51 protein-coding genes are annotated in these 57,671 nt (G+C 46.6%); 30 read left to right on the plus strand and 21 right to left on the minus strand.

Going from position 1 to position 57,671, the window contains the following annotated elements; all coding sequences use genetic code 11:
* Window positions 1-202 precede the first annotated feature (202 nt).
* The gene (locus VCHENC03_RS09900) at window positions 203-529 is read left to right on the plus strand and encodes a (2Fe-2S)-binding protein (protein ID WP_009706586.1); all 327 of its coding nucleotides are present in this window, start codon (window positions 203-205) and stop codon (window positions 527-529) included.
* 68 nt (window positions 530-597) lie between these two features.
* Here VCHENC03_RS09900 and VCHENC03_RS09895 read toward each other — a convergent pair whose 3' ends face one another.
* Window positions 598-3,348, minus strand: a complete 2,751-nt coding sequence (locus tag VCHENC03_RS09895; protein WP_009706587.1) for a M16 family metallopeptidase — start codon at window positions 3,346-3,348, stop codon at window positions 598-600.
* 317 nt (window positions 3,349-3,665) lie between these two features.
* On the opposite strand from VCHENC03_RS09895, the gene VCHENC03_RS09890 reads away from it, so the two are divergent.
* Entirely contained in the window at window positions 3,666-5,552 is a 1,887-nt protein-coding gene (locus VCHENC03_RS09890) for a methyl-accepting chemotaxis protein (protein WP_009706588.1), read from the plus strand.
* Window positions 5,553-5,785: 233 nt separating this feature from the next.
* The gene (locus tag VCHENC03_RS09885) at window positions 5,786-6,718 is read left to right on the plus strand and encodes a hypothetical protein (RefSeq protein WP_009706589.1); all 933 of its coding nucleotides are present in this window, start codon (window positions 5,786-5,788) and stop codon (window positions 6,716-6,718) included.
* Between the two features lie 5 nt (window positions 6,719-6,723).
* Here the strand turns inward: VCHENC03_RS09885 and VCHENC03_RS09880 are convergent, their stop codons facing one another.
* On the minus strand, window positions 6,724-7,173 hold the full coding sequence (locus tag VCHENC03_RS09880; RefSeq protein ID WP_009706590.1) for a DUF302 domain-containing protein: 450 nt from the start codon (window positions 7,171-7,173) through the stop codon (window positions 6,724-6,726).
* Window positions 7,174-7,391: 218 nt separating this feature from the next.
* On the opposite strand from VCHENC03_RS09880, the gene VCHENC03_RS09875 reads away from it, so the two are divergent.
* Together VCHENC03_RS09875 and VCHENC03_RS09870 are read left to right on the plus strand one after the other, a co-directional pair.
* Window positions 7,392-9,383 (plus strand): peptidase U32 family protein, encoded by a 1,992-nt coding sequence (locus VCHENC03_RS09875; protein WP_009706591.1) that lies wholly within the window; start codon window positions 7,392-7,394, stop codon window positions 9,381-9,383.
* Window positions 9,384-9,425: 42 nt separating this feature from the next.
* A complete protein-coding gene (locus tag VCHENC03_RS09870; RefSeq protein WP_009706592.1) occupies window positions 9,426-9,812 on the plus strand; it encodes a hypothetical protein in 387 nt (128 codons plus the stop codon).
* A gap of 106 nt (window positions 9,813-9,918) precedes the next feature.
* On the opposite strand, the gene VCHENC03_RS09865 is transcribed toward VCHENC03_RS09870, so the two are convergent.
* From VCHENC03_RS09865 to VCHENC03_RS09850, 4 genes are all read right to left on the minus strand, one after another.
* Window positions 9,919-10,908, minus strand: coding sequence for a polysaccharide lyase family 7 protein (locus VCHENC03_RS09865; RefSeq protein ID WP_009706593.1), 990 nt, complete (start codon window positions 10,906-10,908; stop codon window positions 9,919-9,921).
* A 64-nt stretch (window positions 10,909-10,972) separates the two neighbouring features.
* Window positions 10,973-13,162, minus strand: a complete 2,190-nt coding sequence (locus VCHENC03_RS09860; protein ID WP_009706594.1) for a heparinase II/III domain-containing protein — start codon at window positions 13,160-13,162, stop codon at window positions 10,973-10,975.
* 7 nt (window positions 13,163-13,169) lie between these two features.
* Entirely contained in the window at window positions 13,170-13,718 is a 549-nt protein-coding gene (locus VCHENC03_RS09855; RefSeq protein ID WP_009706595.1) for an acyltransferase, read from the minus strand.
* A gap of 37 nt (window positions 13,719-13,755) precedes the next feature.
* A complete protein-coding gene (locus VCHENC03_RS09850; RefSeq protein ID WP_009706596.1) occupies window positions 13,756-15,543 on the minus strand; it encodes a sodium:solute symporter family transporter in 1,788 nt (595 codons plus the stop codon).
* Window positions 15,544-15,718: 175 nt separating this feature from the next.
* On the opposite strand from VCHENC03_RS09850, the gene VCHENC03_RS09845 reads away from it, so the two are divergent.
* The 4 genes from VCHENC03_RS09845 to VCHENC03_RS09830 all read left to right on the plus strand — a co-directional run bounded on the left by VCHENC03_RS09845 (window position 15,719) and on the right by VCHENC03_RS09830 (window position 22,033).
* Window positions 15,719-16,624: a LysR family transcriptional regulator gene (locus VCHENC03_RS09845; RefSeq protein WP_009706597.1), complete on the plus strand. Its 906-nt coding sequence runs from the start codon at window positions 15,719-15,721 to the stop codon at window positions 16,622-16,624.
* A 578-nt stretch (window positions 16,625-17,202) separates the two neighbouring features.
* A complete protein-coding gene (locus VCHENC03_RS09840) occupies window positions 17,203-20,322 on the plus strand; it encodes a PKD domain-containing protein (protein ID WP_009706598.1) in 3,120 nt (1,039 codons plus the stop codon).
* A gap of 207 nt (window positions 20,323-20,529) precedes the next feature.
* Window positions 20,530-21,171 (plus strand): class I SAM-dependent methyltransferase, encoded by a 642-nt coding sequence (locus VCHENC03_RS09835; RefSeq protein ID WP_009706599.1) that lies wholly within the window; start codon window positions 20,530-20,532, stop codon window positions 21,169-21,171.
* On the plus strand, window positions 21,164-22,033 hold the full coding sequence (locus tag VCHENC03_RS09830; RefSeq protein ID WP_009706600.1) for a hypothetical protein: 870 nt from the start codon (window positions 21,164-21,166) through the stop codon (window positions 22,031-22,033). Before VCHENC03_RS09835 ends, VCHENC03_RS09830 begins: the two co-directional genes overlap by 8 nt.
* Before the next feature lie 20 nt (window positions 22,034-22,053).
* Here the strand turns inward: VCHENC03_RS09830 and VCHENC03_RS09825 are convergent, their stop codons facing one another.
* The 6 genes from VCHENC03_RS09825 to VCHENC03_RS09800 form a co-directional block, all read right to left on the minus strand.
* Window positions 22,054-23,058 carry a glycosyltransferase family 2 protein gene (locus tag VCHENC03_RS09825; RefSeq protein WP_009706601.1) on the minus strand — a complete coding sequence of 335 codons (1,005 nt, stop codon included), beginning with the start codon at window positions 23,056-23,058 and terminating at the stop codon, window positions 22,054-22,056.
* A 30-nt stretch (window positions 23,059-23,088) separates the two neighbouring features.
* The gene (locus VCHENC03_RS09820) at window positions 23,089-24,855 is read right to left on the minus strand and encodes an ArnT family glycosyltransferase (RefSeq protein ID WP_009706602.1); all 1,767 of its coding nucleotides are present in this window, start codon (window positions 24,853-24,855) and stop codon (window positions 23,089-23,091) included.
* Between the two features lie 219 nt (window positions 24,856-25,074).
* Entirely contained in the window at window positions 25,075-26,040 is a 966-nt protein-coding gene (locus VCHENC03_RS09815; RefSeq protein ID WP_009706603.1) for an aldo/keto reductase, read from the minus strand.
* Window positions 26,041-26,218: 178 nt separating this feature from the next.
* Window positions 26,219-26,521, minus strand: coding sequence for a hypothetical protein (locus VCHENC03_RS09810; RefSeq protein ID WP_009706604.1), 303 nt, complete (start codon window positions 26,519-26,521; stop codon window positions 26,219-26,221).
* A 50-nt stretch (window positions 26,522-26,571) separates the two neighbouring features.
* A complete protein-coding gene (locus VCHENC03_RS09805) occupies window positions 26,572-27,240 on the minus strand; it encodes an NAD(P)H-dependent oxidoreductase (RefSeq protein WP_009706605.1) in 669 nt (222 codons plus the stop codon).
* The gene (locus tag VCHENC03_RS09800; protein ID WP_009706606.1) at window positions 27,240-28,187 is read right to left on the minus strand and encodes an ankyrin repeat domain-containing protein; all 948 of its coding nucleotides are present in this window, start codon (window positions 28,185-28,187) and stop codon (window positions 27,240-27,242) included. Before VCHENC03_RS09800 ends, VCHENC03_RS09805 begins: the two co-directional genes overlap by 1 nt.
* A gap of 105 nt (window positions 28,188-28,292) precedes the next feature.
* Here VCHENC03_RS09800 and VCHENC03_RS09795 point away from each other — a divergent pair, with 105 nt between their 5' ends.
* The 8 genes from VCHENC03_RS09795 (at window position 28,293) to VCHENC03_RS09760 (ending at window position 36,816) form a co-directional block, all read left to right on the plus strand.
* Window positions 28,293-29,195 carry a LysR family transcriptional regulator gene (locus VCHENC03_RS09795; RefSeq protein ID WP_009706607.1) on the plus strand — a complete coding sequence of 301 codons (903 nt, stop codon included), beginning with the start codon at window positions 28,293-28,295 and terminating at the stop codon, window positions 29,193-29,195.
* A 96-nt stretch (window positions 29,196-29,291) separates the two neighbouring features.
* On the plus strand, window positions 29,292-29,537 hold the full coding sequence (locus tag VCHENC03_RS09790; protein ID WP_005448935.1) for a DUF3297 family protein: 246 nt from the start codon (window positions 29,292-29,294) through the stop codon (window positions 29,535-29,537).
* A gap of 226 nt (window positions 29,538-29,763) precedes the next feature.
* A complete protein-coding gene (locus VCHENC03_RS09785; RefSeq protein ID WP_009706608.1) occupies window positions 29,764-30,474 on the plus strand; it encodes an ABC transporter ATP-binding protein in 711 nt (236 codons plus the stop codon).
* Window positions 30,461-32,986: an ABC transporter permease gene (locus VCHENC03_RS09780; RefSeq protein ID WP_009706609.1), complete on the plus strand. Its 2,526-nt coding sequence runs from the start codon at window positions 30,461-30,463 to the stop codon at window positions 32,984-32,986. The genes VCHENC03_RS09785 and VCHENC03_RS09780 overlap by 14 nt, the downstream gene beginning before the upstream one ends.
* Entirely contained in the window at window positions 32,986-34,110 is a 1,125-nt protein-coding gene (locus VCHENC03_RS09775; RefSeq protein WP_009706610.1) for a lipocalin-like domain-containing protein, read from the plus strand. The genes VCHENC03_RS09780 and VCHENC03_RS09775 overlap by 1 nt, the downstream gene beginning before the upstream one ends.
* Window positions 34,111-34,192: 82 nt before the next feature.
* Window positions 34,193-35,044 carry a helix-turn-helix domain-containing protein gene (locus VCHENC03_RS09770; protein ID WP_080765276.1) on the plus strand — a complete coding sequence of 284 codons (852 nt, stop codon included), beginning with the start codon at window positions 34,193-34,195 and terminating at the stop codon, window positions 35,042-35,044.
* Between the two features lie 86 nt (window positions 35,045-35,130).
* Complete coding sequence (locus VCHENC03_RS09765; RefSeq protein ID WP_032802809.1) at window positions 35,131-36,483, plus strand: MATE family efflux transporter; 1,353 nt, start codon at window positions 35,131-35,133, stop codon at window positions 36,481-36,483.
* Window positions 36,484-36,549: 66 nt separating this feature from the next.
* On the plus strand, window positions 36,550-36,816 hold the full coding sequence (locus VCHENC03_RS09760) for a DUF2999 family protein (RefSeq protein WP_004746427.1): 267 nt from the start codon (window positions 36,550-36,552) through the stop codon (window positions 36,814-36,816).
* Window positions 36,817-36,928: 112 nt separating this feature from the next.
* Here VCHENC03_RS09760 and VCHENC03_RS09755 read toward each other — a convergent pair whose 3' ends face one another.
* Together VCHENC03_RS09755 and VCHENC03_RS09750 are read right to left on the minus strand one after the other, a co-directional pair.
* Window positions 36,929-37,516, minus strand: a complete 588-nt coding sequence (locus VCHENC03_RS09755; protein WP_009706613.1) for a GNAT family N-acetyltransferase — start codon at window positions 37,514-37,516, stop codon at window positions 36,929-36,931.
* Window positions 37,517-37,607: 91 nt separating this feature from the next.
* On the minus strand, window positions 37,608-38,471 hold the full coding sequence (locus VCHENC03_RS09750) for a helix-turn-helix domain-containing protein (RefSeq protein ID WP_009706614.1): 864 nt from the start codon (window positions 38,469-38,471) through the stop codon (window positions 37,608-37,610).
* A gap of 184 nt (window positions 38,472-38,655) precedes the next feature.
* On the opposite strand from VCHENC03_RS09750, the gene VCHENC03_RS09745 reads away from it, so the two are divergent.
* Window positions 38,656-39,555: an AraC family transcriptional regulator gene (locus tag VCHENC03_RS09745; RefSeq protein ID WP_009706616.1), complete on the plus strand. Its 900-nt coding sequence runs from the start codon at window positions 38,656-38,658 to the stop codon at window positions 39,553-39,555.
* A 298-nt stretch (window positions 39,556-39,853) separates the two neighbouring features.
* Window positions 39,854-40,951, plus strand: a complete 1,098-nt coding sequence (locus VCHENC03_RS09740; protein ID WP_009706618.1) for a YdcF family protein — start codon at window positions 39,854-39,856, stop codon at window positions 40,949-40,951.
* Window positions 40,952-41,029: 78 nt separating this feature from the next.
* On the opposite strand, the gene VCHENC03_RS09735 is transcribed toward VCHENC03_RS09740, so the two are convergent.
* On the minus strand, window positions 41,030-41,452 hold the full coding sequence (locus tag VCHENC03_RS09735; RefSeq protein ID WP_005374640.1) for an organic hydroperoxide resistance protein: 423 nt from the start codon (window positions 41,450-41,452) through the stop codon (window positions 41,030-41,032).
* Between the two features lie 137 nt (window positions 41,453-41,589).
* Between VCHENC03_RS09735 and VCHENC03_RS09730 the strand changes: the two genes are divergently transcribed.
* The 3 genes from VCHENC03_RS09730 (at window position 41,590) to ahpF (ending at window position 44,652) form a co-directional block, all read left to right on the plus strand.
* Window positions 41,590-42,048 carry a MarR family winged helix-turn-helix transcriptional regulator gene (locus VCHENC03_RS09730; RefSeq protein WP_009706619.1) on the plus strand — a complete coding sequence of 153 codons (459 nt, stop codon included), beginning with the start codon at window positions 41,590-41,592 and terminating at the stop codon, window positions 42,046-42,048.
* Window positions 42,049-42,353: 305 nt separating this feature from the next.
* On the plus strand, window positions 42,354-42,911 hold the full coding sequence (gene ahpC, locus VCHENC03_RS09725; RefSeq protein ID WP_005374632.1) for an alkyl hydroperoxide reductase subunit C: 558 nt from the start codon (window positions 42,354-42,356) through the stop codon (window positions 42,909-42,911).
* Window positions 42,912-43,083: 172 nt separating this feature from the next.
* Window positions 43,084-44,652 (plus strand): alkyl hydroperoxide reductase subunit F, encoded by a 1,569-nt coding sequence (gene ahpF / locus VCHENC03_RS09720; protein ID WP_005374617.1) that lies wholly within the window; start codon window positions 43,084-43,086, stop codon window positions 44,650-44,652.
* Between the two features lie 621 nt (window positions 44,653-45,273).
* Here ahpF and VCHENC03_RS09715 read toward each other — a convergent pair.
* Both VCHENC03_RS09715 and VCHENC03_RS09710 read right to left on the minus strand, forming a co-directional pair.
* A complete protein-coding gene (locus VCHENC03_RS09715; RefSeq protein ID WP_009706620.1) occupies window positions 45,274-45,813 on the minus strand; it encodes a CAP domain-containing protein in 540 nt (179 codons plus the stop codon).
* A gap of 144 nt (window positions 45,814-45,957) precedes the next feature.
* Window positions 45,958-46,410, minus strand: a complete 453-nt coding sequence (locus VCHENC03_RS09710; RefSeq protein ID WP_009706621.1) for a GNAT family N-acetyltransferase — start codon at window positions 46,408-46,410, stop codon at window positions 45,958-45,960.
* A 345-nt stretch (window positions 46,411-46,755) separates the two neighbouring features.
* On the opposite strand from VCHENC03_RS09710, the gene VCHENC03_RS09705 reads away from it, so the two are divergent.
* Both VCHENC03_RS09705 and VCHENC03_RS09700 read left to right on the plus strand, forming a co-directional pair.
* A complete protein-coding gene (locus tag VCHENC03_RS09705; RefSeq protein ID WP_232310348.1) occupies window positions 46,756-47,397 on the plus strand; it encodes a hypothetical protein in 642 nt (213 codons plus the stop codon).
* A gap of 367 nt (window positions 47,398-47,764) precedes the next feature.
* Window positions 47,765-48,460 carry a VC0807 family protein gene (locus VCHENC03_RS09700; protein ID WP_005434212.1) on the plus strand — a complete coding sequence of 232 codons (696 nt, stop codon included), beginning with the start codon at window positions 47,765-47,767 and terminating at the stop codon, window positions 48,458-48,460.
* A gap of 103 nt (window positions 48,461-48,563) precedes the next feature.
* Here VCHENC03_RS09700 and VCHENC03_RS09695 read toward each other — a convergent pair whose 3' ends face one another.
* Window positions 48,564-50,597, minus strand: a complete 2,034-nt coding sequence (locus tag VCHENC03_RS09695) for a TonB-dependent receptor plug domain-containing protein (RefSeq protein ID WP_009706624.1) — start codon at window positions 50,595-50,597, stop codon at window positions 48,564-48,566.
* Between the two features lie 425 nt (window positions 50,598-51,022).
* Between VCHENC03_RS09695 and VCHENC03_RS09690 the strand changes: the two genes are divergently transcribed.
* Window positions 51,023-52,108: a methyl-accepting chemotaxis protein gene (locus VCHENC03_RS09690; RefSeq protein ID WP_009706625.1), complete on the plus strand. Its 1,086-nt coding sequence runs from the start codon at window positions 51,023-51,025 to the stop codon at window positions 52,106-52,108.
* Window positions 52,109-52,213: 105 nt separating this feature from the next.
* Here the strand turns inward: VCHENC03_RS09690 and VCHENC03_RS09685 are convergent, their stop codons facing one another.
* Together VCHENC03_RS09685 and VCHENC03_RS09680 are read right to left on the minus strand one after the other, a co-directional pair.
* On the minus strand, window positions 52,214-53,224 hold the full coding sequence (locus tag VCHENC03_RS09685; RefSeq protein WP_009706626.1) for a zinc-dependent alcohol dehydrogenase family protein: 1,011 nt from the start codon (window positions 53,222-53,224) through the stop codon (window positions 52,214-52,216).
* Between the two features lie 93 nt (window positions 53,225-53,317).
* On the minus strand, window positions 53,318-53,917 hold the full coding sequence (locus tag VCHENC03_RS09680) for a LysE family translocator (protein WP_009706627.1): 600 nt from the start codon (window positions 53,915-53,917) through the stop codon (window positions 53,318-53,320).
* A 121-nt stretch (window positions 53,918-54,038) separates the two neighbouring features.
* Between VCHENC03_RS09680 and VCHENC03_RS09675 the strand changes: the two genes are divergently transcribed.
* A complete protein-coding gene (locus tag VCHENC03_RS09675; RefSeq protein WP_005434199.1) occupies window positions 54,039-54,521 on the plus strand; it encodes an Lrp/AsnC family transcriptional regulator in 483 nt (160 codons plus the stop codon).
* 41 nt (window positions 54,522-54,562) lie between these two features.
* On the opposite strand, the gene VCHENC03_RS09670 is transcribed toward VCHENC03_RS09675, so the two are convergent.
* A complete protein-coding gene (locus VCHENC03_RS09670; RefSeq protein ID WP_032802811.1) occupies window positions 54,563-55,378 on the minus strand; it encodes an AraC family transcriptional regulator in 816 nt (271 codons plus the stop codon).
* Window positions 55,379-55,462: 84 nt separating this feature from the next.
* Here VCHENC03_RS09670 and VCHENC03_RS09665 point away from each other — a divergent pair, with 84 nt between their 5' ends.
* From VCHENC03_RS09665 to VCHENC03_RS0125990, 4 genes are all read left to right on the plus strand, one after another.
* Window positions 55,463-55,705, plus strand: coding sequence for a hypothetical protein (locus VCHENC03_RS09665; protein ID WP_009706629.1), 243 nt, complete (start codon window positions 55,463-55,465; stop codon window positions 55,703-55,705).
* Window positions 55,706-55,760: 55 nt separating this feature from the next.
* The gene (locus VCHENC03_RS09660; protein ID WP_009706630.1) at window positions 55,761-56,453 is read left to right on the plus strand and encodes an MOSC domain-containing protein; all 693 of its coding nucleotides are present in this window, start codon (window positions 55,761-55,763) and stop codon (window positions 56,451-56,453) included.
* A gap of 200 nt (window positions 56,454-56,653) precedes the next feature.
* A complete protein-coding gene (locus VCHENC03_RS09655; RefSeq protein ID WP_005449995.1) occupies window positions 56,654-57,160 on the plus strand; it encodes a GNAT family N-acetyltransferase in 507 nt (168 codons plus the stop codon).
* 117 nt (window positions 57,161-57,277) lie between these two features.
* Window positions 57,278-57,487 (plus strand): hypothetical protein, encoded by a 210-nt coding sequence (locus VCHENC03_RS0125990; protein WP_032802812.1) that lies wholly within the window; start codon window positions 57,278-57,280, stop codon window positions 57,485-57,487.
* Window positions 57,488-57,671: the final 184 nt, after the last annotated feature.

Here is a 57,671-nt window from a genome sequence, read left to right on the forward strand (position 1 = left end):
TCCAAATCAAGAATCGACAACAAAGTATACAAGCCAAGTCAACTCGCCCTTCGGGAGCGTGTCATTGACCCGATTTCTGCGTCAAACAACTTGGAAAGAGCTAGCTATTACGCTGCGTTGTTTTCCTTGACCTCGAATCAATGACAACGCTCTGAATCCTGCATCTTGAAGTCACTTGGGTATAACAGTAATTTAAGAGCTTATGTTTACCTTTAAACCTGCAATCATCGAGATTGCTCACCACCAAATCACCCTTTCACCTGACGACCAAAATCTGGTTGAAGTGGCACGCAAGGTCAAAGTGAATATCGCCGCACCTTGCTTGAAGAACAAACGTAAACACGGTTGCTGCCATGCATGCAAAGTGGAAGTGGACGGTGAGCCTCGTTACGCTTGCAAGGTAAAACCTAAATCGGGGATGAAAGTCGTGGTGCGTCGGCCTGATCTTGATGCAGCAAGAAAAGAAGCCGTTAAAGCGTACAAGCAACAAATAAAGACAGGCGAAACCACACCTTGCCAGTGCGGTTAAAACCGACAATCGAGTTTACCCTACCGAGCAAAAACAAAGGGCGACACGAATGTCGCCCTTTTTGATGATTATTGTTGGGGATTTAAAATGATGGTGGTGCGTTTGGCTTTGCTACCAAAGGCCTGTTTCGCTTTCGCCCTCACCTCTTCTAATGTAACGCTTTGCGCTGCTTTATCAATGTCCAGCAAGACATCAAGCCCGTAATCATGCACTAAGTAGCGAGTGTATGACCAACTGCGTTGTCCCGGATTGTCATCCATATCTTTCATAGAAACAGCAAGTTGTTTAGCGGCCGTATCGACTTCTTTTTGCGTGATATTTTTCGCTAGACCATCAAAGATTTTATCCAGTTGAGCGTCCATCTTGTCGACGTCTTTTGGATCGATTTGTGATTCAAAGAACCAATCCGAAACTTGTTCTCTATCTTGTGTAATTGAGTAGATACCAGGGCTGTAATCCAAGCTTGCTTCTTCACGTAATTGTGCCGTAACACGTGCAGCAGCGATGCGTTGCAGCATGTCTTCAACCACCGTATCACGTGCCATTCTCGGAGACTCTCGTTCATTGGTTAAACGCAGCAAATACAGCGAAGATGGCTCGTTACCTGCGGCCATGACCAAACGACTTTTCGCATTGGGATCAAACTCAATATGGTAATCGACAGGCGCGGCCGGTTTTAGATCAATCGATGCAACATACTTGCGCAGCAGCGGTGTGATCTGCTCAGGTTCGACATCGGCTACGATGATCATTTTGTAACCGTAGTTATGCTTGAACAAGGCTTCGTGCATCGCAAACACTTGATCCGGTGTGACGTTCTCTGCGCCATTGATGGACAAAAGGCGATGGCGACTGTTCGGCAAGTATGCGTTTTCATTTGCGGCTTTAATCCACTGGCCCATTGGTGATTCAAAGAAAGCACGTCGCTGCTGAACGTATTCACGTTTTACCGCTTCGAGTTGACGCTCATCGACTTTGATTTCCGTCGCCACGTTATACAGACCATTCATGGCACTGGCTAAATGTGCTTTGGGTGTGATGACCTCAATACCGTGATTCGTCGGTCCAAGGATCGGGAAGAGTGAAATGTCGTTTTTGCGTAAGTAGCTGTCGAGTTCAGAGCCTGAGAAATCCCCCAACCCACTGCGTGCCGCTGCCATGGTCGCCACTTCAAACGCAGGATAGAGTGATTTATCAAGCGCAGCCTTGCCACCTTGGCTAGCTAAGTAAATGTAGGCTCGGTTCGCCGCTTTCTCATCTTTCTGGAACCAAACTTCGATGCCATTTGAGAGTGAATAAACTTGGAAACCGCCTTTCTCTTCTCGAACGGCGGTGATGTCACCTTCTTTAGTTGGCTGAATAAAACCATCGGTTTTCGCGTACATCTCAAGCGGCTTTTCACCGGCTTGTGCGTAAGCTGCGCTTAACAACGCAAACTCACCTGCGAACTGTTCTTTGCTTTCTGTTCTACCTAACCCCACCACAAAATTCACCGGTTCCGATAACAGGGCTTCTAGCTCGTTGTTCGCGTGGTTAAGGTCATTAGCAGCGACAAAGGTGGCTAAGCTTTGCTCATACCCTTGTTTGGATTGCGATACTGAATCTCGCTCCAATTGATACACTCGCGCTTCTGCATAACCAGCAGGCTTTCGCTTCGCCCAATCAGCGTCTAGGTTAGACAGTTCGCCATACCAACCCGACATCACGCCATCCAGTTCCTCTTGAGTCACACCGTAATCACGCAGCGAGGTCAGAGTATTCAAGAAGATTTGTTGGATGCTGTCACGGCGCTCAGGAGCAAAAGACACCCCCGCCGACATCATGCGATGATAGTTGGAAGAATAAGGTTGCGCATAAGCGTATTGGAACGATTCGGCCGCATCATTCAACACCGTCAGTAAGCGTTGTTGGATCAGCTGGGCACTCAACTCATCTTGCCAAGCTTTGTGTTGTTGCTGCATGGTTTGTCGAGTAACAGAATCCCGATCAATGACCAAATGTAGGCTCGGTGATTCCATCTTACTGCTTGGTAAAATGCGATTAGCGTTATTCACTCGAATATCACGACGCTTTTCTACTGCCGCATTCGAAACACTTTCCCAGTTAGAAAACTTGTTCTCAATGATCTTTGAGATAGATTCGACATCAACATTACCTGTGACAATTAACTCTGCGTACTGTGGCTGATACCACTTGTCATAGAACGCTTTTAACGCTGGTGATGTCGTGTTTTCTATTGAGCTACGCGTGCCAATCGGATCGTGCTCCGCATAAGGCGTGCCTTCAATAGAAGCTTGGTACGCGTTAAAAGATAGGGATTTATCATCAGGCCGCGCACGACGCCACTCTCCTAAAATCACCCCTTTCTCTTTTTCTACCTGCGTTGGCTCGAACTCGATGCCATCACTGATATCACGCATCCACGTTAACGCATCATCCAGTTTACTCGGATTAGCAAGATCAAGCTTGTAGGTCGTCTGTTGATAAGTGGTCGTGGCATTAATATCTGCACCAAAGCTGCCGCCTGATGCTTCAAACAGCTTTACAACGTCATTGCCAGAAAAGTGAGTGCTGCCGTTGAACGCCATGTGCTCAATAAAGTGCGCGTAGCCTTTTTGAGTCGCGTCTTCTTGGAAGGAGCCAACGTTCATCAGCAAACGTACCGAGACTTCTTCATCTTGGGTTGGATAAATGTGGTATTTCATCCCATTAGGCAGTTGATCAACGTACCAATTCGGATCGGTTTGAAGCGGTGTCGATTGGGGAGTCAGAGCACACCCTGACAGCAACAATGCGGTGAGTAACAACGTGCTACGCATAACTATCGTCCCTAATAATAATCAATTGAGGCAATATATCGAGCACGCCATATGCTTGATATTTAATATGAAAACTACGCCTGAATAGTAAGACCTAGCTCACATTTTATAAAATGAGAAGGTTTTACAACGTCTTAGATAACACTTCGCTACTAATCAAGTTAGCGCAAAAAGGCAAACCACATTGTTTAATATTTGCGCACTGAAGTTAATGCGACTCAAATACGCGACATAGATCGGAATTTATTTTGACCACTAAAATATAATGTTCGCGCGAAATACCCATTTTTATAAATATAAGAGCCAACGATACCTTTATGCTTAAGAATTTATCTTTGAAGAACAAGCTGGCGATTTCTGCCAGTGCTGCCATCATCCTCGGGGGAGTGTTGGTGGAGGGGCTGTCTTTCCGTGATGCTTTGGAGCGACTTGATGTTGAAGTCGCACAACGCCTAGAAAGTACCAGCGCATCTTACAACCAATATGTGAGCGATTGGCTGCTGTCGAAAGAGCGCGCACTCACATCACTGTCACAAGACGCTGAGAAATCCGCCATTGTGACCCACCTAAAACAAGTTCGTGATTCTGCTGCGTTTGATAACGTCTTCCTTGCGTATCCAGACGGCTCTCAAGACAACGCAAACGGTGTTGTCCTCCCACCGGGTAACGACGACCCTCGTCAATGGGGTTGGTACACCAACGCGATCGCGAACCCTTCGAAAGTCTTTATGGACAACCCGACTGTCGCTGCAGCAACTGGCGCGAATGTGGTGTCTTTGGGTAAAGCATTGCAACTTCACGGTCAAACCAGCGTGCTAGGTGCAGACGTGGAAATCGGTGACATCCTAAATAGCCTGAACCAAGTGATTCTGCCTGGTGAAGGTTACATGTTTATCGCCAACGACCAAGGCAATATCTTCACCCACAATGACAGCAAACTGCTTAACCAGCCTGTCAGCAAATTGGGGCTGAACAACAGCGATATCACAGCGGCAGCAAGTTCTGGTCAAGATCGTACCGTGTCCATCAATGGCAAAGACTTCGTGGTTTACGCGAAAGCTATCGACGGCACTAAGCTAACAACGGTCACGGTTCTGGATAATGACTCTTTGGTTGCCCCACTTTACGACGCAGTTTGGGGCCAAATCATCGCGACAACGATCGTAGTGATCATCTGTGTGGCCTTGTTTAACCTGCTGTGTAACATCCTATTCCGTCCGCTTTACAACGTTTCAAATGCTCTATCGCAAATCGCTAATGGTAGCGGTGATTTAACTCAGCGCATCAAAGTCGAGAACCGCGATGAAGTGGGTGAACTGGCAGAGAACTTCAACCAGTTCGTTGCCAGCCTTCAGCAGCTTATCGGCCACATTCGTCACCAAGCGGAAGATTTGAATCATCAGTCAGAGCTGAGCACCAAACGTGCAAACCAATCTGTTGACGAGCTCAACCACCAGCAACAAGAAATCACACTTGTGGCAACGGCAGTAACGGAAATGGCTTCTGCGACGCAAGAGATCGCTTCTCACGCTGAACAAACGGCGAAAGTGGCACAAGACTCTTCCGTGAGCACACAAAATGGTCATGCGTTGGTTGTTAACACCAAAGACTCGATCAACAACCTGTCTTCGGAAGTAAACCAAGCCAGCGGCGTGATCAGTGAACTAAACCAACATGCTCAAGACATCAATACCGTGCTATCGACCATTCGTGACATTGCAGAGCAGACTAACCTACTTGCATTGAACGCCGCGATCGAAGCCGCGCGTGCAGGCGAGCAAGGCCGTGGTTTTGCTGTGGTTGCGGATGAAGTACGTGTTCTATCTCAACGCACTCATACATCGACAGAAGAGATCAAATCCACCATCGAAACGCTACAACGCACGACTCAGCGTGCTGTTACTTTGATGGAACGCAGCTCTGAACTGGCAGTAGGCTCGGTAGAAGATGCTGACCGTGCTTCTCAAGCGCTGGATGAAATCAACTCGGCAGTAGCGATGATCAGCGATATGGCGACCCAAATCGCCACCGCCGCGGAAGAGCAAACCCACGTGACCAATGAAATCACCCAAAACGTTACTTCAATCAAAGACGTGACGGACCACTTGGTTATCGGTGCAGAAGAGTCGATGAATCAGTCATCTGAGTTGAAGTCTCAAGCAGAAGATCTCAACTCGAAAGTGGCAACCTTCAAACTGGCGTAATACCCACTTCAACCCTCAATTTCAAACCCCGTCATGTTGCGGGGTTTGTTGTTTTTCTCGCCTGTAAATTCGGCTTAATTTGACCCGAAAGCCCCGAATAACCGTACATAAAAGCAACACAATCAACATTATCGCCTATCAACATCAGTAAGTTCCTCAGAGAACAGGATAGGCAAAACTTTTAGGGAAACGGCTTTTCAACCTTATTCAGAAACTTTTGAAGGGGTGCGCTTATGAATCTTATGGACCTACCCAAAAAACGGGGCAAATGGAACCTAGAACTGTGCAAACAAAGTGCAGCAAAATTCAAGACTCGCACGGAGTGGTGTGAAGGATGCAAAGCGGCTTATAGCGCGGCGTATCGCAACGGCTGGCTCGACCAATGTTGCGCTCACATGCAGCGCGTTGGCTTGAAATGGACGTACGAAAAATGCAAACAAAGCGCCTCTAAATACAAAACACGCTCCGCGTGGAATCATGGTTGTAAGAGCGCTTACCATGCTGCCAGAAAAAACGGATGGGTAGAAGATTGCTGCGCGCACATGCTTCCTTCTCGAACTGGGAAAAAGTGGACATTTGAAACCTGCGCAGAAAACGCCAAACGGTACAAAACTCGCTCCGACTGGCAGCGCGGATGCAGCGGCGCTTACAACGCGGCTAACCGTAACGGTTGGCTAGAAGACTGCTGCGCCCACATGAAACCAATCGAACTCAAGTGGAACTTATCAGCCTGTATCCAAAGCGCCCGACCATTCAAAACTCGTACGGAATGGATTAGCCATTGTAAAAGCGCCTATCAAGCCGCAAGAAATCGAGGATGGCTAGAGCAATGCTGCGCTCATATGGGCGAACCAAGAACACAAAAGAAATGGACGTTGGATGCCTGCATGAGAAGCGCGGCAGATTACAAAACACGAACAGCGTGGCAAGAAGGATGCAGCGGAGCCTACTTCGCCGCCCACCGAAATAATTGGATGAAAAGGTGCTGCGCCCACATGCGTTCTGCACGTTCAAAATGGACGCTTAAGATCTGTAAAGGCAGCGCGTCCTATTTCTCAAGTAAACGAGATTGGCTGCGCTGTTGTCGAGGTGCTTACAATGCCGCTCACCGTAACGGTTGGCTTGCAGAATGCTGCTCACACATGGAAAGACCGCGAGCAGCATGAGGAAACTACTTCGCTGCCGCGCCTGTGAGCTTACTCAGCACACCACTGACTTTGGTCAACACCTCGTCACACCCTTCAATCTTGTGGCGCTCTTTTAGATACATAGGGTTGTTGTAAGCGAGCCAAGTTTTGCCTTCTGCATCTTCATAAACCAGCACTTTTTGCGGCAAATCTATCGCGACTTCTTGAGCGCATTGCATCAACGGCGTGCCCACTTTGGGATTACCAAACACAATCACTTCGGTTGGTCTTAGATCCATATCGACCTTAGCCGCATTCTCTTGGTGATTCACACGCGCAAACACGTTTAAGCCCTTACTTTGCGCGATTTCGACAAACTTATTCGCGGTATCTTGCACCGAATGTTGACTCGCGACTCGTACTACACTTTCTTCTGCCAAAGAGGAAAACGATGCCAACACTGCGACCAATCCTACCGTTATTGCTTTTACCATCTGCTTATTCCTTATGCTTCGATCTCATTACCCAAAAACTATAGAAGCCAAGACCCAGACTCGCGACTTGTACGTGTTTGATTTTCGGCTTTCCTTATCAACAATAGACCGACTCAGAGTGAAAATTGATTCAGATTAATAAAGCGTTAATCAGTCCAACATTAAAACCGTGAAGCACATAAAATACGTGACCTATTTTACTGAGTAAGAGATAACTAGTGACACGCGATCAATTTGAGTTATTAGCCCCGGGCGGCGATCTGGATTCCATCAAAGCAGCCATTGCTGCGGGTGCCGATGCTATCTACTGCGGACTCGACCGTTTTAATGCCCGCAACCGAGCGACCAACCTCACTTTAGATAACTTGAATGGCGTGCTGACGCTAGCTCATCAGCACAACTGTAAGATCTTCCTGACTCTGAACGTATTGATTCTGGAAAGCGAAATCCCAGCCATCGTGCGTTTGCTCAGCCAATTAAACACCACCGCGATTGATGGCGTGATCGCGCAAGATCTTGGTTTGGCTTACATTCTCAAGAATCATTTCCCAGATCTAGACGTACACGCTTCCACTCAGCTCAACACGCACAACGAGGGACAGATCTTGTTCCTTAACCAGTTGACGGCGAGCCGCGTGAACCTCTCTCGTGAACTGAACATCAATGAGATCAAGCATCTGGCTCAGTTTGGTCGTGAGCATGATGTGATGATGGAAGTGTTTGTGCACGGCTCTTACTGCATTGGTTTCTCAGGCATCTGTTACATCAGCTCTGCGCGTAACGGCGCTTCGGGCAACCGTGGTCGTTGTAGTCAGCCTTGTCGTGAGCAATATGAATCCACCAAAACAGGCAACAGCTACCCTCTCAACATGAAGGACAACTCGGCATTTGGCGATTTAGAAGCGCTTGCCGATGCGGGCGTGTATTCGTTGAAAGTGGAAGGCCGCATTAAGAAATCTCACTACGTTTACACCGTGGTCGATAACTGGCGCAAACAGATTGACCGCTTGTGTGATGGCGTAGAACTGTCGAACGACACCACAGAGTTGTACACCGTATTTAACCGTGATTTCTCTAACGCGTTTTTGCAAGGTGATTTCGGTAAAGCGATGTACATCGACAACCCTCGCGATCACGCCGTAAAACACTTCTCGAAGATCTACAAATGCGAATCCGCCGATGATGTGCAAGGCGTGAAGAAGAAGCTCTACGACGACAAAACCGCAATCATTGAGAAGGTTGCAGAGAAGACTCAAGATTTTGATGTAACTTCAACGCAAGCCTCTGGCAACAGCCTAAAGGGCGCGATTGATGTACCAACTTTGCCAACGCTGCCTCAACCAGATATGCGCGAAGGCGCTCCGAAGCTATCTGTCTTGATTTCATCAGTAGAAGACACCGCACTATGCGAAAGCAGCAATGTCGATGTGTACTTCCAACTACCAATGGGATTGGCGGGTGAACTGAATGCGATGATCGAGTTGTTCCAAGCAAACCCAAGATTGAAACCTTGGTTCCCTGCGATTTTGATTGGTGACGATTACCAAGCCGCACGTACATTCTTAGAAGCAGTGAAGCCAGAATTGTCGATCACCAATAACTCTGGCGTGGGCATTGTGGCTCAAGAGCAGGGATTAGGTTGGGTTGCTGGCCCGCAGATGAACACGGTGAACTCCTACTCGTTCAAATGTTTGCAAGAAGAGTTCGCCGCAAGCGGTGCGTTTATCTCTAACGAGCTGAACATGAAGCAGATGCGCCACATTAAGCGCCCACACAACATGCGCAGCTACTACAGCGTTTACCACCCGAACACACTGCTCACCAGTCGCCAATGTTTGTTCCAACAAACCGAAGGTTGCCGCAAAATTAAGGTCAACAAAGGCTGTTTGAAGCGTTGTGACAAGCGCACATCGATCATCAACTTAAAAGACAATCCGTATGTGGTGCAAAAACAAAAAGGCAGTCACAACTCGATCTACAGCGAGCACAACGTGTTGAACCTACAAGTGCTGCAAGATTTGCCGCAGCTGATAACTGACGTGTTGATCGATCTGCGCGAGATCCAGACAGAAACCAAAGTCACGATGACCAAACCTGAATTGATCGATGCCTTTACCGCTCTGCTGAATGAATACAATGAGCAGCATGTTGAAGCACTTAATACCGCGATTCACCCAACGGCAAACGCTCAATACTTGAAAGGCTTGTAACGGAATCTCATCAGATTCAACTGCACAATTTATGGAAGACTTATGCACCCAATGAAGCAAGAAACACTGAGCTACTTTGATGATTTGAACTACAGCGTGATGGCGCAAACCGAAGCGGTTTATGAGCTCAAACAAAACCGTACGGGTTTAACCGTTGAGCTTAACTTCTCTGTACTTGGTAAAGGCAAATTACCCGCAGAAAGCGAACAAAGAACCGATAAAAAGCTGTATTTCATTGATATTGAAGACATCGAACGCATTGGGTTTGAAGCGCTCGAACCGTTCGTGACTGGCCTTGGTGAACATTGCTCTATGGTGGTGTTTGAAGAAGAGTTCTTTGAACAAAGCATGAAAGAGATGTGGATGTTCCTATCGAACGATCCGCGTGATCGTGACGTTTTCAACGACAGTAAGTTTTATCGCGCTTAGCGGCCTTATCATTCATGAGAGTTTAATTAGAGGCTATTCCCCCCTGTTTTGTGCAGTACAGAACAAGGGCAAAACAGCCTCTACATCATACTGATAACTCTTTCAATTAGTGTTTAATATCAAGTTGATAGAAGCTAACCTGAGTATAATCTCCTGCTTCAATCCCTTCATTTTTACAACGCACGACTCCCGTATTACATTGGTTGTAGGCGCCCGCTTTAAAGAAGAACCATTCGTTTTGATATCCAGCATCGTACTTGTTGCCGAGGTAATGCCCCTTCGCTAGGTCAATCGCAAAAGAACGAGTAATAGGCACTTTGCTCTCTAAGTTTTTTGTGAACTCAAGATACATGACATCACAATCGACTTGGATGTCGTACGCGAACTTCTCTCCAAGTTTGATGCCATCCATAGGTTCTGGCTCACCAAATCGAATCTTCGCTTTACCAAATACATTGTGAGAAATATCCAAACGGCGGTGGTAATCATCCCCTAATGCGTTATTTTCATAGTTCCAATAAACCGAACCATATTCTTGATCTGGTAATTTTCGGTAAAAGATTTTAAGGGGTTCATTGGTTCCAGCGTGAATTTGTCCAATGACAACGGAGAAAGAGTCATTATGACGGTGGTCACCACTTTGGCTGACATGGTCGACAGCGAGTGTCGCACTCATCTTTCCACCAATTGCACCAAACTTGTCAGCATTAGGGTGTGAAGCAAGAACAAAGTTATTCTCAGGTTCATAAGGCCCTATCGATGCCTTATCTGAAATTAAAGCATGAAGTTCTGACCGAGCATTACTCGAATTCGGTGTCGTCATCGCTTTGTTCGGAGCCGCAAACACCATAGCGCCACTCTCTTTATCGGTATAAAACCATGGTGCATGCTGATAACCTTTATTCAACTCGGCTTTAGAGATTTCCATCACTTTACCTTTACGCTCAGGTTTTGTGTCTTCCATCGGAATCACAATTTTCCATTTGGACAAATCAAAGTTTTCGGATGGCGCTTTGCTTGGATCAAGCTGTGCCATCGCATGAGAAGATATTGCCGAAATGGTCAACGCTAGTAGGGTTTTAGAAGTAATATGCATATTTGTTTCTCTTTATCGTTATATTAAAAGTCCGCTGCGATAAAAGTGCAGTGAACTTGAGGTATTACTGCGGCTGGAGAATGTGCTCCTTGGTTCCAAGACGAAGAAAAGAGTCATCCCACTGAACAATGGCTCCCTCGTCATCAAGGCGACAACACAACTCGGACTCCTTTGCACAGCTCATCACAACACGATGAGTCAAGCGAGCAGGTAACTGCCATTCCAGATGATGAATTTGCTTCTGAGCATCCGATTCCACATCACCATAGAAACCATCAGCGTCATTGATTTCTGGCACTAGCTGAGGGCTACTCAATGCCTCTCCAGTAAGCGTAAGTTTGTATTCAAGGTTTTCCTGAAGAAGGTGAATACTATCTGTACCAAACTCAACTTGGCTCGGAGTATGCAAGCGCCATTGGACCTCTTTCGCTTCAGTTAACTCAATATCATCAAAAACCACTATTCCTTTATCTGCGCATTGAACAAGCGTGCGCCAATAGTGTTTGCAGCCTGTGTAAGCTTTCGTTAGGTCAAGAACGACGTAACTGAAGCCAGAGCCATTCTTCTGTTTAATGAGATGAGCAATACCAGAAGGGCAATCCAATTTTTGCCCCACCCCTGCAATTAAAGGTAAGTTGTGCGCTTGAGTGGTTCGTGTCCACAAACTGTGATGTTGGCTACCAAATCGATAACCATAGCTGCCACTTGGCGTTAAAATATTTTGTCCATGATCGACAAAAGCAAAATTGCCTTGATCAGCATGACGGTGTGAGCTATTGCCAAATTGACTCGCTCGGTAATACAAAGCCATCTTGCTTTTCGACAACTTGCCAAGGCCCGCATAGGAATAGTAAATATGGTTTAAGTCTCCGGAAGGCTCCATGACGCAGCTAGTCATCTCTCGATGCTGCAACTGAGGGATGGTCGGCACAACATCTAACAAATGCAGCTTGTAAGATTCAATACCACTCTCTAGCACGCGGTCCAAATGGCGAGCAGTCTGATCGCCGAACCTTTGCGCATAAATACGTAATGGATTTTGAGCGAAGAATCCCGGCCACTCTTTACCTTCTCGCTGGCACCAAAAGCCGTCACCAAACGGATGAATACGTTCTTGAGTCGCCACAAAGTCCACCGCAAATTTGACGTAGTTCTTGTAGAACGGATGATTGTAGAAAGAGAATCCGCTTAAACGTTCTACCGCCAGAAAAAACGGATGGTGCCACTTGGTGTATGACGAAGAGTAAAAAGGCCCTTCCACCCAACTACCGTCGGCTCCTCCATAAAATGGCAAGACACCACGATAAATCATCAATGCATAGTTCAACCAACGTTCACATGTCGTGACATCAAACTCTTTGTGCAAAGTAAGAGCTGCAATCCCTAAGTAAGCCGGAAGCCTTGATGTATGAGAATGACCAGGGAACTGCTTAAACTGATCTTGCTCTAGCCTTTCTTCCATCTGAAACGCTAAACGAACCAGTAACGGTCGAACAAAATCACATTCTTCAGCCGTTAATAAAGGCGACAACCAGTGGTAAGCAAGATATAAATTCCTCGCTAGAGACAGGCCAACCTCATCTCCCCAAGTGCATGGACGAAGTAAAGAGGCTGGTCCCTCTGGGCTCCATTCAGCTAAACGCAATAACAACTGACAAGCTTGGTAACCCGCAGTTTCATCTCCCCAAACTCGGTAGAGCAGAGTTAAGGCCATCAAATCACGGTCAATCCAGTTGCGCACATTCGCAATGGCAGTGCGCTTTCCTTCTTCCAAACCTCTGCGATAGTGATTTGGGTATTGAATGGCTTCAATATCAATATCTTCAACACTTGCAACAAACTTCGGGCGTAACTCTGAAGAAGCAATTTTTACCGCTGAGATATCCTCATTAAAATAGAGCAGGAACTGGTCATGCCCATCACACAAAGCAAACAGTTCTTTAGCCGTAGGAGCTAAATATGCCTCTGTTTCAGCATCAATAGAAAACTCATTCCAGTGAGACAACTCGCCACTTTGTTCACATTTCACTCGCCAACGGTAACTTCCTGATTCAAGAGAGAAATCCAACTGCATCGGTGATTGAACATGCTCCCAATGCCATGATTGCTTTCCGCCTAGAGCCTCTAATTCAATACTATATAAGGCTTCATAACACTCATGTGGCCAGTTGAAACTTGGCGGATTCACCACGGCCGAGTGCTTCGTTGGTGAAGTAAATAACTGAAAGTCATGCTTTCTTGTTAGAGATAACATTGATTACTTACTCCTCATTAAACCAATGATATTGGCCTGACTCAGGATCAATACGACCAACCTGTTTAGCTGGCGTGCCCGCGACTATCGCATAAGCGGGAACATCTGACGTGACAACTGAATTTGCACAGACAAGCGCACACTCTCCAACTTTCGTTCCAGGAGTAATAACGACACCAGTGGTAAGCCAAACTCCTCTTTGAATAACCACTTTCCCTTCTTCCCAGCAGCTGCGTCCACTGAAACAATTTGTAACGGGGTCAAAAACGTGGTTACCAGCAACGATAGAAACATGAGGGCCAATTGCGACATCTTCACCTATGGAGACGTCACCATTGATGTAGCTATACAGGCCAACATAGCTCCGTGGGCCGATCTGATTCTCGCCAATACGCACAATGGCTCCTGGCGCAATACGCACGTTTTCATTCGTGAAACCAAGAATCTGAGCGCGAGCTTCATCATCCTGTTTGTTGTTACTTTGAGTGGTATATAAGGTGAATTTGCGAAACTCTTCATCACTGAGTTCGCCGCCAAACTTTTTTTGTACTGACATAGGAGTTCCTTGGGCTGAACGAATCAGCCCATGTTGATTAAGCATTATTAATTGCGGAGACTTGAGTTACTGAGCGGTTAGCTCTTTTAGAAGCGAAGAGAAGTAGCCCCCCAATACCTCCAATGATTAGAGCAACAATCAAGAACAACATTCGTCCCCACATAGGATTTGGAATAAGGACTAATAGAGAGAGGAAGACAGCAGCAATCAGAAGCATTTTTCCTAACATGTCGCGCTGTTTATTGTCCATTGCGATACTTGTTGCGCTGTCTTCAACCACCACTTCAGTATCAACATTGGTAAAGAAACGATTCACTTCCTCTTCTCGCTCTGGAGCATGTCCTTTATAAAAGAACTGAGAAAGGACAAAGAACGGTAAAGTAATCGACATATGACCAACCACACCTAGCGTCACTGACTTCATTTCTGCAAACTCACGTGCCGACAGAGGTTGGTCAAGTCCAAGAATGCTTTGCATCATCTCTGGTGTAATAACAAACGCAATAATCGCGGAAACTACCATCCCCACTAAAATCGTTCCCCAACCAGCCCAATCAGGTGTTTTTCTGATGAAGAAACACATGATAGAGGGGATAAGAACCGGAAACCCGACCAAGGTACCAACAAGCATCATGAGGTCAAAAAGGCCAAACTGCTTTAAAGAAGTAAGGAACAAAGCAGAAATAATAATGATGATTCCAAACGCGGCAGTAAGCACTCGACTCGCATTCATCAACTTCGCTTCTGTTGCGTCTTTACAGAAGTAAGGTTCGTACACACTTTTTAAAATGATCCCTGCGTTACGGTTTAACGCAGAATCCATCGATGACATCGTTGCGGCAAACATAGCAGCAAGCATCAACCCAACCATCCCGACAGGCATCTCATTCTTAACGAACATGTAGTAAGTTGCGTCTGCGACTTTGCTGCCTAGACCTTCGAGTCCCCAAGTACTGGTATCAGGGTAATGCCCCGCAACAAACCACGCAGGTAAGAACCACATCAGAGGCCCAATGATCATCAAACTACAAGCTAACAACGCAGCTTTTCGAGCATTCTTAGTATCTTTTGATGCAATAAATCGATAAGAGTCCACCATGTTGTTGGTGCTGAAAAACTGCTTAACAAAAATACAGATAAACCAACCAACAAATAGGTAAGAGTAGCTATACCCCTCTCCAATGAGTTGCTGTGTCGGTAAACCTACTTCAAGTAAGTTGCCAACCCCACCTGACTTCCAGATAGCAACCATTGCTGCGATAAACGTCATCACAGTAATGATGATCATCTGCATAAAGTCTGAGGCAATAACCGCCCAACTCCCACCAACTAGAGAAATAAATAGAACGACGAGTCCAGCGCCAACAATGGTCTGCTCTAAGGGCACACCTATCACCGCACTAGTGAAAACAGCTAAGCCATTTAACCAAATAGCGGCTTGAAGCACGCTAAGAGGAACGTTAGCCCATGTAAAAACTTGCTCATTAACACGGCCAAGACGCAAACGTACGCCCTGAATAGGACTGATAACGCGCATTTGTCGAGCTTTCGCCGCAAAGAATAGATAGTTGATAAAATAACCAAGGGCGTTAGCGAAGAATACGATCGCCACTGACATGCCACTAGTCAGAGCTTTGCCCATCAAGCCCGTGAATGTCATAGCGCTCAGCGCCATCATGAAGGCACTAGAGCCCACCATCCACCAAAGCATCTTACCGCCACCACGAAAGTACTCACTTGTGTTCGCTGCTGCTGAGCGAAATACCCAGCCTAATCCGATGAGGAAGGCGAAGTACCCTAAAACTATGATTACATCGATGTCCATTTTTCGTTTCCTGTTTTTGTAGGGAGGCACACACATCTCAATTACTCAACACGTTCTAATCGACATGTTTCAGATACAACTGAGACTTACACCATAAACAAAACTAAACGGACTTAAAGAAAGTTGGAAATAGTATTAATGTATAACAATAATACAAACAAAAAATAGGCACCCGATGGATCTCAAAACACTCACTACCTTTGTTACAGTTGCGCGTTTAAAGAACTTCACTGCAGCCGCTCGAGAACTTCACACGGTACAACCCACTGTATCTCGTCATATTTCTGATCTGGAAAATGAACTGCAAACAAAACTGTTTGATCGTACGACCCATCAAGTAGATCTGACTCCATCAGGAGAAAGATTACTGCCAGAAGCCCTACACATCATCGAAAATGATCAACGAGTAAAGTCTGTAATTAAACAAGTAGATTCTGATGAACATCAGGAGATTAAGATCGGTTATCTTGCTACGGCTTGTACTTTTTTCCTTCCGGATCTGATTAACCGCTTTCGAGTGAAGCATTCGAGTTCCCAATTGCGTCTGTATGAAATGACACCCGCCGAGCAAGTTGAAGCCATGGTTGATAATAAAGTCGATATCGTTTTTAGTCGTGAGAGCCATCATCTAGACGAAAGTTATTTTTCTTCTTCTCTTGTCTACGAAGATACTTTGATAGCATTGCTCCCCCGAAATCACGCTCTCGCTTCGAACGAAAACATCAATATCGATGACCTCCACAATGAAAATCTTCATCTGTTTCATCGCAATGAGTGGCTGGGTGTCTATGAAAGGATAATTCGAGTTTGCAGAGAGAACGGTTTTGCTCCAAATGTGGTTGGAAATCCGATGAATATGCGCCACCTGGTAACAACAATCTCTTCTGGATTAGGTATTTCTATCGCTCCTCGATGCATCAAGTTCATTGCCGACGATAGTTGCGTTTGCAAACCAATTAATCAAATCGATATTCAACTTCCTTTGACGGTCTATTTCCGTAAACACAACAAAAGTCGCATCGTCGATGAATTTATTTCACACACCATTGCTGAAAGTACAAACATACAAGCAATGTTATAAGCTGGAACGATCCGCGTGATCGTGACGTTTTCAACGACAGCAAGTTTTATCGCGCTTAATCCTTTCAAGGCGATTTTGCTCTTGATTTTTACGTCTTGGATGGCCGTTTTGAACACCAAAATCGCCATCCAATTTATCACTTTATCCCGCTTATTCTGACTCTGTACCAGCTTATTTTTGGGCTCAAGATCCACTTTTCTCATCGTATTAGCAATTCATTTTATTCGCCCCAACAATGCTCTCCCACCCAACCAAAAGCATTAACCAAGCAAATACTCTAACCACCAATAATTGACACCAATATTCATCCCAACCAATAAATTAGCTCAATTTATAAACCTAAGTGCATATGGTGATTTTTTTCTGAATCGGCCTTCAAATTTTGAGTTGTTTCTTTTCATTTGTAACTGGATGTAAGCAAAAAATATGAGTGATTTCGGCAGTGGTTAGATCAAGGGGCTTCCCTCTCTTTGTGACGTTTGCTTAGTGTTTGAAGTCCTCGCCGGAAATCCCCCACGAATAGAAAATCAACAAGGACAGTCACTTAGCTTTTTAAAGCAAGTGATGAGGATTCAACAATGAAGAGAACAACAATCAGTTTGATGGTAACCGCGGTGCTCATGGGTTCCCCAATCATGGCCACCTCTGCACTCGGCGCAACACAAGAAAACATCATAACGGCCGCTCAAAGCGAGTCAGTCTCTGCCACGATAAGCGTGCCACAGGTTGACCAGTGGTACTCACAAGCGCAGGTCGATTTGAAGAATATCTCAGGTCAGCAATTAGACTTGGCGGACGCAGAGATTTGGGTTACCTCAGACAAAGACGCGACGGTGAATAGTTCATGGGGCGCACCTTTTAATGTCAGCAGCCCTGCTCCCAATACGTTTGTCTTTACTCATGACAGCACGTCACAAATTCTAAACGATGGCCAAACGGCTCAAATCTTCTTTGGTCTCAATGCTACCAATGGTGATTACATCGATGGAAACGACGTGCATGTCGAGAAGGTGATCATCAAGAATGATCCTGCGCTTCAAGGCAAGATCACCTTACAGGCACCAAGTGCACCACACGCCAGCCTAGCCGCAGCCTCGATTTTGGTCGAGGGTGAAAACTACAGTGAGACCGTGTCTGTGCCGTGGGGAAGCAGCTTCGTTCTAGAGCACCTCCAAGATGGCGAGTATCAAGTCACCGCGCAAGATGTAGCGAGCGAAATGGGGATTGCCCACGCCTCCTCGCCAACCTCAACCGTGACTGTGGATAGCGATGCAACACAGCCTAGTGTCTCCGTGCAGTACGATGCGTTTATCTACTACGCGACCATCTCGCTCACCATGCCTGCACTGGACGGCATTACGGCAAACCTAACCACAGATGCCACCGTGAAAGCGGCAGGCACGCAAGACGTTGAACGCAGCCTAGTGGTGCCATTTGGCGGCGAGATCGACATCAGCAAGTTGCTTGATAACCACAAATACGATCTCTCCTACTCACCTATTACGGTGAATAACGTGCTTTACCAACCGAGCGACAACCTCGATATCTTGGTCAATAAAGACAAGGCGACAGAAATCAGCACCAATATTGTTGAAACACCTATCGCCAGTGACGACTTCACTACCGTTCAAGCAAGCATTGTCGACTTACCTCAAGAAGCGATGCCAATTGTGCTCAACCTTGTTGCGAAAGATGGATCTAGCCGCTACAGCTACGAGATGACTAGCTCGCCATTCACCTTACCTGACGACGTTAAGCCGGGTGAGTACGATATCCAAATCGATTCGGTGTTTGCTGGAGACACGCGTTACGCCTACGACGGTGATGACTCTGTTTCTGTCACGCAAAGCGATGCTCCGTTGTTACTGACGCTGCCATTTCGCGAAGCGATGAGCCTTGCAGTCAAAGGCTTCCCAGACTACGTAGCCAACGGCACAGTGACGAACGACAGCGAACAGACCACCAATGACATCGGTGCAACCAAGGTCAATGCCATCTTCAAATACGCTGGCTTGAGTGGTTCTGGTGATCCGGGCGTGATCTTGCCGAAAGACGAGCTTCCGCTGCATAGAACCTACGCGAACGCACAAAGCGCTTCAGAGCTTTCAGGCCATCACGTACTACCAGTGATGGTGGTTTACACCGCAAACGCAAGTGGTGGTGCAAGCTGGACAGACTTAGTCGATGATGAATTGCTCTACAAACATTACGCGACCTTCATTACTCAAGCTATTGCGGCGCAAGAGTACGCGGCTGGTGATGGCAGCTCGCCAATGTCGTTTGTACTTAACCCTGACTTCTTAGGTGAACTACAGAAAAATCCAAGCCATGTGGACGATCTAAACCAAGCGGGCGCGGTCAATGTGAATGACCAACTGGCACGTGCGTTGGATTACATGAAGACGACTTACGGTTATCAACCGCCAGTGGCCGTGCCTCAATTCGAGAACACACTGAAAGGCTACATTGCGTCACTCAACTTCATCATGAATGGGTTGGCAGAAGACGTAACTTACGGCTGGCAAATCAACTTGTGGGCGGTAGGCTCAGCCAACTGGATTCACCAGACCGACGACCAATCAGCTGACAAAGGCCAAGAAGTGGCGAACTTCGTAAACTCGTTGGATGTTTACACTGGCACTTACCAACCAGATTACATTGTGTTCGACAAATATGAGCGCGACGGTTTCGGCTCAGAAGCGATCGCGAACTACGCGTACAACGCCACCAGCTGGACGCGTTATCTATCGTATGTGAAAACCATCAGTGATGGCGTTGAGTCTCCGGCCATGATTTGGCAAATCCCAGGAGGTCACATGCCGACTCAAGATGAAGGCAATACACTGATCAACGTTGAACATGAGGCGTCTGGCGGCTCTTACTTTATGGGTGATGCGCGCATCGGAACGGACATCAATAACGTACGTACTGGCCTACTCGACAAGCAGCTCAATCCAACCACTTACAACGGTGCGAGTAACGTTCGAGAATTGTTAGAAAAAGATGCGGGCTACGACTGGTCTCATGTGGCTATGCAAGACCTACCGAAAAGCAACGTATTTGCCCTTTTGTGGGGTGGTGGCTCAACTACGGCGGTAGTTACCATAGGCTCAAACGGCACGGACAACGGCTGGCTAGACAACAAAGTCGACGCTTACGCGCAAAACCCAACGTGTTTGGTTGGCAACGATTGTGACGGCTCAATTTGGGGTGGTGACGGCGGCGATAAGCCACCAGTCGATAATAATCCACCAAGCGTTTCACTGTCTCCGAACTATCAGGTAAACAGTGGCGAAAGCGTAACCATCACCGCTAACGCTTCTGATCCGGATGGCGATGTGATTAGCTATCAATGGGAGGTTCCTTCTGACCTGACAGTTGTCGGCGACACCAATAGCGACAAGTTAGTGGTAACGGCTCCGGTCACAGACCCAGACCTCACCTTCACGATTTCATTGCAGGTTTCTGATGGCGAGCTAAATACCTCAGATTCAACTTCATTGAAAGTCATTGGTGATAACAGCGGTGGCGGTGATGGCATTTGTGCCGACATCCCAGAGTTCGAGCAAAGACAGTACCAACCGGGCGAACAAGTGACCTACCAAGGCAGCTTGTATGAAGCCGACCGTTGGACAGACTCGACTCTCACTCCTGCTGACCCATACTCAGGCTGGACATTGATTGACAGCTGCTCGTAACAGGCTGATTAATCAGCATTAACCATCCAAATTCATAACATCCGATACCGTCTTGATAGGCGGTATCTTTTTTTGTTCTCCAGCGCTACGTGACCACTCTAAATCTGCCATTCTGTTCTAGACTAATAAGAAGCCGTGTAACGCCTTGTAAGCTAATGCTTTTACTAGGCCGTCTTAAGGCATGCTTAATATTCAGAAAGGCAAAGGATGAAGATTTCAAAAGGCATTGAAGAACAAGGCATCCCCGTTGGCAACTACTACGACAAGTACAATACCCAAAACCCTATTGCTCGGAGGTTGATGCAAGGCTTCGACCGTAACTTAACGGAACTGGTCAACAAAATAGCACCACAATCAATACACGAAGTAGGCTGTGGGGAGGGAGTATGGGTACTCAAATGGCAGCAGCAAGGTATTGATGCCAAGGGCAGTGACTTCTCTCATCAAGTCATTCAACTCGCGAAAGAAAACGCTCTGTCTAGTCACCTAAAAGAAAGCCTATTTGAACAGAAGAGTGTTTATGACGTTGAGGCAGCGCATGACTCTGCTGAGATGATTGTTTGCTGTGAAGTACTTGAACATTTAGAGCACCCAGAACAAGCACTCTTCGCACTCCAACAACTTAACGCCTCCCACTATATTTTCAGTGTCCCGCGAGAGCCACTGTGGCGAGTGCTGAATATGGCGAGAGGAAAATACCTGCAAGATGGTGGTAATACGCCAGGACATATTCAGCATTGGTCAAAACGGACGTTCAAAGCACTGCTGTCCCAACATTTCGAGATTCTTGAAGTACGATCCCCTATTCCTTGGACAATGGTACTCTGCCAACGAGTCGAACATGAATAAGGGAAAAATAAAACTCATCTTGAGATGGCTCGGTAGGCTAATTACTGTTTTTGCCATCGCGTTCGTACTTGCGAAAATCACTGATTATTCTCAGCAAATAAATGTAAATTCCCTCTCTTCTCAAACCTACTTCATTGCGGCTTTATGCATCTTACTTTATGCGTTCGGTAACTTACTTTTAGCCCGAGCGTGGGGGCTCTTGTTGTCTGGTTTAGGTTCTCAGCTAAAGCGTGACTCCGTGATTTGGGTGTTCGGTATTTCCCAACTCGCCAAATACTTGCCGGGCAATGTCTTTCAATTCGCCAATCGGCAAATAATAGGTGTGGAACAAGGCATCAACAACCATACCTTATTGAAGTCCTCAGCTTGGGAAGTCGGGCTAATGATAGCGACGGCGAGTACCTTCAGCACCTTTCTTATCACTTATTACTTCCCTAGCCTAACATGGCTCAGTGTTGTGTCTTTTTTCACTCTAAATACCGTCATATCCGGAATTTTGCTGCGAATATCGAGCATCAACTGTGTGAAAGCGTTTGGGTTGTACCTGATCTTTTTTACGTTGTCCGGTAGCTTATTCTCTGCTGTGTATTTGAGCCTATCTGCTCATGATGGGGCTGGACAATGGAGCCTACTCATTGCTTATTTTGTTATCGCTTGGCTCGTCGGTTTTCTTACGCCCGGCGCTCCAGCGGGGCTGGGGGTGAGAGAAGCCGTATTGCTTGTTTTATTGGGTACGACAGCGCATCAAGAAACACTATTACTCGCCGTGCTGCTTTCACGCATCATCACTGTTTTTGGTGATCTGCTTTTCTTTGCTATCGCTTCTTTCTATCGGCCACGACACAAAATTTCGACCAATTAACGTTTATCCCCTTACTCAGACTACTCTCCCGAGCGCTTTCTCCGTTGTTCGAATTCGCTTGTCTCTTTGGGCTGATCTTGCTTTTCTAGCTTCTCTTCCAAGACTTCAAGTCGGTGCAATACCTTTTCCGTCAGCTTCCGGTTGAAACCGATTAAATCAGCAACTAACCCCATTAATAGCGTGATGAAACCTAGAATCAATAACGTTGAGCCAAGCACCAAAGACTGCACATGACCATCGCCCGCCCCATGAAAGAAAAAGTACAAGAAGCGCATAATAGGAATCACACCACAAACCATGGCCACAAGACCGATAAACAGGAACACCTGCAATGGTCGATACATGGTGTAGACACGCACTAACGTCGATATCGACATCTTTAAGAACTGAGGAATACTCTTAAATAGGCGAGACTCTCGAGTCTTCTCATTGGTTCGAATCGGGACAGAAACCACATTTAAACGCTTGGCGCTGGCCTGAATCAGCATCTCTATGGTGTAGCTGAAGTCCGAGACGATATTGATTTGCTGCGCTGCACTTCGACTAATAGCACGAAAGCCACTCACCGCATCACTGACTGGTAATGCGGTTGCTTTAGCAATCACAAAGCTGCCAAACACTTGCAAACAACGCTTAAAAAAAGAAAAGTGTTTATTGCTGTATCCACCGCGATCGCCAACCACAATCTCAGCTTGCTGCTCTAAGATGGGCTTGACCAACAACGCAATATCTTCCCCGTTGTATTGGTTGTCACCATCGGTATTCACGATGATGTCCGCGTGCTGGCGTAAACATTCTTCCAGCCCTTTACGAAAGGTGTGCGCTAGCCCTTTGTTACTGTGGTTAATCACTATGTGATCGACACCCAACGCTTTGGCAACCTCTGCAGTACCATCTGTCGAACCGTCATCAATGATAAGAATTTCCACCTTATCAATACCTTCAATCTCTCGCGGTATGGTATGGATAACCGCGGCAATGTTATCCGCTTCGTTATAGCAAGGTATCTGGACTATCAGCTTCATCAAATCACCTTCTTTCCATTAGAGCGAGGGTCAGAACCCTGTGAACAACGCTTTTGATTGGGAAACATTCTCTGGTCGGTATAAATGATCACCCCAGCGCATCACTACCTCGCCAGCGGATGGCGAACTTACTTGGTATGAACCTTTCGATAGATAACGAACTTGGTCCCTTTTCCATATTTGGCCATCGAGCAAAATATTGAGCTCTCCCTCAAGGGTGTATTCACCTTCAATGTGAATTTGAATCACTTGCAGCTCATCTTCCTGAGTAAAATGCAGCACTTTTCCGGCAACAAAGAGATCTTGCCAGTGATGAATGTAATTCGACTTCAGCGCCTCACTATCTTGCTCGAGTAACCAATCTTTTGATTCCGAGCTGCTATGTTCGTCTTCTTTAGATTGATTAACGTTAAGTGCATTTACACCAAGCACATCTAAATAGTGCGTATTGACCACGACAAACACGGGATTCGCATTTTCTATCGCGGATTGAATCACAGGGATGCCTCTTGCCTGATAATCCTCATAGCCCCAAGTACTCATAAAGAAGCCCTGCTTTGAATAGCTGGAAATCATGGAGCAGCGATCAATGTAGGCAACAGGTTGAGGAAAGATCTTATGAATTTCTTCGATAAAGCTACGTTGATAATCCAGCGTACTTTTCGTCGGAAAAATAAAACCATTTACCACAATGGAAACGGCAAATAGGCTCGGAATAATAATGGAGAAAAAGCGGCTGGCTTTATCACTTAGATAATGCTGTACCCCATCCCATGCGAAGGCGAACAACACACACACCGGCGCTAACATAAAAGCGTAGTAATAAGGAAAGGCGTTTCGATACAACAACAAAGTGCCGAGCAAGAGTACCAAACTCAGTAACTTCAGAGACGCAGTACGGTTGATTTGAACTTGATTAAAGCAAGAGAAGACCGCGAAGGCGATACCGAGCAGTAAAGCTATCCAATATCCAAAGTCCGTCACCAATGAATGCTGGAAATAAAACCATCGTGGAAAGAACTCTCTTTGATTCATGGTTTTATCCGCGGCACTCAACATAGAGCCCGCGTCTGCTCCACTACTCAAACCACTAATGGTGAAATAATGCCAACTGTAGAGAATCGCAAATGACACCAATATCGAACAACCATAAATCAAAATTTGCTTGGCGTATCCCACGCGATCTTGTGTCCAATAAAAACAAACCAACACCGTCATTAAAAAGGTGGGAATATACAAAGAAGTCTTAAGTGTGATGAGTAAAGCGACGGCGGTAAGCACTCCACAGACAACCGAAGCGCGCCAAGTAAGCTGGTCCCGAAAGACATAGAACAAAGAGATCATGACGAGGAAGGTCGCTATAGGATCCGTTCTAAAGCTCGCCCCCATTCGGACGTTGAATGAGAAAGCAAAGTAAGCAAGTACCGCAAACAAAGCCCCCGAGACACTGCACTGAAGTCGGCAAAGCTTATAAATGCACAGCCCTGTTCCCAACTGAAAGGCGATCATAACTAATCTAGCGGCAATGATTTGATCGACTTCATTGCTAGAGACATGCTGTAGCCAAGTGAAGAAGTGGATATGAAAGGTTTGAAAGCTATTGATTGCCTCACCGTTAATCAATTGGTGTACAAAAGAAAGGTAATAAAATTCATCCCAATTGACTTCGTAGCGGAATGCCACATAAAAACGAGCGACCACAGCGGTAAAAAGCAGCGCCCCCAATATAAGTGCGGAACGAGGCAAAACCTTGGCTCCTGACTGACTGTACTTATCTATCTGCTCGGTTGTTTCCATAGGCACACTTTCCTTGTTAACCTACTTGTCATCCATAGCCTTGGCGTAAGACTCTGTTTTCCTTTAAGACTCTTTGTGCTTGAACAATTTGAACAAACTCGTAGTCAGTATAGTTCTTACCCATCAGTTGTGCGGAATTGTTGTCTAGGAGACAAAAAACAAAAAGCCCATCACTCGTTCAAGCAAGTGATGGGATAAATGCGGGACACAGTAAAAGACTTAAACCAGTGTCGCGCCTTTGAAAGCGCCAATCGGAGCAATTTCATCAAGCTTCGCAAGGGTTTCTTGGCTCAAAGTGACGTTTAGAGCACCCAAGTTTTCATCAATGCGAGAGGTTTTACGACTACCCGGAATTGGGATGATGTTATCGCCTTGCGCGACCAACCATGCCAAAGCAAGTTGTGCTGGAGTGATGTCATACTCAGCAGCAATGTTCTTGATCTCTTCTAAGCGCGCTAAATTGCTTGTGAAGTTATCGCCCTGCATTTTTGGGTTGTTGTTGCGAAAATCATTTTCGTCCAACTCTTTGACCTGACCAGTCAGAAAACCAGCACCAAGTGGCGACCAACAAACCAGTGCTGCACCGATTTGGTTTACCGCAGGTAGGATGTCCGTTTCCGCTTCACGACGGAACAGTGAGTATTCATATTGCACCGCCGAAATTGGGTGGATTTCATTAGCGCGCAACACTTGCTCCGCTGTAACGTTAGAAAGACCAATCGCTTTTACTTTCCCCGCTTTCACAGCGTCTGCCATTGCAGCGACCGTTTCTTCAAGCGGAATTTGTGGATCTAGGTAGTGTGCGTAAAGTAGGTCAATTTGTTCCACACCCAAACGCTCTAGACTGTTATCAATCGCACGAGCAACATACTCTTTTGTACCATTGATGGTTAAAGGAAATCCCCAACCGGTATCTAGCGTGCTGCCTGTTTGGCCTTCTTCAAACACGATGCCAAATTTGGTCGCAATAAACGCTTTTTGATTGGTTTGTGCAATGGCTTTTTTGATCAAATCTTCGTTGTGCCCTGCACCGTAAGCGTCAGCCGTGTCAATCATCATGCCTTGCTCAATAGCATGAACCAGAGTTTGCACCGCCACTGCGTCATCACTCTCACCGTAATAACCCTCAAGACCCATTGCGCCGTAACCGATTTGTTTGATTGCTGCAAAGTTGCTATTTGACATGATTCTTCTCCAATTCTCTTGCTGCTGACCTCAGCAACAAAACGCGATTTGTGTGTGTTTCGAGTCGCCCCGATTGCTTGGTAATAAGATTAGCAACGCATGGAGAAGGAGGATTGAAGATTGTTGCCTGAAGATTTGTACTTTATTGCACAGCGATAATACAAACCTTCAGGTCAGATTAGATACACAACATACTACGAATGATTCTGTGTGCTTCTGCTAAGTCGTCAAGACTGCCAGATGCGATGACTTCTAGTGGCTTTCTACCTTCAAAGAACACGCCTTTGCTTGCGCTGTTCATAAAGGTTTTGCGCGCTTCTGGTTGACGAAAAAGTAGCTGCAAACACTCTTCAATTGCCAAGATATGCTGCTCACGTTGCAGCGCTTCTTGTTCATCCATATCACTTGGTAAAATCTTGGCGATTTGGTTCTTATTCGCCCCCCACATGATCAGGGTTTGATGTGTTTTTTCTGAGTTCATAGTGGACTCCCAACTAAGTTGAAAAAGCCGACTTCCGTGTGCAGAAGGATTTAGTACTGACCAATCTTGATCGAAGGTTCTTCAAAGATAGACGTGAGTCGCTGCGCATAATTGTCTAACTCAGCTTTGCGTTCGTCTTCCGTTTTTCTTGCTGGGCCAAATACCTTATGCGGCTCAAGCACCGAGAAACCATTGAACTCAAACACACCACGATGAATTGGGCGAAGAATCGCATCTAAATCACCATTCCAACCATCTTTAACATACAGCTCTTCTGGGCCACCCATGGTGACACTGACCATGGCTTTTTTGCCTCTATAAACGCCATTTTCATAGAAGCGACCGCCGCCATAGGTGCGCCCCATTGCAAACACGCGATCCACCCAACCTTTGAGCATAGCTGGCATCCCAAACCACCAAAGTGGGAATTGGAAGATCACCAGATCACACCATTCGAGCTTTTGAAGTTCAGCCTCAATCTCGGGTGCGAAGCCATCATTATCGGTCGCGTACATCTCTTCTAACTGCTGTTTGAAGAACTCCGGATCGTTGGTCGTCGTGAAGTTATGGCGACCCGAAACAGGATCAAAGTTCATCGCGTGTAAGTCCGATGTTTTGACCTTATGCCCTGCACCTTCTAACGCTTCAATTGCCGTTTGGAACATTGCGCCGTTAAAGCTCTTCGGTTCTGGGTGCCAATAAACAACAAGTACATTCATTATTTGTTCTCCAATAATTCAACAATCTCGGCGTAGTGGTATTCTTTCGCGAGCTCGAGTGGTGTTTTGCCGTCAAAGCCTTTTAATGCCAACTCTGCTCCCGCTTCAATAAGGGCTTTCGCCGCATCAGTGTGTCCGTGCCAAACCGCGTCATGCAAAGGGGTGTAGCCGTTATTTGGCCCCTGTGCGTTTAACGTTTCGTGAAATCCAGCGTAGTTAGCCAACACTCGAATCACATCAGCACGACCGTTGTAGGCGGCTTTATGCAGTGGGATCGCCTTCATGTAATGATCGGGAATGGTTTGGTCCCCCCCTTTTTCCATCAATATACGTAAGCTTTGGGTATGGCCATCACGTGCGGCAACCATTACTGCCGTGTGCTCGTCATTTCCCGACGCATTGACTGGTGATGCTACATTGAGTGTCGACCAATCTTGCAAAGCGTCAAGCGCCGCTACCATTTGCTCATCGCTAGATTGCACGTCTGTCACTACTTGATAAGCAGACAACTGGGCTTGTTTAGCTGCGAATGTTCGTTGGTAGTCGGCAAATATGTCCCCCATGTCTTTGGCTTGTTGCTGACCAAAAACATCACCTCGGCTCGCGCCAAAGTCGACGAGTTGGGCAGCTTTTGCTCCGAAGGTAGAGACAATCTCGGTGTTCACATCAGGTTGCGCGAGCAGCACTTTCACTATGTCAGGTTGACGATGCCAAACCGCCACCATCAAAGGTGTCACACCATGCTTTGGTGTTTGAAGATTGATAAACGCGCCCGATTCCAACAACTTGCTTACCCACTGCGTTGAGCTTTGTTGAGCAGCAATATGCAGTGGTGCGTTTCCCATCACAGGATCGAGTTGGTTTACGTCTGCACCCTGCTCAATCAATCCAACAAACTGCTCATAGTGACTATCGACAATGCTTTGGTGTAATGCTGGTAAGTTCATGATGACCCCGTTGCTGCTGCGCTTTGCTTCAATGGGGATAGTATTGAACAAAATTTCATTAACCTGTAGATTGCAAATGGTTACTTTTAAGATGAGTAAAAGTTAATGAAATCACTTCCATCCCAACTTCCTATCTTCATTCAAGTCGCAAAAAACGGCAGCTTTGCCAAAGCAGCCCGAGCGCTGGGGATCTCCGCACCGGCGGTCAGTAAAGCGATCACCAAGCTCGAAGAAGAGTGGCAAGTGAAACTGTTTTTTCGCTCATCTCACTCATTGAGTTTGACGCAAACAGGCCAACAACTTTTCGATGAGTTAACCCCTTCTTTGGAAGCGATTCAAAGCACCATTACACAGCTTTCCGATACTGAGCAAAGTTCCGGCGGAACGGTAAAAGTGAATCTACCCGCAAGCTCAATAGGGCGAGAACATATCTTGCCGCTGGTAATCGAATTCATGGAAATCTACCCAGACGTGACCTGTGAGCTGCATTTTGATGATAGGAATGTTGATTTGGTTGAGCATGGTTTTGACCTCGGTATCGGCACAGCCATAAACCAAGATTCACGCTTGATTGCTCGTCCTTTGTTAACTCAAGATGTCGGTATCTATGCCTCTCCAGATTATTTGCAAAAGTACGGAGAGCCAAAGAGCATAGAGGCGTTAAGCCACCACAAGTGTTTACCTATTCGATCACTCACAACTGGACGTTTCCATTACTGGCGAATCAACGAAGGGGGCAACGCAAAGCTCTATGAGCCCAGTGGTAAGCTGATCATGAATAACTTCGCCGCAGCAAAACAAGCCGCGCTGGCGGGAGCAGGGATCACCATGCTAGGCAGCTGGTTATTTAAAGAGGAATTGCGCCAGCAGACCATCGTCCCTATCTTGCAGCCTTATTGGGGAGAACCTGCCACCATTTGGGTCTATTATTCTTCAAGGCAGTACTTACCTAATCGAGTTCGTTTGCTTATTGACTACTTGATCGAAAACATACACCGTGTTGCCTAAGGAAGGATGTCATTAAACGCGATGAGAATCCTTGAACACTCGCCTTGCACTGACTACAATGGCGCACTTTTTTTACGGACTTCAAGGTCACACAAAATGACAGATACAGCTAAACCAGCTCTACCAGATCGCCTAGCGGGTAACCCACGTAGCCCATTCTTCATCAAAGAATGTTTCGATCACCAAATCGGTATCCGTTTTAACGGCAAAGAGCGTACTGACGTAGAAGAATACTGCATCAGCGAAGGTTGGGTAAAAATTGCTTCTCCTAAAGCAAAAGACCGTTTCGGTAACCCAATGCTTATCAAACTTAAAGGCGAAGTTGAAGCGTACTACGTGTAAGCTGACCACGCTGAATGTATTTGAAAGCTCGAGTCTGACTCGGGCTTTTTTAATGCCTGTCATATCCCTTCCTCATTTAATCTCTTCCCTCTTCTTTTCAGTACAAGTTATTAAGAAATCGATGTAACTCGCTGTTTTTATCTGATTGTTGTCTAAAGTTTCTAGAGAACTAACTGCAATAGCGATTGCCAAAAGAAACGACACCTTTTGGATACAGGGAGAGGAAATGGAAAGCCCACTTGTCACACTCAAACACGCCAGCAAAAGCTTTGTCGATGGCAAAGAGACACATCGCGTGTTAGAAAGCGTAGACTTTACGTTGAACACAGGAGCGAGTGTTGCGCTAACGGGCGCAAGTGGTAGCGGCAAAAGTACCCTACTCAATGTCATCGCTGGCTTTGAGCCGCTTTCCGAAGGTGAGTTGTGGTTAGATGGCGATAACACGGCGGCTTGGAAAGACCCACAATGGAGCCGATTTCGACACCAAAAACTCGGTGTTATCTTCCAGCAATTCAACCTATTAACGCCATTCAACGTGCAGCAAAACATCGCCTTCCCTCTGCATTTGAATCAACAGAAATGGAATGACTGGTGCGATTATTTGGTCGAGACTCTGGGCATCAGCCAACTTCTCGACAGACATGTTTCTGCCCTTTCTGGCGGTCAACAGCAACGAGTCGCCATCGCCAGAGCATTGGCACACAAACCTAAACTGCTGCTTGCTGATGAACCCACAGGTAACCTCGACCAAAAAGCGGGGTTAGAAGTGATGAAGCTACTCAGTGAAATCACCACCCAAGGCAATACGGCAGTGCTGTTAGTCACCCACAGCCCTGAATGCGCTGAATTTATGAAAACACGGCTGCGATTGGATAATAGTCAGCTACAGAACTGTCATCAAGTAAACAAACATGAGCTTCGCCATGAAGCAAGCTAAGCCATCAAACACCAGATTTACTCATACTCGACTCGCCCTGAATCTGTTTGTAGCGCACTATCGGCAGGCGCCACTGCAAGCCGCCGCAATTCTGATCGGTATCGTGCTGGCTGTGACCTTGTTTGTTTCGGTGCAAGCCATCAACCTCAATGCCAAGCGCAGTTATGCTGAGTCTACCGAGCAGCTTAGCGCACAAGCTCAGAACTTAATTATTCCACCAGCAGGGCAAAACTATCTGTCCGAATCGCTCTACTTCACCCTTAGACAAAACGGACTCAGTGCAGCGCTACCTGTAATCGAAGGGCGAGTGAGAGACGAACAAGGGCGTCGCTGGTCAGTGCAAGGTAGCGAGTTGATTGCCGCCATCTCTTCGCGTTCTCGGTATTCTGCAAACGGAAAGTCATCAGAAAACCAACAGAACGTGTCTTTGTTCGACAGTGCGTTACCTTTGCCTGAGCTTTTAGCCGGCAAGCCAATCGTGATGATGAGCCAATCTCAACATCAAAACTTAGGGGAAGTAGAAACCCTAACTCTGGACGACATTCCAACCCAAGTGGTGGTGCTACCTGACGAATGGCAGTTAGGTAGCCGAATGTTGATGGACATTGGCTTTGCCCAGCAACTGCTCAATAAACAAGGACACCTCAGTTACATTGCGGTTTTCCAGTCAGGTGATAAAGGGAATAAAGACACGCAAGCAAAATGGCAGAACCTGATTGGCGATCAAGGGCAATGGATTGCCAATAATCAAAGTACAGACCTTGGTTCGCTGACCGACAGCTTTCACCTCAATCTCACAGCAATGAGCTTACTTGCGTTTTTAGTCGGGCTGTTCATCGCTTATAACGGCGTAAAGTATAGCTTGCTGAAACGCAATCGGCTGTTAGTGCAAATTCAACAGGCGGGTGTTGCGCCGAGCATTGTGTTCTCTGCGCTGTTAGTTGAACTCTCTCTTCTCGTTACCATCGGCGCTTCCCTCGGTTTTGTATTGGGCATGCAGCTTAGTCATTGGCTACACCCGACCGTGGCGCTGACTTTAGAACAACTTTATGGTGCGACACTGCTGCCCGGAACTTGGCAGTGGCAATGGTGGGCGCAAGCGCTGCTGCTCACGTTAGCCGCAACCCTATTGGCGTGTTGGCAGCACTTTAAACAGCGAGTGCGCCAGCCGCTTTCCTCTCATGGTGGATTTTATCAAGCACCTGAAGCTTCTAACGAAAGCCAATTGTTCGTGATAGGTGCTGCGTTGACGACTCTCGCACTCGCAGGGTTATGGCTGAGTGAGCATCACCGCTTCACCATGGCGTGGCTCGGCGTGCTTGTGGTGTCGATTCCTTTGTACCTACCCCAAACACTCAGCGTGTTAGCCAATTGGTGTGAAAAGCGCACCAGTTCTGGTTTGATGCAGTATCTGTTTGCTGAGCTGCGCGAGCTGATTTCTCCGCTTTCTCTCGCCATGATGGCACTGCTACTCGCCGTTACGGCCAATATGGGGATGAACACGCTAGTTGGTAGCTTTGAATCCACCCTAAAACAGTGGTTAGAACAAAGGCTGCACGCCGATATTTACGTCAGCCCTGCCCAAGGAGAAATCGCTGATGTAGAGCGCGCGTTAGGGCAGTTCGACAAGGTTGAGACCGTCTACAAGCAATACTACGTCGACGATAATCTGCAAGGCTTACCGATTTTGCTTGGCACCAAAGACAAAGACACCTTAGAGCAAACCATGGTGTTCAAATCGCATTTGGAGAACTTCTGGCCACGCTTTTACCAAGGTGAGTTAGTCGCTATCAGTGAGCCAACCGCGGTCAAACTGGGTTTATCACTGGGTAGCGAGCTCACGCTTGATGCCGTTCCAAATAAGAACCTACTTGTGGGTGCGGTATTCCATGATTACGGCTCACCTAACGGTGAAGTCTTATTAGCACCAAAGCTATGGCAAGAGAGTGGCTTTACCGACCTGCCGACTAGCCTTGGCATTAAAGTCTCGGGGGATCCACAAATCGTCTACGAGCAACTTCGCGAGCAACTGAATCTGCATCCAAGTCAGCTCTACGATCAAGCGCAAATCAAATCCATCGCATTGGATATTTTCTCGCAGACCTTCGCCATTACACGCGCACTCAACGGCGTGACTTTGATGGTCGCGGTGATTGGCTTGTTCAGTGCTTGCTTCATGTTGCTCGACGCGCGCAAAGCCGCCATTGCAAGGCTGTACGCACTTGGCGTTAGTCGTCGTAAATTAATGACCATGGTAGTCGGACAGATCGTTGCTCTGGTCAGTTTTACTCTAGTTATTGCCCTGCCCCTCGGTGCCATAGTGGGATATGTGCTGACAGACATCGTCACCTTGCGTGCTTTTGGTTGGAGCTTAAATTATCTGTGGAATTGGAGTGATGCCCTTAGCATTGCGGCAATCACCATCTTGGTGGCAGTAATTGCGACCTTGATTCCGCTGTGGCGATTGGTCAGTAAGCCTGTCGTGTCCAGTTTGCAAAGCGAGGTGTTGTGATGGTTCGATTGGCAAGCAAGCTTACTCTACTCATAAGCAGCTTATTCCTATTCGGTTGTGAAGATGCCCAACAAAAAAATATGGGCACGCAAAATATGGGCACGTTGCTGGGAAGCGGAGATACGCAAAGCGAGAGCAACTTATTCACACCCGTAGAAAAAGGGATTGAACTCACCTTCCCAGCAGACCATCAAGCGCACCCAAACTTTCGTCATGAATGGTGGTACTTAACCGCTAACTTAATTGATGAAGATGGCAGCCCACTTGGCGTTCAATGGACACAATTTCGCTTTGCTGCTGCCCCGCCAACGGACGAAGATGACGTGAGGAAAACCGAATGGCAAACGCAGCAAATCTATATGGCGCACAGCGCGGTCACGACAACCGACAAACACTACGCCGATGAAAAATGGTCGCGCGACCAAGCCTCTCTCGCTGGCGTCAACACTTCACCATTTCGGGTTTACCTCGATGATTGGCAGTGGTCTTCTTCAACCACAGATCTCTTCCCTGCCACATTGAAGGCGAACTCCGAACAGTTTGGCTATTCGCTGACGCTTACCAGCAGCGCACCGTATCAGAAGCAAGGCGAACAAGGTTACAGCACCAAAAGCGCCGATGGTCAGGTGGCTTCGTATTACTACAGCCAACCGTTTATTGAAGTCTCCGGTGAAGTCACGATCGACGGCAAAAACCATCAAGTATCCGGCAAAGGTTGGATAGACCGAGAGTGGAGCTCGCAATTCTTACTCGACTCACAACAAGGCTGGGACTGGTTTGCCCTAAGGTTGAGTGACGACACCAGCTTGGTGGTGTTCCAATTGCGAGATTCCAAAACCGGACAAGCCAGTTACTCCAGTGCAAGGCTGATGCAGCAAGATGGTTCTGGCATCGCTATCCCACAGAAAGACATTCAGTTAGAGGCGACCAAGCAAACAGAAATCCAAGGTCGCAATTATCCAACCCAGTGGCAAGTGTCGATTCCTAACCAGCAAGTTGAGCTTACGGTTTCTGCACTCAACCCGAACGCGAAAATGCCCCTTTCGGTGCCTTATTGGGAAGGCCCGGTGCGTATTGATGGCTCTCATTCTGGGACTGGTTATATGGAACTCACCGGCTACTGAGGACAAAAATTTTCGTGCGCAATCTTGGTTATTCGATTCATAATGATGAAATCCTCATCCCCAAGAGCTGTTGAATGCCCTCATGAGCAATATGATTTCGCCAATTCGACAAGTGCGACTCATTTTAGGTGAGCCGTGTCGAGCGCTTGAATTTTCGGACATCCAAGAAGACCCATACATCGAACCGCATCGTCACGAGTACTGGGAAATCGTGTGGTGTTTAGATAATAGCGGAACGCAGAGCGTCGACTTCGTCGAATACCAAAACCGCGTTGGTCGCTTGTTTACCATTTCACCAGGACAGGTTCACCATTCCGAGTTCATGGGTAATAACATTCGCATGTTGATATTCCGTCCTGGCTTTGCTGAAACCAATCCACGCAGCACACAGTTGGTGAATAGCGTATTTTCTACGATTGAGCGACCGCCTTACCTCGATTGCAGCGACGAGGGTTTTCCCTACCTAGAATCGATTTACACCCTAATCAAAGAAGAGTGTGAAAGAGAGGATTGTGATTGGGACCTTGTCGAATCACTCATCAACAGCTTTCTACGCTATGCGTTACGCTTTGCTAAAACACCGTCTCAAAAAGGTGAGCAGAAAGATGCCCGCATCGTACAGTTGACCGAATTAATCGAACTGCATTATCGCGAACAAAAGAAATGCCAGTTTTACTCCGATACCTTAGCTCTCACCAGCAAACGTCTAAACGAATTAGTGAAAGCTGCCAGAGGCAAAACGGTCACGCAACTGATTCATGACCGAATCATATTAGAAGCCAACCGAGAACTGGTGTTTTCGACGAAAACCGTCAAGACCATAGCGTTTGAATTGGGCTTTGATGACCCTGCGTATTTCAGCCGATTCTATCGAAAACAAAAAGGAGAAACACCGGCGGAATTTCGTCACCGATGTTTAGATAGTGCAATATAATGGGCGGATAATCCCTTTCCGCCATGCTTGAATGTACTGATAATACCCGAACATAAATCCACCACATTCGGGTATTTTTCTATTCCATGGCTATCAATCTAAAAACTGATCCCATTTCAAAATCCTTTTATCAGTATCTATGGCCAGCGCTCACTGGAATGGTGATTAAATCACTGTTCATCATGGGGGATGCGTTATTTATCGGTTTAGGCGTCGGGCCCGATGGGCTTGGCGCTATTGCCTTGGTGATTCCACCTTTTTCTATTTTTACTGCCATCGCAATGATGGTTGGTATTGGTGGCGCCGCCAAAATGTCGATAGAAATAGGCAAAGGCAACACGGAATCCAGCCAGATGTGGTTTAGCCAATCCATGTTGATTACCACATTGCTATCCACTATCACGGTGACGCTCGCGCTCATTTGGTTAGATGAATTGATTGCCTTGATGGGCGCTTCAGGCAACTTGGCTCAGCTTGCTCATGATTACCTTGTTGTACTGTTGCCGTTTTTTACCCTCTATTCCCTCGCTTGGGTACTGTCTTGCTTTGTGCGTAACGACACCAACCCCAAATTGGCCACCTATGCGATGTCGATTGGGGCCATTACCAACCTTGCTTTTGATTACCTGTTTATCATTGAGATGAACATGGGGATGAAAGGCGCAGCTTATGGTACGGCCATTGCTCAAGCGGTCATTGCACTGATTTTATTGACTCATTTCGTGCGTAAGAAAGGCTCATTAGAATTCAGTCTAAAAGGCATCGGCTTAAGCAAGACAAAAGAAATCTTAAGCATCGGTACTCCGACTTTCTTTATCGAAGTCACATCCGCGATGACCATCGTGTTGTTCAACTACGTGTTGCTGAGCCAATTCGGTGAAAGCCATATCATTGCCTATGGCTTAACCACCAATGTCGGTGTATTCGCTCTGTTTGTGATGGTCGGTATCGCGCAAGCTTGTCAGCCAATCATCAGCTTTAACCACGGCGCAGGGCGACCAGAACGCATTGACGAGATTCTAAAACTAGGGATGAAAGCAGCCATGGGCAGCGGCACAGTCTTTCTTTTAAGTATCTGGCTGTCAGCGCCACTGATTGCCTCGATTTACTTAGGCAACGCGAATGACTTAATCCCAATCGCCGCAAGCGCACTGACGTTCTACTTCTTCGGCGTCCCTTTGATGGGATTAAACATGGTGATTGCCAACCTGTTCCAAGCCATCGCCAAGCCAAAACAAGCGACGCTCATTTCCTTATGCCGAGGGTTTGTGTTTGTCGCGCTAGGTGTATTGCTATTGCCTAAGTTCTTCCCGCAAGACGGCATTTGGGCGAGCATTGTCTTTGCAGAAACGCTCACCGCAGTGATCAGTTTGAGCATGTTATTCAACTACCGAAAACGCGCAGTGGAGCTAACGACTTCCTTGGCGAGAAGTTCCTAGTTCAACCAAGCTCAGCCAAATGATAAACTCGGGTTCTATTTCATTCTGTGATTAAAAGGAAATGCGATGAACCCGATTATTGCGCTGCTAAAAGAGAACAACATCAGCGACGAACAAATCAACGAGATTTTTCAGACTCTGACGCAAAACCCTCTAGCGGCAATGGCAACAATCAGCCAACTAGGTTTGCCACAAGACAAGCTACAAATGCTGATGGCGCAAGTGATGCAAAACCCTGCGCTAATCAAAGAAGCCGTAGACGAGTTGGGATTGGATTTCTCAAAGGTTGAAGAAGCAAAAGAGAAGCTTCAAAGCCAAAACCAAGGCAACTAAGTCTTAGCCATTTAGCGCTGAATATAGAAAAGGCCGTTAACCCGAGCATGTGGGTTAACGGCCTTTTTTGTTGGCTACGTTGTTGTTAGCTACTTTTTTTGTCGGCTAATTATTAGCAATTTAAAGACGCGAATTGTTCTGCGGTCATACCGTAGTAAAGTTTATCGTCAAAGCCTTGCTCTAGTTTGTAGTAGTCTTTCTGACGGCCTTCTTGAGTAAAACCATTTTTCTCTAACGTTTTGTAAGAGCCAGCATTAGAAGCGTAGCAATCGGCACTGACTTTGTGGGCGTTTAGCTCAGTAAAGCCAATCTCGGTCATCATTTGGCAAGCGCGAGTCGCAACACCTTTGCCCCATGCGCAAGTAGGTAACTGATAACCCACTTCGTAGTTGCCAGTTAAGAACATCACTGCGGTCACTGCACACATTCCCATGTACTGACCTTGCTGGTCACGAATCACGAACGTTGGGCTATCTGGCCAGACACTGTCTTTAATCGCTTGTGCCGTATTTTCAATAATAGGGCCAAAGAAGCCTTCATACAGGCTGTTGTCAGCAGGTGCGAAGAACAGATACTGATTGACCTTATCGTCGTTCAACATCTCGATAATATCTTGTAGGTCAGAGCCTTGAATCAGTTGGATAGTCAAAGATTCATTAAATGGGATGGCTTCGCCTTGTTTTAGTTTTTGATATGACATGTGTTACCTCGTTATCTGCTGAAAATAGTAGCCCAGCGGATAAGAGAAAAATTGGATTTTTGCGACAACTTTCGGGCTGAGTAGTAATGTATTACGACTCAAAATCGCCATAGATATCGATGGTTAAGTCACGCTTTTTCAAGTATTTGCTCGGCGTTTTTCTTAGCTGCTGTTTGAGGGTACGAATCAAATGCGATTGGTCACTGAAACCAAATTGCTGTGAGAAGCTCGCCCAATCAATCGCTTCTTGTTGCTTGTAGAGCGTCAATATCATCTGCTCCAGACGTGTCATTTGTTGGTATTGCTTGACGCTCAACCCCACCACTTGCTTGAAACTGCGCTCAAGCGTTCTGCGAGAACAGGCGCACTGTTTGGCTATCTCATCAATATCCATCGCTAACTCAGGTGAGCGTAGCGCTTGAGCATCCATCACGGACACCGCTTTTTGTGACGCCAAAAACGGTTTGGTACGGCAAGGGGCGATATCTAACGCATCTAAATGTTGTTTGATGTAGTTCAGCAAACATTGCGGTGAATCTTGCAACTCTAGCTGCCATAACCCTTGTTGAAAGCGCACATCAAACGCCGTGTTGAGCCAATCAAACCATTCGCATTGGTTAATTGCGCTAACTTGGGGTGCATCACGAAACCGTGATTCAATGGCATACAAACCCTCTGGGCAAAAGGTGATACCAATACGCTTGATGGGAGCCGTATCTTCCAACAGCAGCAAGTGTTCGTTGGCCGTTAATAAATGGCAGCCTTTGCCAGTAAGCTTAGTGTCTCCCGTGTCGTAGCTGTAGCCTTGCTCTGGTGGCGTAAAGAGTAAATGAGCACGCGGGTTTGGAATAAGGTGCGGCTTGGGGTCAATGACTTCACCCTCTGACACTTCCAAGTACCAAACTTGATGAATGAGCCATTCGTACTCTGGCAGAGACTGTTTCCAAGCTATCATGATTGTCCTAGCGGTTAGTAAAGATAATGAGCGCAACGTTTTTGCTTAAACATCTGCTCGTTGAGTGTGACTGATTGACGCTCATCTCGCCACGCATTTCTCACCCAGTTCCCTTGCAAGCTTGTTGGATTGCGGTAGGCTTTGAGCAGAGAAAACAAGCAGAACAGAACAAGGAAATACCCCGATGCGCGTCGACTACCACCAACGACTGGTTCCTGTGATTCGTTATTTAGAACAACACTTTAATGAACCGCTCAACCTACCAGAAGTGGCCGCGCTGGCGAACCTTTCCCCTTATCACTTTCATCGCACCTTCAAAGCCGTGCAAGGCGAAACATTGGCCGATTTCATTCGACGTTTACGTTTAGAAGCCGCCGCCGATGACTTATTCAAATCCAAGCAACCGGTATTAAACATTGCCCTAGAGTACGGATTTTCTAGCTCACAGAGCTTAGCCAAAGCCTTCAAACAACATTATGGCGTCACACCTACAGCCTTTCGTGACTGCGAAAACTACCAGCAATTTTCTGAATTAGCACGAAACAGCAAGATTGGACACACGTTGCGCAAGAATGGAAACGAAGTAACACCAAGCGATTCATATACTGGCTCTGAACTCACCAAATGGAGCATGACAATGGAAACGCAAAACTTTGAAAAAGCAAAACTGGCTTACATTCGCGTAAACGGCCCTTACGGCCAAGGCTATGAAGAGCCGTCAGGTCGCCTGTATCAATGGGCAGGAATGAAAGGTTTGGCAGGCAATACCTGCATCTTCATCTACCATGACAACCCAGAAATCACGCCAGACGAGAAGTGCCGTACTGATATCTGCTTGATGGTGCCAGAAGATACCGAAGTTCCGAAAGGCATTGAGCTGCAAGACTTCCCCGGCGGTCAATATGCGGTGATGCGCCAGCACATTACTGACCCAAGCCAATACTCAAAAGCGTGGGATGATGTCATGAGCAAAGTGATTGAATCCGGTATTGAGAACGACGATCGTCCTTGCTTCGAGCTTTACCACAGCTTCGACCCACAAACGCACCATGCAGACGTTAGCTTCTGCACTGCCATCAAATGAACCAAAAGCCTGCATCGTTGCAGGCTTTTTCATTTCTTACTCTGGTTGCTTAAATCCGTTCTTCCAAACGCTGTTTATCTTTTAATCCAATTACTTAGAACACGAATGAATACCTCAGTATTTTCGTGATCCTACTTCGCGTTTTGACCACGCGCGTTCATTTGCTCGGCTGAGTTGGGATTCATTTCACAGATTATTCATGAAGCGAACCTAGACTGAAAAAATTCCATCGACCCCGTTCGACCTACAACGCTAGGCACAATAAAAACTAGGTACTACAGCACCTCTAGGACATTCCATGAAGAAGAACTTACTTGCCATTGCTCTTGGTAGCGTGATTGCGCTGACTGCTGCCCCATACTCTATCGCGGCTAACGATGCTGCCGTCCAATCTTCCGCCGATTACTCACAGATCGTCACTAAACGCCAGGTTGTCGACCAACTTCTCAACGACGCGGTACAAGCATTCAAATCCCCTGCGCGTATTTCGCATGCGGGTTTTACCGCCAAAATGCCGAGCAACATGGAGATTGTTACCGACCGCTTACTAGAAGCCTACAAACTTGAGCCGTACCGCACTGATCTACTGATTTCTGCAGCAAACGCGCAGATCTACAACAAGAATGCAGACCGCGCGATTGAACTGTTTGAACAAGCCCTTTCTGTCGCGCCAGACGATGTGGATTTGCACGCTTACTTAGCGGTATGGCAACGCTTTGAGGGCAACCAAGCGGAATCAGCGAAACACATGGCGACGCTCACTAAGCTCAACGCAGGTAAAGCGGCAGACATCCAACGCATCTTCGAAACCGTAGACCGCGTACTCGCTACGCCACTAAAAGAGAAAGCCGACAAAGCCAAATTGGATGACAAAGGCGCAATCGTCACGCTGGGATACGCGCTGAACCCTGATGGTTCTATGCACCAGATCTTGGTTGAGCGTTTGGAAACCACGCTAGCCATGGCGAAGGCAAACCCAGACGCGTTGATCGTATTGACGGGTGGTGTACCGAAGAACCACAAAACCGAAGGCAAATTAATGGCAGATTGGCTGATTGAAAAAGGCATCAGCAAAGATCGCATCATTGAAGAAAACTACGCCACCAGCACGGTAGGTAACGCCCTATTCAGCAGCTACGCATTGGCGCGTCATAACATCAAACACGCGACCATCATAAGCTCAGCGAGCCACGTACGTCGTGGTCAAACCTTGTTTGAAATCGCAAGCTGGCAAACTGGCCCACAAGGCATCACTTTCGACACTGTGAGCTACCCAGACAAGCCACTGAAAGAATTAGCCAAAGCCAGCGATGGCGAGCTACTTGGTATTTATCGCGATGCACTGCGTACCTACGGCATGTGGAGCTACCGCTCTTACCCGCTAGAGTCGCGTTAAGTATTCTCGACTCATACCAATCAAAAAAAGCCTGCGTACTTGCAGGCTTTCTTGTCTTTGTGCAGTGATAAGAACCGCTTAAATTGCTTCGCCGTTTACCGTTACTGCCACATCAATGTTGCCACGAACTGCGTTTGAATATGGGCAAACTTGGTGTGCAATGCGCGTTAGCTCTAGCGCTTGTTCTTGTGGCATATCTAGCTCTACCGCTAGGCTCACTGTCAGTGCAAAGCCGCCGTTATCGTTCGGACCGATGCCCACTTCCGCTGTTACGGGTGCGCTTTTCAGGTTTACTTTACCTTCACGCGCTACGTGCAAAATCGCGTTAGAAAAACACGCTGAATAGCCCGCTGCAAAAAGCTGTTCTGGGTTAGTTGCTGCACCTGTGCCGCCCATTTCCTTCGGGTATGACAGCTCTAGATCGAGAAGACCGTCATCTGTTTTTACTTGACCATTACGACCAGCCAAAGCGGTAGCTTGAGTTTTGTATAGAGTAGTCATGCGAGTGTCCTTCTTAATTTAAGTTGCGCACAATTTAATTGTTTGCAATCTTATATCGAAATGAAGATCGCTTGCAACTATATTGTGCACAATTTATTTTATGACTCTCTTTCTCTGTAAGCAGGTAGGCAACGCCAATGAGCCAGTGTTACACCGACAACACCATGACCGACGACGATAAACTCTTACTCGAAAACCAAGTTTGCTTCCCGCTCTACAGCGCAGCCAACGCGGTGATCCGAGCGTACCGCCCGTTGCTGGACAAGCTTGATCTGACTTATTCGCAGTACTTAGTGATGATGGTGCTGTGGGAGAAAGACGGTGCCAGTGTGAAAGAGTTGGGGTCTCAACTGCATTTGGATTCAGGCACACTCACGCCACTACTTAAACGCTTAGAAGCAAAAGGCTATGTAGAGCGTGGGCGCAGTGAAACCGATGAACGCGTTCGCGTACTCAACCTAACAGAACAAGGTCGTGGCCTTAAAGAACAAGCTAAGTCTGTGCCAAACGCCATGATGTGCAAAATCACCTTAGAGCTGGATGAAATGATCATGCTGAAGAAGCTATGTGGCAAAGTGCTCGACAATCTGAGCTAACAAAATAGAAGCATTCGCTTCCCCACTTCCTATTAGAAAGAGCCTGCCGAGATGCAGGCTCTTTCGATCTTAGCTAGAAGATCTACTCAAAGTAATCATCGGTATTCTCTATTGCTAATCTGCGTTCATCTTCAATAAAACCTATCAAAGCAAACTCACTTACATCGGATTTCCCTATCAAGTGAAATAGGAAATAGCTATCAATAGGATAGTTACAAGCGATTTTCCTTAAACACACTCCGATGAGAATATACTTTCCGAAAGCAACAACAGCTCAGCTTAAAACATTCAAAGGAAAGTAAATTATGATTAATACTCAAATCAAACCATTTGCAGCTACAGCATACAAAAACGGCGAATTCGTTGAAGTAACAGAACAAGACGTTCTAGGTAAATGGGCAGTATTCTTCTTCTACCCAGCAGACTTTACGTTTGTATGTCCAACAGAACTGGGCGACCTAGCAGACCACTACGAAGAGCTACAAAAACGTGGCGTAGAAGTTTACTCAGTATCAACTGACACACACTTCACTCACAAAGCATGGCACGACAGCTCAGACACAATCGGTAAGATTCAGTACTACATGCTTGGCGACCAAACAGGCAACATCACAAACAACTTCGGTGTGATGCGTGAAGGTCAAGGTCTTGCAGACCGTGCAACGTTCCTAATCGATCCAGAAGGTACTATCCAAGCAATGGAAATCACTGCTGAAGGTATCGGTCGTGACGCAGAAGACCTACTACGCAAAGTGAAAGCAGCTCAATACGTAGCAGCGCACCCAGGCGAAGTTTGCCCAGCTAAATGGAAAGAAGGTGAAGAGACACTAGCTCCATCACTAGACCTAGTTGGCAAAATCTAAGCCACTGAAATTTAAGTTCTAATCAGTTCCCGATTTCCTTTTTCTGATTAGAACTGAATTAGAGAGCACTTCAGGTTAGATACCTTGACGACCTTCTGCCTGATTTGCTCTCTCCCCCTCAGGTTTTATCTACAGTAACCACTTTTTAGTTTTAATTAAGGTAGTAACAACTATGTTAGACCAAGCGATCCAACAACAACTCAAACAATATCTGGCTAATGTAAAAGAAGAAGTTCGTTTAGTGGTTAGTCTAGATGAAAGCAAAGCATCGAATGACATCTTGTCTCTAGCGAACCAAATCGCAGAGATGAGCGACCTAATCACCGTTGAACGTGACGACAACGCAAGCGCACGTAAACCAGTGATGGCGGTAACTAACCCAGCAAAAGGCACAGCATTACGCTTTGCAGGCTTGCCAATGGGTCACGAATTTACCTCTCTAGTATTGGCACTGCTTCACTCTGGCGGTCACCCAATCAAACTAGAACCAGAAGTGATTGAGCAAATCGCAGCACTAGACAAAGATCTAGACGTAGAAATCTTCATTTCACTGTCGTGCCAAAACTGTCCGGACGTAGTTCAAGCGTTCAACATGATGGCGGCGATCAACCCGAAAGTAAAAGCAACCATGATCGACGGTGGCTTGTTCCAAGATGAAGTGAAACAACGCGACATCATGGCCGTACCAAGCGTATTCGTGAACGGTGAGCTATTCGGTCAAGGCCGTATGTCTCTGACTGAAATCCTAAACAAAGTGGATGACGGCGCGAGCGAGAAAGCGGCGAAAGCACTGAGCGAAAAAGACCCATACGACGTACTTGTTGTCGGCGGTGGTCCTGGTGGTAGCGCAGCTGCTCTATACGCCGCTCGTAAAGGTATTCGTACTGGCGTGGTTGCTAAACGCTTTGGTGGTCAGGTTATGGACACCATGGCAATTGAGAACTTCATTTCGGTAAAACGTACTGAAGGTCCAAAACTGGCAACAGACCTAGCAGAACACCTAAAAGAATACGACGTAGACGTCGTGACTGAGCAACAAGCTGAGAAGCTAATGGGTGCAGCACACACAGAAGATGGTTTGATTCACATCCAACTTGAAAGCGGCGCAACGCTGAAAAGTAAGAGTGTCATCCTAAGCCCTGGTGCACGCTGGCGTGAAATGAACGTTCCGGGTGAGCAAGAGTACCGCAACAAAGGTGTCGCGTACTGCCCACACTGTGACGGTCCACTGTTCAAAGGCAAGAAAACCGCAGTTATCGGTGGTGGTAACTCAGGCATCGAAGCAGCTATCGACCTTGCTGGTATCGTAGAGCACGTAACGGTTCTTGAATTTGCCGATGTACTTCGCGCTGACCAAGTGCTTATCGACAAAGCGAACTCACTACCAAACGTAGACATCATCACGATGGCGCAAACAACTGAAGTGGTGGGTGACGGTACTCGCGTAACAAGCTTGAAGTACAAAGACCGCAACACAGATGAAATCAAAGAGATTGAACTGTCAGGTATCTTTGTTCAAATCGGCCTAGTACCAAACACAGAATGGCTAAAAGATTCAGAAGTAGCCCTATCTGAGCGCGGTGAGATTGAAGTCGGTAGCCGTGGCGATACTAGCCTAGAAGGTGTGTTCGCAGCCGGTGACGCAACAACCGTTCCTTACAAACAGATCATCATTGCGATGGGTGAAGGTGCAAAAGCAAGCTTAGGCGCATTTGACTACCTAATCCGTAAGCAAGGCTAATCTCCAATTTCTTGAGCACAAAGCGCACGGTGCTGTGTTTTCTTCCCCGGAAAACCAATCGGGGCACCGTGACAGCGATGAGTAACAAGAAATAAAATCAAAAAACCTAGAAGCCCAAAGACTTTGCCAGCAGGTATTAACTGCTGGCTTTTTTGGTTTTTGGGGGAAAACACTGAGCTCACAGCAAAAAAGAAAAACCTCCCCCTTGATAACCACATTCAAGTGCTTGGCAAACTATGTCGAGAAAAGGGGGAGTTGGAGGGGGGTTGCAAGCACCTTACCCAGCATCAACCTCAAAACACCAACCCCACCTAACCTCCCCCTTTTATCAAACTCCGAAGCTCTCAAAGCAACGAGCTCAAAGGGGAGGAACGGGTTCTGCACTCACGGATTATTCAATTCGCACCGTAGGCATAACAATGCGCTGAAAGTAGATTCTGAATACTCGCTTAGGCTCTTTCAGAATGACGCTGTTCGTTTCACGTTCTCTCCCCGTCATTCCCGCGAACCTAGGTGAGACTGGGAATCTACTCACCACAAGCTCGATCGAAAATAATTAGCAAGAACACGAACAAACAAAAGGTGAAAGAGGGTTGCAAGCACCTAACCCAACGTTAAGCCTTAACGCTGCTTAGCGAACACTTGAGTCCAATAGTAGCGGTAGCTTGCTGACTGGTTTTCAACCATGGAGGCGCCCATCTGGTCGAAGTTGGCATTCATGATATTGAGGCAGTGGCCTTCACTTGATAGCCAAGAGTTCATCACGGCATTGATTGAGCTTTGTCCTGCTGCCACGTTCTCACCTAGTCGGCTCCAAGCATAGCCCGTCGCGTTGACTCGGCTTGAAAGCGTGCTGCCATCCGAGCCTGTGTGGCTCATAAAATCACTGTTTGCCATATCACTAGAGTGCCCGTAAGCGGCGCTTTCGAGATCGTAGCTCCAAGTCAGTGCGCCAACCGGTGGCATTGTTTTAGAGCCACATTGCTGAGTTTTAGATCGAGCATCGTTTACGGCGGCCAGCATCTGCTCAGCAAAAGTGGTTTCTGTCGGTGGTGTATCTGGGGATTGTGAACCGCTGTCTGCGGGTGATGACGAATCTCCATCGCCGCCACATGCGCTGAGAAGTAGCGCCAATGCTGGTACTAAGATCTTTGTTGGCATTGTCTGTCCTTATATTCATAACGAAAGGCAAAATACGCTTTCGATAACCAAGAGCAATAACCTAACAAAAATTCATTTGAGCGCCATATGGTGCAGAGTGTTTTGACCGAATACTCACGTGGCGTTTTCAATAGCCGAATCTGGCTACTTTGAGAGGTTCAATTCCATATCAATACGGTGCATATCCTTGCCCCATCCATCGGGAATGTGGTTCAGTTCTACGGCACCATATTTGGTAAAAAATGGCGCAGACAAATGACTTGCCGCAATTTTGATTTGTGGGATGTTTAAGCGCTTGGCACGATCAATCGCTCGGCTCATAAACTCATGCCCTATCTTCATTCCTTGCGCTTTTGGTGAGATTAAAATCCAGTTCAAGCTAAGAAATGCCTGTGTTTTACCACTCAAACCATAAGCACCAACGAGTTCACCATTTAGAAAGCACACTTCATAACCTTGTGGTTCGCTATCAAGAAACTCCGCGTAATCTTCTCTTTCATTGGTTGCGAAATATTTAGGGCAGTTTTCCTCGAATATGCGCAGACAATCCTCTTTATCACTTGGTAGGAAGGCTCTGAAACTTATGTTATTTGCCATGCGACTGCCTCTTTTGATTATGTATTTGAAGATGCTAACCGATCTGTGTGGCATTGGCCTTAACAAAAGTTAAAACCATCGTTCTGATGGGAGAGAGAAAGCGCCTCAATACACCGACTAAACGCGCTTTTTGATAGTCAGAACGAGCCTTTTGATTGGCACGCATAACCGAAGCTCTAACGGCGTCTACACTCTTAGTCTTTGATTGGTTCAGTCGAGGCAACTATGGATGGAAGAAACCCAACAAGGCGAGATGGTAGACCACACACTTCTTCGGGCGGCGCGTATCAATCTCAGCGTCCCACAGTGCAGCAGAGTACTAGTCAGCTTCGGAGAGAAGATACGATGTCCGCTCGCTTGAACAGACAAAGGCGAGCGCGAGCAGAAGAGCTTCGATTTACCGATGCAGACCAACAAAGATGGGCAGCAAATCGAACAAGAGTAGACGCTGAAAGACGACGAACAGGTGCAGCCCAAGAGCCTGTGAGAAAAGTCGCTTCTCTTCATCTTGGCACTCGACGTGATCATCGAGATATTGTGGATATTGTCCCTACTTTTCAGAAAGATGGACGTCTTAGCCCAGATAGCGAAGCAGCTCTAAAAGGCATGATAGACAGCAGTAGAGATTACGTCTTGTCGTTAACGGGGCACTCATGCTCTAGCCCTATCCCCAACCAGAAAACCTACACTAAACACGATGTAGCAACCAACACCGTTAGTGGTGGTTTTAATACCTCCGGCGCGATAGAACATGCTTGCCAAATCATCACCTCAAAAGGCTCGCAGGTGGTCGGTTTGGTGTCTGGTCATTGCCATGGAAAATCCAGAAGCCTTGCCATGATGAAACAAGGCGCCCTAAAAGCAGGTGTTTTATTGGATGATGAATACACGTTTGCCACTCCCAAGAGCATTACAGCAGGGGAAACTCGCGAACAGGCTCTCAAGTTAGTTGTGAAGCTTAATAAGTTACGAAGGGAGCGGCGGTGATGTAATGTGGTCTTTCAACCTGCCGATGTCATGACGAACAAATAAATACGCATCACCTGAATAGGCGCGGCATCAACGAGAGGTTGTAACCCAATTCAATATAGGGCGATTAGAATGCGCTTTTTAGTACTTGGTGAACGCTGCCTTAGCGGCTTAAGCGAGCACGACTTTTGAGATCGCGATGCAGCACATTTTTGCCCCACAACTCGTAAATAAGAACAGAGATCCCCATATATGTGGATAATTGGGCGTTCATTTCATAAGTCGTTACACAACTCGGGGCTTTAGGGCTTTACATCTGGCGCAATGAGATGAACACTTCCCACCAAAGTAAAATCGCAGCCGACATAGTAGAGTCAGTAAAATTATGAGTAACACGACGGCGAAAAAGTCGAATCCATTATTCGAGATCCTGTTTAACGTCATCATTCCTTCATTTATTTTGATGAAGTTCAGTGGTGAAGAGCACCTAGGTACAGCATTGGCACTGGTTGTCGCTTTGATGTTCCCTTTGGTGTACGGCGGTATGGATCTTATCCGCAACAAGAAGTTTAACTTCATTTCTGCACTGGGCTTTATCAGCGTGCTCTTAACCGGTGGTATTGGCTTGTTAGAGCTAGACACGCGCTGGTTGGCATTGAAAGAAGCCTTAATCCCAGGTTTGATTGGTCTTGCTGTGTTGGGCTCAACCTTCACTCGCTACCCGCTTATGCAGAAGATGCTGTTGAATGACACCATTTTGAACCTGCCGCTGATTAACGAGCGTCTGGCTCAGAATGGCAAAACACAAGCGTTTGACCGCTGCCTAATGTCTTCAAACTACATGTTCGCAAGTACATTCGCATTCTCCTCAGCGATGAACTACTTCCTTGCAACGTGGATTGTAACCAGCCCAGCAGGTACAGCTGCGTTCAATGAAGAGTTGGGTAAACTGACGCTGTACAGCTACCCAATGATTGCGATTCCGAGCATGTTGATGATGTTTGGTATTTTCTACTACATCTGGCGCCAAGTTCGCGCAATGACGTCGCTAGAGACTGAGCAGATTTTCCATACCAAATAATGCTCGTTCCGCCTTGATAGGCAAAGTGAGATAAAAAGAACCCCGATAGTTGATGACCAATTATCGGGGTTTTGTTTTTTTGGAGTGGTTTAGTTAAGCGTGATTAGAAGCTGTAAGCCACAGATGCTTTAAAGTTACGACCTACTTCGTAGCTGGTGTACTTCACTGAACCCCAAGAGATACCAAAGCCTGTGTGCTCTGCGTATAGCTTGTTGAACACGTTATCGACCGCTAGGTTAACTGATAGGTCCTTCGCAAAATCTGGTACGTACACAGCCCATAGGTTATGCGTTGCGAAACCAGGACGCTCCACTTTCTCGCCATCTTCGTCTGTGTAGTCGTTACCCGGGACGAAGCGTGAATCCCAACCGAACACCACTTCACTGGTTACGTCGTATTTGAAGCCCGCCTTGATGTTGTGAATACCCGTCTTGTTCATGTGACTCGTCTTACCGCTTTCTAGACTGGTTTGCTCACCATCAGAGTATGAGTGGTTTGCGTACAGGTCGAAATCTTCAATGCTGTAAGTAAATACGGTTTCTACACCCCAAACTTCTACATCATTTTGGTTAGCCAAGGTTCTGTTGTTCTTGGTCGGGTGCATTTGGTTATCCAGATCATACTGGTAAGCAGTAAAGCCAAGAATCGCATTATCTGCCATCAATAAACCTGACATGTCGTAATCGAAGCCCGCTTCGTAGTTGTTACCTGTCATGGCTTTAGTGTCTGCCTGAGTTACGTCAGCCGCCGCTTTCATGGTTAGTGTTTCAGGTAGTGAAGCGCCTTTGAATAGACGACCGTAACCAACACGCAGTCTTAGGTTATCTGTGGTTTGGTATTCACCTTGGAACTTAGGCGACAACTGATCGTATTTACCTTTAAATACACCACCTAGCTCATGTACGTCATAACGAAGGCCGGTAACAAAGCGGAAGTCATTAATTTCGAATGCATCTTGAGCGTAAATGCCGTAAGCCGTTACTGTACCGCCATCAATGTCGTAGTTCTTCGTCTCACCAAGTTTCGATCCCGACGTGTAATGACCAAGGCCAGAATCAACCCACTGCTCTGATTTGTAACCCTCGAAGCCGTAAGTCAGCTCATGCTCGCCAACCCAAGAGATGTTGCGGATATCACCACCAATTGTCGTCACGTTGTACTCACGAGAAGGAATTGATAAGTCACCATCTTTGGTGAATTCCCAAGCGCCATTCACTTGGTTCCAATCGCCGTACTCTTCAGTTAGCGCATCACGATCCATGTACTGACGGTTGTAGTATAGGTTCGTCTTTAGGTTCACCAAGTCACTGCCATTGTCGTAGCGATGCATGAACGTCACCGTATCTCGGTTAATTGAGTGGTAGTTGTGTTCATCATGTGCGTACAGTGCACCGGCTTTCTCACCCGATAGCTGACGTTTACCACCGTCTTGGTACGTGTCGTAAGACAGTTTGAACTCGTTCGCGTCGTTTGGTACGAACACCACTTTCACCAAGCCAGACTTCAGCTTACCTTGCTTAGAAGTCACATCATCTTTACCCGGAATGTACAACTCACCGTCATCTGAGTAGTTCGCAATACCCATAAGTTGGAGTTCATCGTTCAGTTTCGCGTAAACCGCAACGTTCGTCGTGAAGCGTTCGTAAGCCGTTTGATACCCCGTTTTAACACGAGCACCGATGCTTTCGTCTTCCGCAAGGAGGTCACTGGGATCTTTCGTTTCGTAGCTGAATGAGCCGTTAATCGCGCCCGCACCCGACAGTACCGAGTTACCGCCTAGGGTGATTTCAGCAGATTTAAGCATGGCTGGGTCAAAGGTCTGATCGCCAGAGTGGTGGAATAACTGACCTTCTTGGCGTGCACCATCAATGGTGACAACCGAGTATTTGTCTTCCATACCGCGAATGTAAACCTTGCGCGAGTAACGTGCGTTACCGTCAACCGTTACACTCGGCATGGTGTTCAGGATGTCTTTAATATCAGACGCTTGTTTTTGTTCTAATGTCTCTGAGTTGATTTCAGTTTGAACAAGTTGATCAAGAGCAGAACCGACAACGACGATGTTTTCGTCAGAAGCGTGAGCAGCAAAAGAGGCAATCGCAAAGGTGATGGCTGCGGAAAGTGACTTGAGTTTCATAATACTACTTATATTTTATAAACAATAACGAGGGAGCGCAGCATAATACATGAACTTAATGATAATTAATCTCATTTACATTCTTTACGTTAATGAGTGATTTATTTTTAATCAGATCGAGCAAATCACCATCAAAGAATCAGAATTTAGGAAGGGGGGGGTGGGATGAGGTATGAAAGACTGACTGCGCTTGATGATACTTGCGGAAACTACATCCAACTGATGCAAGAGCTCTAAAGCTATAACAACTAAGTGTAAGTAGGCGGAGGCTGTCAGATCTTTCTTAAGATTTGAAGCCTCTACTTGGTTATAACCTTACATAAAAAGTGTGATTCGACCGAGCAAAGATATGAAAGTCATCGTGTATTCGATACTCAACTCGATTAACATGGATTTTTTAACATTCTGTAATATTTATAAAACCTATGTTTGGATTAAAACGAATCAAAGCAGAAAATGAGGCGCTAAAACAAGAGTTAGCAGACCTTAAGCAGAAGTATCAAACCGACGTTGCCGTTCTAGAAAATCAGCTCCAAGAAACTCAACAACTTGTTGGCTCAGCACAACAAGATCACCACAACTGTGATGAGTTAATGTCGAGTAGCTTAAAAGGGGGCGATATGCTCCAGACCATTCGAACTGAAATGGTCGAAAGTGCTCAGTCCATGGCGAATGAAAACCAAGAACTGCAACAGCTTGATGAAATGTTTCAGCAGACGCATCAGGCCTTAGCACGACTTGATAACCGAGCTGTAAAAATCAGCACTCAAGCCTCACAAAGCATTGAATCTGTTCAAATATTAGATAACACCGCCACTTCTATTTCCCACCTTGTATCTACTATTCAAGAGATTTCTGACCAAACCAACTTGCTCGCTCTCAATGCCGCCATTGAGGCCGCACGAGCCGGTGAAGCTGGACGTGGATTTGCCGTGGTCGCAGACGAAGTGAGAACGCTTGCGGGTAAAGCGAGCGAGGCCAGTGAGAAAATAGATTCATTGGTTAACCAAGTACTCACGCAAGTCAGCGCAATTAAAAACTCCATCGATGAAAACCAAACTTGCGCGGAAGAAGTCTCTGCCTCTTCGGCCCAAATTGGCACCATCGTGAATGAAGTGGTGGTGAAGTCAGAACACATGAAGCAAGTAATTCATATTGCTTCAACGCGTGCCTTCTTAGATACGGTCAAACTCGACCACGCTATCTGGAAAAACAACGTTTACCGCCTCCTACAAAGCGGCGCATTCGGTGAAACGGTGAATAGCCACTCAGAGTGTCGTTTAGGCCAGTGGTACTACCGTGGCGATGGCAAGGCTTACAGCCACCTAAGAAGCTATGCGTTACTTGAAGAACCACACAAAGGCGTGCATGACAGCGGACGTGAAGCGATGAGCCAAGCCAAATCTGGCAACATGGCCGGCATGGTGACCGCAATTAACGCAATGGAAGACGCCAGCGAACAAGTGGTCGTTCAGATAGACCGCTTGATGGAAGAGATTATCGCGAGTTAAAAACACCTGGATAATCCTAACAAAAACACAAAAGGGATGGTGAATTGCCATCCCTTTTTTATTCTTCAATTTACCCAGTAACCTCAAGGTGTTTGAATACAGTTACTACATGGTCAGAATAATTTTTCCTTGCAGCGTGACCGACTCATCTTCTATCACCTCGAAGGCGCGTTGGAATTGTTCTAACGGAAGGTAGCAATCCACATCGAGTTGTACCTGGTGTTCCATAAAGTGTTCTAGCATCTCAGCAAAGACTTGTTTGCGAACGGTCTTACCAACCGACTCTTCCCAATAACGCAAAAAGAACGTGCTGAAATTGATGTTGTTCTGCTTCATATAAGCGAAGAAAGCAGACTCATAAGGGGTAAGTGAAAGCGTTCCGTAATTGATGTATGTTCCCGAATTACGCAAAACTTGGATGAGTTCTGTTCCCACTTTGCCGCCAATAGCATCGAATGCGACATTCGGTTGAAGCAACTCTCGGGCATCGATTTGAGATTGCAGATCTTGCTTGCTATCTAACACTGCAATGGAGTCGAATGGATAACGCTCTGGTGCGGAGCTTATCGCAATCAAAGTAAATCCAAGTGAATGCGACAACTGAGCAAAGATCTTACCAATCGCAGAATTGCCCGCGTTGATGATCACCACATCCTCTTTACCTAACTTGGCAACGTGAGTGGTGATCACCCAAGCCGTCAGTGCATTGATATACAACTGGCAAGCGTAGCCAATCTCAAGCTCTTCCGGCACTGCAAAGACATTCTCCGCAAGCGCATCGACATAGCTTTGCCAAGTCCCACTTTGTGCCACCAGCACCTTTTGCCCGATGTAAAATTCGGTTTGATGCGGATCGTTTATCTCAACCACACGCCCAACCGCTTCAAACCCAGGCACTCGCGGCGGTACATGGGTACGACGATACTGCCCTACTCCCTGAATCGACAATCGGTCACTTGGATTAATGTTTATGGCTTCGATTTGCACGCGCACTTTGCCCAAAGCCAGTGGCTCTAGCTCAACATGCTCCAACACCAACGATTCACTTGGCGAACCAAAGCTCAGTTGATTAACGCGAGTGTTTGTCTTATGCGAGTTGGTCTTGGTTAAGCTCATCTGGATACCGCGGGATTGTTAGAGGGAATATGGCGCGCCATAGCGAAACGGGTATATAACGTTTTCTCGGCGCGCGTCAAATTGGATAAGAGTTTAAACGGGCTGACTCAGCATAAACACCACCACTAAAGCGAGACTGCTGCCCATGCATCGGTTTACCCACACCACCTTTTGTGGTGACTGTATAAAGCGGTTTAATACAGTGCCAAAGTACGCCCACGCAAACATCCCCAGCACACCAGTTCCCACCATTACGCTAATGATGATCACCACCTGAATCAGGTAATCATTGTTTGGTGAGATAAATTGAGAGAACACCGTCAGTGACGCAACCCAACTTTTCGGATTGAGAATTTGCACCCAAACGCCAGATAAAAAGCCTGACTTTTTCGCATTCGAATCATTGTCGAGTTCCATCGTAGCAATCGACCAAGCGAGATATAGCAGGTACGCCGCACCAACCCACTTCAACGCCGTGTACAAATCTGGGTAAAGGGTAAACAAACTGACAAGCCCCACACTTGCACCAAGCAACATGATGATCACCCCGACAGCGTTGCCCAATACAAACGGCACGGTCGCAGAAAACCCATATCGGCTCGAAATACCTAACAGCGCGACGTTACCAGCTCCCGGTGTTAAAGAAATAGATACAGCAAACAACAAAAATGCCGCCAACAATTGAGCACTCATGCTCTCTCTCCCAAAAAGTAATCAACGAATATGTGAAACAGTCTAACGATTTGGGTAGAAAGAAAATTGCTATCTGCGCTACGATAAAAGTCAATTTGAGCAGACTATTTCTAAAATGATTATGAAAAAGAAAGAATCCACCAACTTTGAATTGGATAGTACCGATTTCGCCATTCTTGACCATATTCAGAAAGATGGTCGCATGAGTAATTCCAAGCTCGCTGAGACGGTTAACCTGAGTGAAACGCCCTGCTGGCGACGCTGGAAAAAAATGGAAGAGGAAGGCTACATTGAGGGTTACGCCGCGAAGTTGAACCGCAAAAAGCTCGGCTTCCAAGTCTCTGGTTTTACGCTAGTGACACTAGGCAGTCACGAGGTAGAAAACACCACACCTTTTGAAGACTTCGTCGCAGAAACCGATTGGATCTTAATGTGTCACTGCATTGCTGGCAGCGCAGATTACATGGTGCAAGTGGTGGCGAGAGACTTAGATGAATACTTTGACCACATCAGTGCCATTCGCCGCGTGAAAGGCATCAGCGCCATTCAATCCAACGTCTCAGTTAAGGAAATCAAGAGTACTTTCCAGTTGCCGCTAGAGTAGTGTGATGGACGATATTGATGCTGTAGACAAGACTGCACTCGCTATCCCCGTCGACCATTAACGCGAAACTGCTGTGGGGTGACATCAAAATAGGCTTTAAATGCTTTGATGTAAGAAGAGTCGTTTTGATATCCCACTTGATCGGCAATGCTTTGGATAGAGAGCTCTTCGTCCAACAAAGACAGCGAATAAATCAGCCGAATTTGTTGCCGCCAAAGTTGAAAAGAGGTGTTGAACTCTTTGGAGAACAAGCGCGACAGAGTTCGCTCGGATGCACCGACTTTCTCTCCCCACTGTTTGAGTGACCAATCCAATGCTGGCGTGTCGGTCAGCGCTTCAAAAATCAGCTTTAAGCGTCTGTCTTCAGGCAGCAGTAACTGAAAGGTCTGCACGTTGTCTTTCATGATTTGATCGTGCAACACGCCAAGCAATCGTGATACTTCCTCATCACTGACGAACCCTTCGCATTGGCGGCGTATTTCCTGTAACAGCTCGTTTAAGAACGGCGTGAGAGTGATGGTTCTAACTTGATGCTCGTACTCAGTACCAAACTTAGGGTTTAGATAGATACCGACAAATGTCGTATGGCTCAGCGCGATGGATTCATGTTGAATACCGGCAGGTACAAACAGCGCAGAGGTATGAGGCACAAGGTGTTGATAGTGATCGGTTTTGGTTTGTAACAACCCTTTGATAGGGAAGATGACTTGATGCCACGTGTGTTGGTGCAGCGCATCAATATAACCTTTGGGCATGTCGATGGTCTTAACCAAAGCTGGTGAGTGGGGATTGGCAGCCATCATCTCATTGGAGGTCATGACACCGGAGTGAGAATCAATTTGGCGGGTTGGCATCATTAACTGTCCTTATGTCCCTACTCTGACACGAGTTCACTAGGCTATCATGCTCGGCAAAGTGAATGAAGCCGTGAGGTGCGACGTATGCGATATCAAGTTGAAATATCCAAAGAAAACCAACTCTTATTCAAAGTCGATATTGATAACATCAACCAAGACAAGTGCGAAGCATCGCTCGAAACCGTGTTAACCAAGTTTCCTAAAACGGAAGGTTATCAACGTCATGTGTTAGTTTCAGATAGCGAAACGCGTTACCTAAAAAGCACAGAAAAGCGCATTGAAGTACTTGCAGCGATTCCGGTATTTAAATCATTGGGCGAGCGCTAGCGTGGTCTTGTCTCACACCGTTTGGCAAATCAGTTTCAGGCGATAAGGAAAGAATATGAAGAAGTTAGGCGTAGTTAACAGCGTATTAGCGGGTAAAACCGTTGCCTTTGCACATGGTGCGAAAAGTGCGATTAACAAACAGGTTCTGCCGCAGCGTCAGCACGCAACAGAACTGGGTTTTACCAACGACGAACAAGGCGATCCACGCTTTCATGGTGGGATTCAAAAAGCCCTTCATATTTACCCAAGCGAGCACTATCCGATTTGGCAACAAGAGTTGGGCGACAAAGCGATTTTCCAATCAGCTGGCGCGTTCGGTGAGAACTTAAGCTCAAGCGGCGTAACAGAAGCGTCCATTTGCCTGAAAGATAAAATCCGCATCGGCTCAACCTTGTTAGAAGTATCCCAAGGGCGCATGCCTTGCTGGAAACTCAACGTCCGCTTTGAGCAAAACGACATGGCGAGAAGACTACAAGACACGCTTCGAACAGGCTGGTACTTCCGAGTGTTGCAAGAAGGCGATATCGGTGCAGGTGACGAGATTATTCTGTGCGAAAGACCTTACCCAGACTGGTCATTGGCTCGCATCATGGGCGCAGTATTTACTGGTTGCCTAGATAAAACGGAGCTAAGCCAACTGGCGGAACTTCCATTGGTTGAATCTTGGGGCAAGCTTGTTGAACGCCGCCTAGAAACCGGTGAAGTCGAAGATTGGGAAATGCGTTTGGTTGGCCCGACTGCGGGTTAATTCCCGTTTTGACTCCCCGATAGATCGGAGCGTATCCCTTTCAATATTAGCCCCACTACCAAGTCAGTGGGGCTTTTGCTTTTTAGCCTTTCAAAGCGGCAAATCTGTATTTAAGCTGGAGATTAGCAATTAACAAAGGTTAATGAATCCCGTACAAATAATCTTTATGTTGTACCCAAAATAATACAAGGGAAAGCATGATGCTCGAATGGAGAATTAAGAAATTCGCAGACCTGTCTGTTCAAGAGCTTTACGATTTTTTGCAGCAAAGAGTCAATATTTTCATCGTAGACATGAACACGCCATACAGCGATTTGGATGGTAAAGATAACCATCCCGACACCTACCACGTGATGGGATATGATAACGAACGTCTGGTGGCTTATAGTCGTATTATGCCTCCGAAACTCGGATATCCCGTTGACGTTTTACCCTTGCTCAACTCTGATGCCAATGATGTGTGTATTGGTCGCGTTATCGTCGCAGAGGATTACAGAGGGAAAAACATCGGCAACCAATTGATGCAAGTGAGCTTCGATGCCACAAGAAAGATCTACCCGAACGACAGCATTTTTATATCCGCACAAGCACACTTGAGAGACTACTACGGCAAGTTCGGCTTCGATGTTGTCACCGATAGCTACTTGGAGGATGGGTGCACAATGCTAGGCCTTAGACACATTCCGAAAGTTATCTGCTCAGCATAAAACCATTCATCATCCTATACGTTCACTTATAACTCTATTAGGCGTTTTATCTCAAAGCCAAAACCGTCACCACTTTGCCCTGTATCGTGTATTGAAACAAAGCAAAGGAGAAAGGCAATGAGCGGACAGTTAGTAAGATTGGTTTTAAGATGGATGCATATATTGTGTTCGCTGTTGGTGGGTGCAGCGCTTTATTCACCGCTGAAGGCAAATGAAATGTTCATGACTTTAACGTTATTTGTACTTGTTCCCGTTGTTGCCATCACAGGCGTTATGATGTGGAAGCAAGGGAAAGTCATGAAGTACCTTCACCGCAAACCCAGTTAAACCATCTCAACGGCGATAGAGATCATCTATACCAACGTCTCAACCATGCCTTCATAGCGGGCATGGTTCTACCTCTTAGCATTTTTTAGGTGAAACCATACATTTCTTAAAGTCATCATTACACTTCCATACGTTCTGCTGATAGAGGGTTACAACTTTATTTTGTACAGTGTTCAAAACCAAA

Source organism: Vibrio sp. HENC-03, assembly GCF_000305755.2.
GTDB lineage: Bacteria > Pseudomonadota > Gammaproteobacteria > Enterobacterales > Vibrionaceae > Vibrio > Vibrio owensii.

Excerpts from the sequence above, each read along its gene's own strand:
- VCHENC03_RS09900 (WP_009706586.1), top strand. The coding sequence starts at position 203 with ATGTTTACCTTTAAACCTGCAATCATCGAGATTGCTCACCACCAAATC.
- VCHENC03_RS09895 (WP_009706587.1), bottom strand. The coding sequence starts at position 3,348 with ATGCGTAGCACGTTGTTACTCACCGCATTGTTGCTGTCAGGGTGTGCT.
- VCHENC03_RS09890 (WP_009706588.1), top strand. The coding sequence starts at position 3,666 with ATGCTTAAGAATTTATCTTTGAAGAACAAGCTGGCGATTTCTGCCAGT.
- VCHENC03_RS09885 (WP_009706589.1), top strand. The coding sequence starts at position 5,786 with ATGAATCTTATGGACCTACCCAAAAAACGGGGCAAATGGAACCTAGAA.
- VCHENC03_RS09880 (WP_009706590.1), bottom strand. The coding sequence starts at position 7,173 with ATGGTAAAAGCAATAACGGTAGGATTGGTCGCAGTGTTGGCATCGTTT.
- VCHENC03_RS09870 (WP_009706592.1), top strand. The coding sequence starts at position 9,426 with ATGCACCCAATGAAGCAAGAAACACTGAGCTACTTTGATGATTTGAAC.
- VCHENC03_RS09865 (WP_009706593.1), bottom strand. The coding sequence starts at position 10,908 with ATGCATATTACTTCTAAAACCCTACTAGCGTTGACCATTTCGGCAATA.
- VCHENC03_RS09860 (WP_009706594.1), bottom strand. The coding sequence starts at position 13,162 with ATGTTATCTCTAACAAGAAAGCATGACTTTCAGTTATTTACTTCACCA.
- VCHENC03_RS09855 (WP_009706595.1), bottom strand. The coding sequence starts at position 13,718 with ATGTCAGTACAAAAAAAGTTTGGCGGCGAACTCAGTGATGAAGAGTTT.
- VCHENC03_RS09850 (WP_009706596.1), bottom strand. The coding sequence starts at position 15,543 with ATGGACATCGATGTAATCATAGTTTTAGGGTACTTCGCCTTCCTCATC.
- VCHENC03_RS09845 (WP_009706597.1), top strand. The coding sequence starts at position 15,719 with ATGGATCTCAAAACACTCACTACCTTTGTTACAGTTGCGCGTTTAAAG.
- VCHENC03_RS09840 (WP_009706598.1), top strand. The coding sequence starts at position 17,203 with ATGAAGAGAACAACAATCAGTTTGATGGTAACCGCGGTGCTCATGGGT.
- VCHENC03_RS09835 (WP_009706599.1), top strand. The coding sequence starts at position 20,530 with ATGAAGATTTCAAAAGGCATTGAAGAACAAGGCATCCCCGTTGGCAAC.
- VCHENC03_RS09830 (WP_009706600.1), top strand. The coding sequence starts at position 21,164 with ATGAATAAGGGAAAAATAAAACTCATCTTGAGATGGCTCGGTAGGCTA.
- VCHENC03_RS09825 (WP_009706601.1), bottom strand. The coding sequence starts at position 23,058 with ATGAAGCTGATAGTCCAGATACCTTGCTATAACGAAGCGGATAACATT.
- VCHENC03_RS09820 (WP_009706602.1), bottom strand. The coding sequence starts at position 24,855 with ATGGAAACAACCGAGCAGATAGATAAGTACAGTCAGTCAGGAGCCAAG.
- VCHENC03_RS09815 (WP_009706603.1), bottom strand. The coding sequence starts at position 26,040 with ATGTCAAATAGCAACTTTGCAGCAATCAAACAAATCGGTTACGGCGCA.
- VCHENC03_RS09810 (WP_009706604.1), bottom strand. The coding sequence starts at position 26,521 with ATGAACTCAGAAAAAACACATCAAACCCTGATCATGTGGGGGGCGAAT.
- VCHENC03_RS09805 (WP_009706605.1), bottom strand. The coding sequence starts at position 27,240 with ATGAATGTACTTGTTGTTTATTGGCACCCAGAACCGAAGAGCTTTAAC.
- VCHENC03_RS09800 (WP_009706606.1), bottom strand. The coding sequence starts at position 28,187 with ATGAACTTACCAGCATTACACCAAAGCATTGTCGATAGTCACTATGAG.
- VCHENC03_RS09795 (WP_009706607.1), top strand. The coding sequence starts at position 28,293 with ATGAAATCACTTCCATCCCAACTTCCTATCTTCATTCAAGTCGCAAAA.
- VCHENC03_RS09790 (WP_005448935.1), top strand. The coding sequence starts at position 29,292 with ATGACAGATACAGCTAAACCAGCTCTACCAGATCGCCTAGCGGGTAAC.
- VCHENC03_RS09785 (WP_009706608.1), top strand. The coding sequence starts at position 29,764 with ATGGAAAGCCCACTTGTCACACTCAAACACGCCAGCAAAAGCTTTGTC.
- VCHENC03_RS09780 (WP_009706609.1), top strand. The coding sequence starts at position 30,461 with ATGAAGCAAGCTAAGCCATCAAACACCAGATTTACTCATACTCGACTC.
- VCHENC03_RS09775 (WP_009706610.1), top strand. The coding sequence starts at position 32,986 with ATGGTTCGATTGGCAAGCAAGCTTACTCTACTCATAAGCAGCTTATTC.
- VCHENC03_RS09770 (WP_080765276.1), top strand. The coding sequence starts at position 34,193 with ATGAGCAATATGATTTCGCCAATTCGACAAGTGCGACTCATTTTAGGT.
- VCHENC03_RS09765 (WP_032802809.1), top strand. The coding sequence starts at position 35,131 with ATGGCTATCAATCTAAAAACTGATCCCATTTCAAAATCCTTTTATCAG.
- VCHENC03_RS09760 (WP_004746427.1), top strand. The coding sequence starts at position 36,550 with ATGAACCCGATTATTGCGCTGCTAAAAGAGAACAACATCAGCGACGAA.
- VCHENC03_RS09755 (WP_009706613.1), bottom strand. The coding sequence starts at position 37,516 with ATGTCATATCAAAAACTAAAACAAGGCGAAGCCATCCCATTTAATGAA.
- VCHENC03_RS09750 (WP_009706614.1), bottom strand. The coding sequence starts at position 38,471 with ATGATAGCTTGGAAACAGTCTCTGCCAGAGTACGAATGGCTCATTCAT.
- VCHENC03_RS09745 (WP_009706616.1), top strand. The coding sequence starts at position 38,656 with ATGCGCGTCGACTACCACCAACGACTGGTTCCTGTGATTCGTTATTTA.
- VCHENC03_RS09740 (WP_009706618.1), top strand. The coding sequence starts at position 39,854 with ATGAAGAAGAACTTACTTGCCATTGCTCTTGGTAGCGTGATTGCGCTG.
- VCHENC03_RS09735 (WP_005374640.1), bottom strand. The coding sequence starts at position 41,452 with ATGACTACTCTATACAAAACTCAAGCTACCGCTTTGGCTGGTCGTAAT.
- VCHENC03_RS09730 (WP_009706619.1), top strand. The coding sequence starts at position 41,590 with ATGAGCCAGTGTTACACCGACAACACCATGACCGACGACGATAAACTC.
- ahpC (WP_005374632.1), top strand. The coding sequence starts at position 42,354 with ATGATTAATACTCAAATCAAACCATTTGCAGCTACAGCATACAAAAAC.
- ahpF (WP_005374617.1), top strand. The coding sequence starts at position 43,084 with ATGTTAGACCAAGCGATCCAACAACAACTCAAACAATATCTGGCTAAT.
- VCHENC03_RS09715 (WP_009706620.1), bottom strand. The coding sequence starts at position 45,813 with ATGCCAACAAAGATCTTAGTACCAGCATTGGCGCTACTTCTCAGCGCA.
- VCHENC03_RS09710 (WP_009706621.1), bottom strand. The coding sequence starts at position 46,410 with ATGGCAAATAACATAAGTTTCAGAGCCTTCCTACCAAGTGATAAAGAG.
- VCHENC03_RS09705 (WP_232310348.1), top strand. The coding sequence starts at position 46,756 with ATGTCCGCTCGCTTGAACAGACAAAGGCGAGCGCGAGCAGAAGAGCTT.
- VCHENC03_RS09700 (WP_005434212.1), top strand. The coding sequence starts at position 47,765 with ATGAGTAACACGACGGCGAAAAAGTCGAATCCATTATTCGAGATCCTG.
- VCHENC03_RS09695 (WP_009706624.1), bottom strand. The coding sequence starts at position 50,597 with ATGAAACTCAAGTCACTTTCCGCAGCCATCACCTTTGCGATTGCCTCT.
- VCHENC03_RS09690 (WP_009706625.1), top strand. The coding sequence starts at position 51,023 with ATGTTTGGATTAAAACGAATCAAAGCAGAAAATGAGGCGCTAAAACAA.
- VCHENC03_RS09685 (WP_009706626.1), bottom strand. The coding sequence starts at position 53,224 with ATGAGCTTAACCAAGACCAACTCGCATAAGACAAACACTCGCGTTAAT.
- VCHENC03_RS09680 (WP_009706627.1), bottom strand. The coding sequence starts at position 53,917 with ATGAGTGCTCAATTGTTGGCGGCATTTTTGTTGTTTGCTGTATCTATT.
- VCHENC03_RS09675 (WP_005434199.1), top strand. The coding sequence starts at position 54,039 with ATGAAAAAGAAAGAATCCACCAACTTTGAATTGGATAGTACCGATTTC.
- VCHENC03_RS09670 (WP_032802811.1), bottom strand. The coding sequence starts at position 55,378 with ATGATGCCAACCCGCCAAATTGATTCTCACTCCGGTGTCATGACCTCC.
- VCHENC03_RS09665 (WP_009706629.1), top strand. The coding sequence starts at position 55,463 with ATGCGATATCAAGTTGAAATATCCAAAGAAAACCAACTCTTATTCAAA.
- VCHENC03_RS09660 (WP_009706630.1), top strand. The coding sequence starts at position 55,761 with ATGAAGAAGTTAGGCGTAGTTAACAGCGTATTAGCGGGTAAAACCGTT.
- VCHENC03_RS09655 (WP_005449995.1), top strand. The coding sequence starts at position 56,654 with ATGCTCGAATGGAGAATTAAGAAATTCGCAGACCTGTCTGTTCAAGAG.
- VCHENC03_RS0125990 (WP_032802812.1), top strand. The coding sequence starts at position 57,278 with ATGAGCGGACAGTTAGTAAGATTGGTTTTAAGATGGATGCATATATTG.